This window comes from Nonlabens dokdonensis DSW-6 (assembly GCF_000332115.1).
GTDB lineage: Bacteria > Bacteroidota > Bacteroidia > Flavobacteriales > Flavobacteriaceae > Nonlabens > Nonlabens dokdonensis.
The window spans coordinates 3,835,315-3,892,985 of the sequence record NC_020156.1; the positions used below are offsets into that span (position 1 = coordinate 3,835,315).

The following is a 57,671-nucleotide window of genomic DNA, read 5'->3' on the forward strand; positions in this document are numbered from 1 at the left end:
ATAGTAATTTTATCTTTTTTCATTTCTGGTTCGTTTCTCGCTTTCGCGAAAGCGTAATTAATTACAAATTATTCCAATACCAATCTACTGCCAGATTTAGCCCTTTTTTGATATCGTATTTAGGGTCATACTCAATGATTTCTTTTGCTTTCTGGATGGAGGCTAATGAATGTGGTATATCTCCATCTCTTGTAGGACCGTAAATAACCTCGACATCTTTTATTGACTCATCATATCGAGAAAGAGCTTCTTTAAGTAGGTCAACTAAGGAATTCAAATCGGTTTGTTCTCCGCACGCTACATTAAAAATATTATTAGCTGATTTAGGGTTAGTAGAAAGCATTGCTCTTTCGTTAGCTTGAATCACATTATCTATATAGGTAAAATCGCGTGAAAAAGAACCATCACCATTAATAATTGGAGATTCTTTGTTCATAAGCTTTTTTGTAAAAAGAGGTATTACTGCGGCATAAGCGCCTTCGGGACTTTGTTTTCTACCAAAAACATTAAAATAACGTAAACCTATCGCATTAAACCCATAAGATTTATAAAAAACACCAGCATATAGCTCGTTAACAAATTTAGTAACAGCATAAGGGGATAAAGGCTTACCTATAATCCCTTCCTTCTTAGGTAGTTCCTGAGAATCTCCATAGGTAGAAGAACTTGCAGCGTAAATCATTTTTTTAACTCCTGCGTTATTAGAAGCGACTAGCATATTCAAGAAACCTCCAACGTTAACTTCGTTAGAGGTTATAGGATCTTTGAGTGACCTTGGCACGCTTCCTAACGCCGCTTGATGCATAACAAAATCTCTTCCTTTAACAGCTGCATCACATGTTGTTACATCTCTAATATCTCCTTCAATAAATTTAAAATTAGGATAGCTTGCTAGATGCTCAATATTCTTAAAATGACCAGTAGAAAGATTATCAAGAGCTAAAACATCGTAACCTTTTTTACAAAAGTATTCTGATAAATTACTACCTATGAAACCTGCTGCTCCTGTAATTAATAGGTTGTTTTTCATTAAAGCAAAATTTACAGCAAAAATAAGGTTATTAAACGTTTTTACTAATCATTAAAAAGGACAACTCTTCAGATTAATGCCTACAAAGCCTTTTTACATAATCATAGTAGTCTCCTTTAAGATTTTTCACTCTGTTTAATAATTGGTTCTTATCAATCCAACCATTATTTAAAGCAATCTCTTCAATGCAAGCTATTTTTAAACCTGTACGTTTTTCAACAGCCTTGACAAACTCTGTTGCTTCGGTTAAAGCTTCGTGAGTCCCGGTATCAAGCCACGCAAAACCCCTACTAAGAATTTTCATCTCTAACATCTCTTTTGTAAGATAATGCTGATTGACAGATGTTATCTCTAACTCTCCTCGTTTTGAAGGTTTTAAACCTTTAGCTATCTCAATTACAGAATTAGGATAAAAATATAAGCCTACAACTGCGTAATTAGATTTTGGCGACAGTGGCTTTTCCTCTATAGAAGTAACTTTACCAGAGTTGTCAAAGGAGGCTACACCGTAACGTTCTGGATCGTTTACATAATTGCCAAAGACAATTGCTTTTTTATTATCTACAACTTCCTTTATAGCACTTTGTAATTTTGCTTGCAAGCCAGCTCCATAAAAAATATTATCCCCTAAAACTAACGCAACAGAATCATTACTTATAAATTCTTCTCCTAAAATAAAAGCTTGTGCTAGCCCATCAGGACTCGGTTGTACCTTATAGAATAATCGTAGACCTAATTGATTTCCATCTCCTAACAACCTTTCAAAACTCGGTAAGTCATGAGGAGTAGATATAATCAAGATATCCCTGATACCAGATAGCATAAGCACCGATAATGGATAATAAATCATAGGCTTATCATAGATAGGTAATAACTGTTTACTAACTGCTAATGTTAATGGATGTAACCTTGTTCCTGAGCCACCTGCTAAAATAATTCCTTTCATTTTTGAGAGTATTGTTGATTATAGTAATTTAGGTATTCTCCATTTACGATATTCTCAAGCCACTTTTGATTTTCTAAATACCACTTTATCGTTTTCTCAAGACCTTCCTCAAAATTTAAAGAAGGTTGCCAACCTAATTCATTATTAATCTTAGATGCGTCGATTGCATATCTCAAATCATGACCTGGCCTATCCTTTACAAAAGTTATTAATTTCTCACTTTCCCCTTTCTTACGATTCAAAAACATGTCCATTTTAGTACAAAGTAATCGAACGAGATCGATATTCTTCCATTCATTGTGACCACCTATGTTGTATGTTTCACCGTTAACACCATTATGAAAAACAACATCAATGGCATCTGCATGATCCTTCACATATAACCAGTCACGAGTATAATTACCATCGCCATAAACAGGCAGATTTTTATTATTAATGATATTATTGATAAAAAGCGGGATTAATTTTTCTGGAAATTGAAAGGAACCATAATTATTTGAACAGTTTGAAATAACGTATGGCATTTTATAAGTTTCTCCATAGGCTCTTACAAAGTGGTCAGAACTTGCCTTTGATGCAGAATAGGGAGAATTGGGATCATATGCGGTTTGCTCTGTAAACAATCCCTCAGCGCCGAGACTACCATAAACTTCATCAGTACTAATGTGGTAGAATAGACCATCTTTGAAGTCACTGTACTTCTTGAAGGCTTCCAATAAATTTAAAGTGCCTAAAATATTAGTTTTTGCAAAAATCAAAGGATCTTTTATAGATCGATCAACATGAGATTCGGCAGCTAAATGGATGACATAATCAAACTCATTCTCTTTGAAGAGGCTTTCAATAAAACTGCTATCCGTAATGTTTCCTTTTATAAAAAAATAATTCTCGAAATCTTGAATATCGGTTAAATTTTGCAGATTTCCGGCATATGTTAAGGCATCTAAATTATATATTAAATAATCTGGATATTTTAAGAGAAATTTTCGAATAACATGAGAACCTATAAATCCGGCTCCACCAGAGATTAAAATTTTTTTAGACATAGTAATAATGAAATTTTGAATAACAAACTTACAAACATCAAAACAAAATAGGATCCCTTACAATTAAAAAGAATTTCAACGCATAAAAGTATCTAGCAATGAAATGATTACAAAAATCAAAACGTTGAATGGATAATTATTTTTTTTTATAAAAATTACTTAATAAAGAGTGTCCCTTTTTAATTAATTTATATCTTTGCCATTGAAAGCAAGAATAATACTTATGAAAAAATTACTTACATTATCGTTATTGGCGTTTAGCCTCGTGTTAAATGCACAAACGACAGAAGACACAGAATCAAAATCTCAACAGTTAAAAAAATGGGCAATAGACATAGGCGCTGGTGTTCATAAACCAGTGAGACCTGTTTCTACAGGTTCTTTCACTAACACTCCATCTTTATTTCAAGTCGATTTAGGTGTGAGATATATGTTTAACAATAAATTTGGTTTAAATGCAGATTTTGGATACAACGATTTTAGAGCTGATGAGAATAGCCGAAATGAATTTGATTCCAACTACTATAGATTCACTTTAGAAGGTGTTATAAATGCAGGACAATTTTTTGGATTGAATGAAGTTTCAAACAGCAAAGTTGGAATTCTTTTGCATGGTGGTATGGGTGTATCGATATTAAATGTAGAGGTGCCTATAGATGATAGAGATCATATGTTAAATTTTCAAGCAGGTATAACACCACAATTACGCTTGACTGATAATTTAGTTCTTTTCGGTGATTTATCCGCGATAGGACATGTAAGACAAGATTATACTTTTGATGGATTACCACGCAGAGAGTTAAGAGGTTTCGATGGTTTTTTAGTTAATGCATCAATAGGTTTAACTTTTTACTTAGGTGACGGAAACGTTCCTGCAGACTTTGCTGATGATCCTTTGAAAGCTAAAGTGGATGAAATAGCAGCGAAAATGGATAAAATGGCTATGGAAAATGCTGATGACGATCAAGATGGTGTACCAAACTACTTAGATAGAGACAACACTACTGAAAGTGGTGTACGTGTTGATAACAAAGGTAGAGCTCTTGATCTTAACAAAAATGGAATTCCAGATGATATGGAAAGTGGTCTAGATACAAGATATGCTACATCTTCAGATCTTCAAGCAGCAGTTTCTGGTAATAATGGAGCAAATGGAAATAGTAGAGATTTAATTAAGCAATTAATTAATGAAGGTTATGTAAATGTATACTTCAAATTCAATAGTACAAAACCAGCGACTTATTCTTTAAGTGCAATGAATACTATTGTTAAGTACATGAAAGACAATCCATCTGCAAGCGCAACTTTAACTGGTTATGCTGATGAAATCGGTAGTCCAGAATATAACAAAAATCTTTCTGAGCGTAGAGCAAAAATGGTTTATGACGTATTGATTGCGGCTGGAATAGATGCAAATAGATTATCTCATAACGGTGATGGTGAAGACGCTTCTGTAAATAAAAACAGCGCTGAAGCTAGACAATTAGTAAGAAGAGTTACTTTTAGAGTAAACTAATCTTAAAATACAATTTTCAAAAAGGGTCGCAAATTGCGACCCTTTTTTTATGCTCCCAATTTATTATGATTACAAAATAGTTGGCCTTTCAAAAAAAGTAACAGAACAACAACAATTAGCTGTCGACATCCTTAATGGACTTTAAACTCAATTATAAGATAGATGTTTAGTTACAAATGAAGTAGACTACCAATATTTTCTAAAATACATAGTCGTCACAACGTCTGCTATTAGATAACGACTTACATTTAATTAAATTTATAAGGTTTAAAACTAGAAATTAAAAGTTTTGCTAGGATAGAATTACCATTGAATTATGCAACTTCATAACTTATCTATTAGTCTTACTAAGATTCATACTAGTTTATTCTAGACTACGGCAAACTTGAAATAGCAGTAGTCTCTAAATGGATCAGAAATACTTTCAACGTTATTTTAAAATACCTGTAAACAATTATAAAAAAATTCACTTTGCTTCGAATTTAGAATGGACTACCATTTTTTGAAAATTGATTATCGACTGTCGTATCAAAACTAAATGAAGTAAATAAATAAACCGACTCCCTTAGAAGAAGTCGGTTATGATACAAATAACTGAAAAACCTCTCTTAAAGTTATTTAATTCCTTTCCTTAACCAAGCTTCGTAAATATCTACCTCTGGAGTATAATCTATTGGATCTCCTACATCATTACCTTTGGAATCTTTAATTACATACAAAGGTTGCGCAGCAGTCTCATAATTATTTCTTTGAAATTCCATCCACTTGTCTCCAATTGTCCTTACCTTTTTTCCAGTCTCTTTTGAAACATATTGTTCATTCTCAGGAAGCTTATTTCTGTCATCCACATAAAGCGATATGAGTACAAAATCATTCTTTAACATGTTTAAAATTCTTGGCTCACTCCATACACGCTCTTCCATTTTACGACAGTTCACACATGCCCAACCTGTGAAATCGATTAATATAGGCTTATCAACTTTTTGGGCATAAGCAAGACCTTTATCATAATCATGAAAGGCTATGATATCATGAACAGCTAGATGAGCGCCTTCAGGAACTTTCTTATTCAATTCAAGTTTTGTGTACCCTACTCCATATGGAGATTCAGCATAATTTAAAGGTGGCGGAAAACCTGAAATAATTTTTAAAGGTGCTCCCCAAAGACCTGGAATCATGTAAATCGTAAAAGTGAGAACCACTAATCCTAATATCAGTCTACCTACAGAAATACTTTCCTCGGGACCGTCATGAGGTAACTTAATCTTACCAAATAAATAAAGAGCTAACCCACCAAAAATTGCTATCCAGATGGTAATAAAGACTTCCCTTTCTATAAAATGAGTTTGATAAACCAAGTCTGCAGCAGATAAGAATTTGAGTGCTAAAGCGAGTTCTAAAAATCCTAATACCACTTTTACTGTATTCAACCAGCCACCAGATTTAGGCAACGAATTCATCCAACCTGGAAAGATCGCAAATAAGGCAAACGGCAATGCAATCGCTAGTGAAAAACCAAGCATTCCTATAACTGGAGCTAATCCTCCTTTAGAAGCTGCCTCTACAATTAAAGAACCTACTATTGGCCCTGTACAAGAGAATGAAACTATAGCGAGTGCTAACGCCATAAAGAAAATTCCAGCTATGCCGCCTCGATTTGCTTTTTCGTCTGCTTTGTTAGCCCAAGATTGTGGTAACGTAATTTCAAAAGCTCCAAGAAACGATATCGCAAAAACCACAAGAATCAAAAAAAACACAATATTAAAGTACACATTGGTACTTAATTCATTTAACGACTCCGAACCAAATATAGCAGTAACAACAGTTCCTAATAAGACGTAAATAACAATTATGAAAATACCATATAAAATAGCATTGGAAATTCCCTTTGCTCTATTCTTACTCTGCTTAGTGAAAAAACTCACCGTAAGAGGAATCATAGGAAAAACACAAGGTGTTAACAAGGCAGCAAAACCTGACAAAAATGCAATGATAAAAATTCCCCAAAGACTACGATCTTCCTCCTCGTCCTCTTCTAAAGCTTCTTCTTTATCTTTTTTTTTTGGTGTTTCTACTTCTTGATCAGGCGCTTTATGGCCATCCTTAACTGGGATTTCTGATTCTGGAGCTGCTTGTGCTAGCATAGGTTCTAGCTCTTCGTCTAAATAACGTTCTATGACATCCTCAGCACCTTCTGGTACTTGTGCATTAGAATCTAACTTGTAAATAAGCGGTTTTCCTGTAGGTCTTAAACAACGTTCCTCATCACAAGTCATGAAATAAGCTTCACCTACAATATATTTTAAATTAGGATCGAGCACCTTAATTTTTTGCTTAAAAACAGCAATATCTGAAAATTGATACACGTTAAATTCCCATACCGGAGAAAACTCAGCATAAGAACCAGTTTCCTTATTAATTCCCACCAACTCGATTTTATTCTCTACTTCATAAAAACTAATAGTTGTTGCAATAGGACCTCGATCACCTACAGATGTTTGTGAATATAAATGCCATCCTGGTTCTATAATAGCAGTTGTTACCAGTTCATATTCTGTATCAGACAATTTATTTACCTCAGTAGTCCACGTTGTAGGATCTTCTTGTGCAAATAGTTGTAAAGAAATGAGGGCTGTTAAAGCAAATAGAAGCTTTCTCATAATTCTAGGGTTATTTCTATAATTGATTTTGTGTTTTCTGTAATGCTGTAATGTTTACTGGCTCTTATTCCTAATAGCCAGATGATGTCGCTACCGTTTTCCAATACTAATGATTTTTCTCGTTTTAAAGAAGAAATTTTAGCATCTGTTAATATATCACTTATTAATTTAGTTCCCTTCATACCATAAGGACTCATGCGATCACCATGTTTCCAAGTTCTCAACTTTAAGATACCTTGAACCAAACTAGCATCTAGAAGTAATTTATTTGGGTTTGGTAAAACGGTTTGTAAAAACTTTTTAGGCTCCTCGGTTGATATTATATTGATACTTAATTGCCCTTCTGGAATTGATACAACACCGTTTTTAAGTTCAATTTCTTGATCAACTATGGGAATTGCCTCGATCTTTCTTAGTTCCAAAAAAGAATTATTCTTAATTAATTGCATAGAACCAGCAACTAAATACTTTCCGTTTTCGGCATCTAGTAATTCTAGAGCATCAGGCATATGAAATGAGTATTCTCTGAGAAGCTCAAAAAGATAAGCACTTGGCTGGACAGTAGCTTTTAACTTTTCAATATTTATAAAGAGATTACCATTATTTATTTTAGTTCCGCTTTCGCGAAAGCGGGCTACCTCAACATCTAATAACAATTCTGAATCTTTAAGATAACTAAGAGTTTTTGAAAAGTTATTATCTAGATGAGGCAAAACTTCCTTAAGCAAGGGAATTAGATCGTGACGTAGTTTATTGCGCAGGTATTTTGTTGAGGCGTTGCTACTGTCTTCTCGCCATTTGATTTTGTTTTGAAGTGCATACTCCTCAATTTCCTTACTAGAAAAATCTAATAAAGGGCGTAAGATGATGCCATTGCGATCTCTTATACCAGTCAAACCATGAATTCCAGCGCCACGACCTAAGTTAATTAGAAAGGTTTCTAATTGATCGTCTATGTGATGTGCTACTAATACATGAGCTATTTTATTATCTGACACTATAGTATTAAATGCCTCATATCTCAAATCTCTAGCTGCCATTTGAATACTGATTCCTCCTTGCTCAGCAACATTAGTGGTGTCAAAATGAACAATATGTATTTTATGTTCTAAACGAGTTGCAAGTGCTTTGACAAAATCCTCATCTTGATCACTCTCTGCTCCTCTCAAATTAAAATTACAGTGAATGAGTTCCAACTTGAGCTTACATGCATGTAATAGATGGGCCAACACAACACTATCCTTTCCTCCACTACAAGCCACGGCAATTTCACTGGAAAGAATCTCAGGAAAGTTAGTTTTGATATGTTTTTTGAACCTTTCTAGCATTAGGATAAATCTTCAAATTCAAAACCTTGTTTTGCAAGCACCTCAAAAAGAGCTTTTGCTTTAAGCAAACACTCCTCATATTCCTTTTCTGGAAGAGCAGCAGCCGTTATAGCACTTCCTACTGAAAATGAAAGAGTTTTCTTTTCTTGGTTATACAAAATCGTTCTTATGACTACATTAAAATCAAAATCATCCTCAGGTGTAAAATAGCCTATCGCACCACTATACAAACCTCTTTTAAAGGATTCATTTTGCTCAATAATTTCCATCGCACTTATTTTAGGCGCTCCGGTCATGCTTCCCATGGGGAAAGTACTTTTTATCGCATCAATTGCGGTATATTCTTCACCTAACTCAGAAACTACCGTACTGATCATTTGGTGTACTTGCTTGAACGTATATATTCCAAAAAGTTCCTCAACCTTAACAGAGCCTTTGACTGCTGTTTTAGAAAGATCATTTCTTACTAAGTCTACAATCATTACATTTTCTGATCTTTCCTTTGGGTCATGATAAAGTTGATCCTTGAAAATATCATCTTCAATGATGTGAAAAGATCTTTTTGCTGTTCCCTTGATAGGTTGAGAAATGAGTTGCTTCCCTATCTTTTTTAAATACCTTTCTGGACTTGCACTCATTATATGATAGGAGCCTAATTGAGCATAAACAGCAAATGGTGGTTCACTAATATTATTTAGGTCGTAAAATGCCTGTTGCGAATTTAAAGAAGCCTCTCTTGCATAAAACTGAGTACAAAAATTTGCTTCATAGATATCTCCACGATGAATATGATCTAGAAACCTTTGCGCTTTTGCCAGATAAGCAGCTTTAGAATCTCTAGCAATCAAAAGTCCTTGCTCTGGAAAATTTGCATCGACTGGAACATTACTGTTTTTAATATTCTCTATAATTCTATTTGCCGCTGGTTGAGAAGTAATATAACTATGAATCTTTACTTGAGATGCTGCAAATTCAAAAACCAGTTCTGGGACAAAAAAATACAAATCTGGAAACTCGGTAACATCTTCATGAACACTTTTTAATTGCTCTAGCTCGTTTTTAAGATCATAGCCTAAAAACCCAAACATCCAGTCTTGATAATCTTTCCTAAATAACTCTAAACGTTCAAAAGCATTACCAGAATCACACTTAATGTAATCTATGGCTCCTACAGCAATAAGGGCAGAATAAGTATCGTGTTTCAGGTTTCCATGATTACTTTCTAGATATATCAAATGTTTTTCTGAAGCATAAAAAGCCAGCAATTTCTTTTTAAAAATTGCTGGCTTATCTATTGTAAAACTATGAATTTGTCTTTGCTTCATGAGATCTCAAAGGTAAGATTTGTGAAGAAAGCATAATGCTATTTTGATTAAAAAATAGCATTTTAAAGACTTAAATTTTAAAACGAATACTGCAAAGTACCTCGTATGAAAAAAGGAGTTCCTGGAGTAAAATGTATTTCTTCTACAGATTGTGACTCATTTGCAAGTCTAGACTCTGTAGCAAATTGAGTTTCATTCCATTCTACATCAAAAAGGTTTTGTACCGCGATTCCTAACCTTAAATTATTAGATAGATCATAATTGACATTGAAATCTGTCACAAAATAGCCTTCGGCAACAATAGAATTATCTTCATTTGCAGCTCGATCTCCTATGTATCGGTATCTTAAACCAGCATTAAATTTTTTATAATTTTTTAAACTAATTCCGCCTACTAGAGTAAGCTCTGGCGCAAGAGGTATAAAATCTTCGCCATCTGGTTCTTCAATTGCTCTTGCATGAGCATAATTGATGTTACTGTCTAAGAACAAATACTGTGATAGTTGATATTTAAAACCAAGATCAAATCCATAACGTTCTGTCTTACCGCTAGGCTCTACAATTCCTGCATCTCCCACGTACACAAATTCTTGTTCTAAAAATAAATACCATAATGCACTGTTTAAAATAAACTTATCACTTACTTTCCAGATCGAGCCTAAATCACTTCCATAAGACTTTGGTAAAATTTTATCAGCACTGTTTTCTAACACTACTCTTGTGTCATTACTGTGCAATCCTACTCCATTTCTCAAGTACAATTTTAAGCTATTACTAACTTCATAATTAAAATTTAGTTTAGGTAATAAAGCTTCGGCAGTTTGTGATTGAGTATTATAAGTGGTCGCTAGCGCATCTTTATAGTTAAATTTAAATCTTTCAAATCTCAGACCAGCATCTATCATTAAGTTGTCAATAAACCACTCTGCTCCTACAAAAGCAGATGCATTTGTTTCATTAATATCACCTAACTGTATATTTTCTAGAGTTTGTCTTCTGTTTAAAGTTCGTGATAATCCAGAAGATTCAGTTCTATCATTACGCAATCCTAGACCAGCTTTAATATTGAATCGATTACCTGCGAGCTCTGTTTTATATTTATAATCTGCCTTAAAACCTAGCATGTCACGAGATTCTTGTTGTCTTATTTGATCGCCATTGATAGGGTCTTCAAGAAAAAATGTGAAGTTAGAAAATAGTAGAAAGTCATAGTGAGAATAAAATAAGGTAGTTTGTAATTCTTCTTTATCACTTACATCCATATCATAATTAAGTACCAAACTTGTTCTAGAAGTCTCTCCACCTTCGGTATCATCTATGGCGCCAAATCTGTTGATAATTCCCTGATCAACTGCTCTTTGAGGAATTTGACCGCTAGCATCCCATTCACTGTCAAAATGAGAAACACTCATACTGAAGCGGTCTCCATTATCTGCAGTATGTTGTAGTTTACCAAAAAGGTTAATCCTATCAAAATTCTGCGGACTTTCAAAAGGGCCATCAAAGGTCAAATACTCAGTAGCCACATAAGCTGAAGTATGTGAGTTATCTACTAGTTGCGCTAGCCCTAAATAACGCTGATAATTAAAGTCTCCTATTTCAAAAGTTATATTGCTCTTATCTAAGTAATTTTTAGTTCTAAAATCTACATGTCCAGCAGTGGCAAAATTACCTACGGTTTCATCATAACTTCCTACACCGTATGAAATGTTATTGATAGTTTCTGGAATCACAAAATGAAGATCTGCATATCCTTGTCCATGAGCATGAGATACCATGTTTACCGGCATTCCATCTACATTAATTGCGATATCAGTACCATGATCTATATCAAAACCTCTCAGAAAAATTTGTTCTGCTTTCCCGCCACCAGCGTGTTGACCTATAAAAAGTCCTGGTACCGTTCTCAGTAATTCTTGAGTAGAAGTTACTGGATTAATTTTTAAATCTACATTAGCAAGTACATTAAGCGTTTCTACGTCATTACTAATTGTTATGGCATCCAGATCAAGAGAAGCTAATTTCAGCACTACTTGCTGGATTTCTTTCTCGTCGTTCACAATAACTGTGGTTGCCTCATAACCTATATGTGAAAAGCGTAATTCATCATTTTTCTCAACATCGTCTAGTGAAAAATATCCTTTTGCGTTAGTATGTGTGTGATTGCCAGACTCCATATGCAATACATAAACGTCTTTGAGTGGTTTACCAGTTTCGTCTTTTACAAAACCAGTAATGTTGTGTGCTACAATGAAGTGTGAAATGAAGAAAAATACTGTTGTTAATGCCGCTTTCGCGAAAGCGGGAAAAGTAAATTTAAAAGTCATGGTGATCTAGTTTAGTTACTCCACTTACGTAAGAGGTAACTAGTGCAGTTCTAAACAAAATGTTAATAGAAAAGAAAAAACCGATTTTCCAAAATAGAAAACCGGTTTGAGTTATTCAATTTATAAAATATTATACGTGAAGCGCTCTGTCTTCAGTCGCAGCAAGTGCTGCTTCTTTTACTGCTTCAGAATAGGTAGGGTGTGCGTGAGACATTCTTGCGATATCTTCTGCACTAGCTCTAAATTCCATTGCGGTTACTGCTTCTGCAATAAGGTCTGCTGCACGAGCTCCGATCATGTGAACGCCTAGAACTTCATCTGTAGATTTATCTGCGAGGATTTTTACCAGACCATCAATATCTCCGGAGGCACGTGATCTACCTAAAGCACGCATGGGAAATGATCCTGCTTTGTATTCAATTCCTGCTTCTTTTAATTCTTCTTCCGTTTTACCTACGCTGGCAACTTCTGGCCATGTGTACACTACGTTAGGAATTAAGTTATAGTTGATGTGTGGCTTTTGTCCTGCGATAGTTTCTGCCACAAATACACCTTCCTCTTCAGCTTTGTGTGCTAGCATGATTCCTCTTACAACATCACCAATAGCATAAATATTAGGAACATTAGTTTGCATGTGGTCGTTCACTTCTACTTGACCACGTTCATTTATTTTTACACCAGCTGCAGTTGCGTTCAACTTATCTGTATAAGGACGTCTTCCTACAGAAACTAGGCAGTAATCTCCCTCAAAGGTTACTTCTTCTCCTTTTTTGTTTTTTGCGGTTACAGTAACTTTATCACCATTACGCTCAACTTTATTCACAGCGTGAGATAAGTGAAACTTTACTTTCTGCTTTTTAAGAACTTTCATTAATTCTTTAGAAAGAACTTTATCCATTGCTGGAGTTATGCGATCCATATACTCGATTACGGTAACTTCAGCTCCTAATCTTTTGTATACTTGACCTAATTCAAGACCTATAACGCCACCACCTATTACGATCATGTGCTTAGGAATTTCTTTTAAAGAAAGTGCTTCTGTAGAAGTGATGACTCTTTCTTTATCTAAGGTAATGAAAGGAAGTGATCCTGGCTTTGAACCAGTAGCAATAATTGTATTGGTCGCTTCGATGGTTTCAGTTTTCTCTCCATCTATTTTAATGTGTGTAGCATCTACAAAAGAACCCATTCCTGTATATACATCTACCTCGTTCTTTTTCATCAAAAAATCAATCCCAGCACAAGTGGTGTCAACGACTTGCTTCTTACGAGCGATCATTTTCTCAAAATTGATTTTTACCTCACCAGGGATTTCTATACCATGCTCCTCAAAATGCTTCATAGCATCATCATAATGGTGAGAAGAGTCTAAAAGCGCTTTAGACGGAATACAACCTACATTAAGACACGTACCACCTAGGGTATTGTATTTTTCAATAATAGCAGTTTTCATGCCTAATTGCGCACATCTAATTGCGGCTACATATCCACCAGGTCCTGATCCTATTACTGCAACATCATACTTACTCATAAGAGGTTTTTTTATTAAAATTTAAGTTATACAAAGGTAATAAAGCGGTCGTTATTTAAAGAGCATTTTAGTATTAATATATGTCTCTATTGTACGTCGAGGCAGGTTTGCAGTCGCAGTTTGCAGTCGCAGTTTGCAGTCGCAGTTTGCAGTCGCAGTTTGCAGTCGCAGTTTGCAGTCGCAGTTTTAAGTTTTGCTAAAAACCTACACTGCTGTCTACTGCTTACTGAAAAATGAGATTGAGGCTAGCTTCACTTCCTCTTATAAGGTCTAATAATTAATCGAGCTGCTACCTCTTCAAAGTAAAATGCCCTTTAGATATGGAGCCGTCTTCTCGTTTCATAGTAAACCAGTAATCGCTTGATGGCAGTGGTACTCCATTTGAAGTACCGTCCCATCCTACACTGTCTGTAGAAAAAGACGTGAGCAATTTACCGTATCTATCAAATATGGAAACAATATTTGAAGTAGCAAAATTTCCATTGATGACTTGCCAGTTATCATTGAACCCATCTCCATTAGGCGTAAAAAAACGTGGGTAAAACAACATAACTACATCTAAAGAAATAGTAAAACAGCCATCTGTATCACGCACGTAGACAGTATACTCTCCAATAGGTAAGTTAGTAAATACATTTGAATTTTGATAGGTGATTCCGTCCAGCGAATATTCATAAAAATCATCACCATCAACACTTACCCTAATACTATTGTCATTTAATGTAAAATCTCTTACCTCAACATCAACTGATGCGTCGCGAGAAAGAACCTCAAATTCAATAACAACTGAGCAAGCTCCACCATTATTTTCATAAACTACTTCAACAAAGTAATTGCCCGTACTCGTAATGGTTGCCGTAGAGGTTGTATCTCCATTAGACCAGTTATATTCATCATAGCCTGGTGGTAATTCCAGTATTAGCTCCTCATCTTCACATAAATAATATATAGGTTCTAAGAACACTTCTGGATACTCTATAAGGCCTATATCAAAAGATGTAGTGTCTTCTTCTATACAATCACCGCCACATTCAGGAATTAGCTTAACAAAAATCTCTTGTGGGTTTGAAAGGTTGGAGTAATTTCCCGGCTCAACTATTGGATTATCATTCTCTAAATCTTCTTGGGATTCATAAAAATAAAAATTGATATCCCAATCAGCGTCTGTTAGTAGAGAAGACCTTGTTAATAAGTTAAAGTTTTCAACTCCATCATCATCTTCATCACATAGGATATAATCATCGATATCATTTGCTATTAGGTTTTTTTGAATAGTGATACCTCTAGAATCGATGTAAGTTTCTCCAGTGGTACTAGAACTAGCCTCCAAAGTGACAACGTAATCACCAACACTGCTGTATTGATAAGAAGGATTTTCTAAAGTGGATATACTGTTGCGCTCGCCAAATCTCCATAAAAAAGTATCAAAATGAGGCGGTAAGCTGGACTGAAACTCTACCAGATCACCATCACAAACGTTACTATAGGAAAAGTCTTTTTTCAAATAAGATTTGATGACATTAGGAGGTGACCGTAAAAAATCAAAGTCTCCATCATAGCTATACTCAAAATCACATTTTTTATAATGTCTTGTAGTTTCAATAGTATCTGAGTCTGGATTATCAATTACAGAAAGTGGAATAGAAGAAGAGACTGAAAAATTATAAACATAAATCTTTCCATCAATAGCTAATTCCATTGTTGAATAGTAAAAAACTAAATTACTGCCTGTTAGCGATAAAATAGGAGAAGGAAGACTATTAGCTGTCACAGTACTTAAATTATAACGTGCGATTTTTTCTTCAGACGAGATAAATGATCCATTCATATGTTGTACAAATGCGCCATATAAGTATAGGTAATTACTGTTTGAACTAAATTCCATACGTAACGTACTAAAGATTTCGTTTGTATTAATTGAGGTGCGGTGTAATAAAATTTCATTAGAAATTAAACCAGTGCTAGAGTCAAAATCATATACTAAAAGATCCTGTTCAAATGTATTATTAGCTCCTGAATAATCATTTATTGCAAGTTTTTTACCATCTGGTGAGATACTTATTTTATTGCGATTTTCAGCCCTATTGAAAGGAAATATTTGTTTAGTTAAAACTGGCGTATTATTAATCCCAGAAGAATCGATAAAGAATGTTTTAATATGATTTGTGAATTGATCCACTAAAATTAATATAACATCAATACCATTTGCTCCAAATACCGCTTCTAATTCTCCATTAAATTCATTTATTAATAGTATATTTTTTACTGATGTCACATCACCTAATCCACCGTTTAAGGACATATCGATAACACTGTAAGATAATTTTAGGCTACTAGCGTGTACTGGGCCGTGTGGATAAAACACGTAAAATAAATCACTATTCCCTGGATGCGGTACAATCAAACTTTTGATCGTATCATGATGCAGAACGCCGCCTGGGTTACTAACATGAAATAGACCAAGAACGTCGCCATTAGGCATTTGTTGATGGTTAGAGTTATAAACAGCTCCATTTAAATGATAAAATAATAAATTACCAGCAGCATCTGACATCGTAGATTGTAGCACCCATTTATAATCAAGCATGTTGCCTAAATCTTGTGTATAATCATAAGTATCAATTGATGATTCTGTAAACTTATAGCCTTTATTTGCTGTATGTAACCAGTGCGACGCCTCTAACTGGGCAGTTAATGTATGAGATACCAATACAAACAAACAGGTGAGATAAAACTTGATGTAATTTTTTATCATATTACGTGATTAATTTCGCTTAAATTTTAATGCAATTCATAAAGAAGAGCATTATTTTGTTTTTTTATAGGAGTAAAAATTTATATCATAGATGTTCGATTAGTATTTTGTATGCATCTACTTACTCAAATCTACATTATTTCAATGAAGATTCCTACATATCCATTAGAGATTCATTCTCAAATATGTTGATTTGCGCAAGTATGAATCAATATGTGTTAGCTCAACAGCTTCCCAACATTATTCTCTAGGGAATTGAGATAAAAATGATGATTATGTTAGCACTTTTACAAATACAAGGAGAAACCATAGAATAAAATAGTTGAAACAAATTCCACACCATCCATCTTTTACCTTTTTCAACTACCACTTTTCACTTCCTCTTATAAGGTCTTATAATCAGTCGAGCTGCCCGATCATAGTTGAAATAGTTATAAATCCAGTTTAGAAAAACCACTAATCTATTTCTCACACCTACTAAGAAATACAAATGAACTCCTAACCACGAGATCCAAGCAAGAAAACCACCTAGCGTGTAAGACTTTATATCTGCAACAGCTCTATTTCTTCCTATGGTAGCCATACTTCCTTTATCAAAGTAGCTAAATTCTTTAAGAGGCTTGTTTTCTAGAAGTCTTTTGAAGTTTTGGATCAATAATTTGCCCTGTTGTATCGCTGGTTGTGCTACTTGAGGATGACCGTCTGGAAACTCTGGAGTTTTCATAAGCGCAATATCTCCTATAGCAAATAAATCTTGATAACCTTCTACTCGATTCATTCTATCTACTAGAAGACGCTGTGATTTTTGATCCACACTTTCTTTACGTATTCCTGCTACTGGACTACCTATTACTCCAGCACTCCATATAAAAGTGAGTGCCTCGATTTTAAAATCAGTATTAGTAATAACGGTATCATCTATGTAATCTGTAACCATTACATTAAGATGTACGTTTACTCCTAACTCTTTCAAATATTTTTCGGCTTTTTGAGAAGCTTTTTCACTCATACTTACGAGAACTCGATCTGATCCGTCAAGAAGATGAATTTCCATATGATCTGGATTGAGGTCTGGATAGTCGTTAGGTAACACCCCATTTTTAAACTCGGCAAATGCTCCGGCAAGTTCTGCTCCTGTAGGACCAGCTCCAGAAAGTACGATGCGCATTAACTTTTTTTGTTCTTCTACATCGCTGGTAAGCGTGGCTTTCTCAAGGTTTTGAAGCATGTAACTTCTTATGTTCAACGCTTGAGGAACGCTTTTCATTTTTAAAGAAGCTTTTTCCAAATCTTCATTGCCAAAAAAGTTAGTTTTAGTTCCTGTTGCAAGAACTAAATAATCATAAGTCACTTCACCTATTGATGTTTTTAGCTTTTTTAATACTGGTTCAACAGACTCTACTTCAGCCAGGCGAAATATAAAATTATTACGTTCTTCTACCAGACCGCGTAAAGGAAATGCAATAGAATCTGGTTCTAAACCACTTGTTGCTACCTGATACATCAATGGCTGAAAATTATGATAGTTATGACGATCTATAAGTACGACTTGATATTTTTGATTGGTAAGCTTTCGCGAAAGCGTGATACCACCAAAGCCACCGCCCACAATTATTACTCTAGTTAGGTCAGACTGCGGTATGTTCATTGGATTTGCTTTTAACAAATATAAATTTAACACCACCAATTATCGAGTAGTTAACAATCTTTTCTAAGTTGTGTAACGTTTTTATAAAACGAATGACTTATCGATTAACCATACCATTAAAAAGTGAGTAAAAAACTCGAAGCAGAATTTGTAAAACAGTTAAACGAGAATCAGAATATAGTCCATAAAATATGCCGACTATATACTAACGATCAACATGCACACAATGATTTATTTCAAGAAGTGACTGTGCAGCTATGGCGAGCGTATCCTAAATTTAGAGGAGATTCAAAATTTAGCACATGGATGTATAGGGTTGCTTTAAACACAGCGATTACCTTATACCGCAAATCAAAGAGGCGAGTAAAAACTCAGGATTATGATTCTGTTCAATTCAAGATTGAGGACCAGCAAGAAGATGATGAGCAAATGGAACAGCTTACATTACTCTATGGTGCTGTTAAACAACTTAACGATATAGAAAAAGCACTTGTCTTTTTATATCTAGAGGACAAAAACTATAGAGAAATAGCAGAGACCATGGGTATTACAGAAGTAAATGCCCGAGTGAAGATGAACAGGATCAAAACGAAATTAACTAAAATTATAAATCCATAAAATCATGGATCAACTAGATATACTTAAAAAGAATTGGAAATCGCAAACTAGCGATACGCCACAATTTTCTACAGATCAATTAAAAGGACTACTGGCCCATAAATCTACAGGAATCGTAAAATGGTTATTCATTATAGCGATGATTGAGTTTTTTGTATTTATATTTTTAGGAATAATATCCCATTTTTATAATAAAAGCAGTGAGGTAGATGTCATAGGCTTGATGGGTGAACCGTTTTATTATGGAACTTCTATCGTACATTATGTAGTAATTATAGGGTTTATCTATTTATTCTATAAGAACTATAAAAATATTTCGGTAGCGCAGCCTACTAGGTCGCTTATGAAAAATATTTTAAAAACTAGACGCACCATGAAGTGGTACATCTGGTATAATTTAGGTTATATCATGATAGTAGGAATGATAGCCATGACGCTAGTTATACCTAATGATCCACAAATCGTCGCGCTTATGAATAAGCCAGAAATGGCTGGTCAGGAAACAGCTCTATATTTTCTATTTCTAGGTGTTTCTTTTGTAATATTTCTAGTGATATGCATTGTAATGTATTTGATCTACTTACTGATTTATGGTATCCTATTAAATAAATTAAAACGCAACTATACAGAACTTAAAAGAATGGAAGTTTAATCATTTGCTTCATAAACACAAAAAATCCCTATTGTTATAAATAAACTAATAGGGATTTTTGTATTTAATAAGAGAGCAATTTCAACATGCCACTGAAACTAGTCATAACTCTCGTTTCAAAATAATAGAGTTTTCTTCGGTGAATTCGGTAGGTCGTTGATTATTAAAATCCACTGCAAAAAGCATCTCATTATCATTTATAAATTGAGCGATACAAAATTGTTTCTTTTGTTTACCACTTTCTATTTTTGTCATTATTAGGACTACTTCAATGGGGTTTTTGTCTACATCTATTTTATAAGTTGCGTTGCCTTTTTCTCCTTTGAGAATGAATTCTTTACCTCCCATTATTTGATCACCTATTCGCAAGGTAACATAACCATCTTCATCAAATTCAATAAATCCTATCTGGCTGCCATCATTACCTTTCCATTTACCAATAAATTGATCTTGTGCATTAACACTTGTAACAGATAGTAAGGGTATGATGATTAATAATAATAGAAACTCTTTCATTTTAATTCATTTCAAAATTAATTTTAAAAATAAGCATAAAAAATGCGCTCTAACGAGCGCATTTTTTATTAATCTAATAATGTATTTGCTATTAAAACTTATAACCAACTGATAAATGAACTGTACCTGGTAGTTGCGTTCTATCCTCTCCATCACTCACATTATCAATAATATCAGAGAAACCATAAGTAAGCGTTCCTTTCACGTATAAATTATACGCTCTCAAATCATAACCTAATCCTATCGTACCAGCAAAGTTTGTATTTACAGTGTTTTCTATCTCCGCATAGTCCGCATCATCAAGAGAAACATCTCCTTTAAGTAAAAAACCTATTTGTGGACCAAAGTGTACACTCAAATTTTTATAAGCATAATACTTGAATTGAAAAGGAATATTTATATACTGAAGTCTAACATCAGTATTAACGCCATTACTATCAAATTCTTCTCCTTCTATAGAGTATAATAAACTTGCTTCATAGGACCATTTCTCTGCAAACGGTAACTCAGCAACTCCTCCAAGATGAAAACCGAGTCTGGAGTCTCCAAAACCGTCACCACCAAGATTATCAATTTTTGAAAAGTTAACTCCACCTATAACCCCATAGGAAAAGTCTTGAGCTGTTACAGTAAAGCTTGCTAGAAATAAAGCAACTAAGGAAAAATAAATAGTTTTCATTTTTATGTTTTTGGTATAGATGTCAAATATATAAAAATGCTTTTGTTTATTAGTTTTTTATTTTAATAGATATTGGAACTGCTTTTGAACTGATGAAGCGGCAATCAAATCAATGAATTAACTTATATCAACTAATTATTTCAATCTCTTTTTTCTATTTGCTTCGTAATCGGTAAAAATCATTTCGCCTAATCCCTGAAGTCCTGTAAAAAATGCCTTTCCTTGATTTGCTTCGGTAAAATTATCTACAAAACGCTGTAAATAGGGATCGTTTGCGATCATAAAAGTTGTAATAGGAATGTGTAACCTTCTGGCTTGAGTAGCCATGGTATAACATTTATCTACGATGTATTCATCGAGACCATTTGAATTTTTATAATACGTCCCATCTTTTAAACGCAAGCAGCTAGGCTTACCGTCGGTAATCATAAAGATTTGCTTATTGGTATTACGTTTTCTTCTTAAGATGTCCATTGCTAGTTGCAATCCAGCGACTGTATTTGTATGATAAGGACCTACTTTGAGGTAAGGAAGGTCAGCGATTTTAATGGGCCAAGAATCATTACCAAAAACAATAATATCTAAAGTATCTTTAGGATATCGAGTTGTAATTAACTCTGCTAGCGCCATTGCTACTTTCTTTGCTGGTGTGATTCTATCTTCTCCATAAAGTATCATCGAGTGCGAGATATCAATCATTAAAACGGTGCTCATTTGAGCTTTAAATTGAGAATCTTCTACAACAAGATCATCTTCCGTCAGGTTAAAATTACCCATTCCATGATTGATTTGAGCGTTGCGAAAACTCTCTGTCATTGAGATACGGTCTAAGCCATCACCAAATCTATATGGACGGTAATCACCGCTATGCTCATCTCCTTGTCCTAGATTACCTGTTTTATGATTACCGCTAGCACCTTTGCGCATGTTCCCAAAAATCTGGTCTAGTGCATGTTTACGAAGTAATTGCTCCGTTTTGGCAGTAATAGAAAATCGTCCAGGTCTATCTCCATCACCTTCGTCACCTTCTTGATTCTCATCATTAGGATCAAACTCTTCTCTTATATAACCTCGAGCTTTTAAATCCTCGATAAAGTCGTCTATAGTATATTCGGGAGTGGTCAGTTTATATTCTTTATCTAGTTCTCGCAACCAATTAATTGCTTCGTCAAAATCACCAGACGTATGTGTTATAATCTCTTTAAAAATTTCAAAGAGTTTATCAAAAGGATCTTTTTCTTCTGGATTATAAAATTCAAACTTAAAACCTAATCTTTCTTGTGCCATGATTTAAAAATAATTTACAAAAGCTTGATCACAGTCCTTATTTGCACATTTAACATTGGTTTGTGTTTATAAAGAGCTCTTTTGAGAGTGGAGATGGATTCTTTACCATAAGTTAATGCTGTTTCGCTTTCGCGAAAGCGGAATAGAAGTTATTTTTGCAGCCGCGTAAAAAACAACGAAGATGAATAAACATGCTTGGCACGATGTAAGTTATGGAGCAGATGCTCCAGGTCATGTAACTGGAATAATTGAAATCCCTAAAAATACGAGAGCAAAATATGAATTAGATAAAGAATCTGGAATGCTTATTCTAGATAGAGTTATCTATTCTTCTATGTATTACCCCACAAATTATGGTTTTATTCCTCAAACATATTGTGATGATCAAGATCCACTAGATATACTTGTTCTTTCACAAATTGAGATTGTTCCGATGTGCCTGGTAGAAGCTAAAGTTATAGGTGTAATGCAAATGCTAGATGGTGGTGAAATGGACGATAAAATCATCGCTGTAGCTGCAAATGATATGTCTGTAGCGCACTTTAACGATGTGAGCGAGCTCCCAGAATACTGGAAAAAGGAAATGCGTAATTTCTTTCAAGACTATAAAAAATTAGAAAATAAGACCGTAGAAGTTGAAGAATTTCAAGGTCGTGATAAAGCTCTTACAATAGTGAATCAAGCGATTGAGGACTATAAAAAAGAATTTGGTAAATAATCATTGAACCACTTATTTGTAGTTCATATTTTATAAAATCAACTGGTTCATTTTTCAAATGAACCAGTTTTTTATTGGCTAATTTTTGAACTCTAATAAATTGTTAATTTTAAATTAACTGAATCTGAATCTAGCATCCAGTGTTTATCTTTATTACTAAATTTTATTCATATGATTAATCATAAAATTAAGTGGTCCATAGGTTTATTATTAGTAGTTGCTTTGATAGTCGCAACTAATTTTATAGATAGAAACAACTACCAGCGCATACAAGACTCCGTTGCTTCCATTTATGAAGATCGATTAATTGCTAAAGATTATTTATTTGACATTCAATTAGAAATTCATCAAAAAGAGCTTTTACTCGCTCAAGGAAATGACTCTTTATATATAACTCAACAAACTGCTTCGCAAGAAAAAATTTCAAACTTAGTTGATGGGTTTTCTAAGACGAAGCTTACGAGAGAAGAAAAACGTGTTTTTGATGATTTTGAAAAAGAAATCGCTTCACTATTTGCATTGGAAACTGCTTACTCTACAAATGCAGAAAACCTTCAGGGATCTACTCGATTGAGTAGTCAAATAGATAAAATAGATTACAACCTGCATCAACTTGCAGATATTCAAATCACCGAAGGTAAGAGGCAAATGCAAGTTGGTAAAAAAGCAATGGAATCTGTTGACTTACTGACTCAATTAGAAATATGGATCGTTGTAATTATTGCGATAATCATCCAAATTGTAATCCTATACAGTCCAAAACCTAAAGAAGATTAAAGGTTTTTTACTATGCTATTTTGAATTAGTATTAAATAAGGAATCTTGAGAAGTACCACTTACGCTTCTTTCAATCTCATTGACTTTAACATTGTAAGACTTTAGTCGATACTGCAACCAGTTTGCTAGACGCTGTTTGATATCTAGTCTCCTATTGGTTTCTAACGTAGTATCATTAAAGACGATATTATAAACTGAAATAGTATCTGTGCTTTGGGAGATAAAGTCTTTGTTTACAGACTCTGCATAGCTCATGCTTGCTATTTCTGGATAATTCAATCGGACTTCTTTGCTTATGATTTCAAAATCTTTGCTCTGCTGGCTCAATCTGCGCAATTCATTTTCTAACGCAGCAATACGCACATCTTTATTTTGAATTTGCTTCATTTGTCCTATTAATTCTTCCTGTACTAGTTCTACTCCATCATTATTATCTGTTGGCATTTTAGAACCTTGAAAAAATTCAATTTCACTTCCTTCTAACTCCTCAATCTTCTTAAACTTATTTTCCCATGCATCAAGTGTAGGCTGTGGTACAATTTCTCCCAACATAACTATATCTAGCTTATTAGTTTCTTTATTCCATTCCTTCGTAGGTCGCATACCTACATAATCAATGGTGTTTTTAAAAAATTCATCCACAGCAATTGCCTTAACCTGAGAAGAATATAATTGGTAAAACAAATAAACAGACGGCAATAATACAAACACACCTATAGCTGTTGCCCATCTTGAAACACGTTTACGCTTTGCTTGATTAGCATATTTTACCATAGGGAACTTAAGAAGCTTGCATACTACAAAAGTGGCCAATGCTATGAAAACCGCATTAATACAAAACAAATACATCGCACCTCCGAATACGGACAACTTCCATATAGCAATTCCATAACCAGCGGTACACAATGGTGGCATTAATGCAGTAGCAATGGCAACACCTGCAATAGCGTTAGAGATAGTTCCTTTTTTTGCTTTAGCTACTATAAGGGCTAGACCACCAAAAATTGCGATCAAAACATCTAAAATTGTAGGATACGTTCTTGCTGCGAGTTCGCTCGTTATTTCTTTTATTGGTGTTATCAAAAAATATAAAGAGGCTGTTAAAAGTGACAATCCCACCATAACTCCTAGGTTGATCAACGAGCGACGTAACATTGTATCATCATTAATAGCTGTTCCCAATCCCATTCCAACTATAGGACCCATAAGAGGAGATATTAACATGGCTCCTATCACCACAGCAGTGGAGTCTGCATTCAATCCTATTGATGCTACAAAAATGGAGAATATTAGAATCCACGCATTATGCCCTTGAAAAGAAATGTCTTTTCTAACAGCTTCTATAGTTTCATCTCTATCAGAATCTTGACGTATATCTAGTAAATCATGAAGAAACGCCATGGTGTTTTCCCAAATACCAGAAATACGTTGTTGATTTACATCTAGATTATTATCTGAAGATGGATCATTATTAGATTGTTGCGTATCCATTATCCTATGTTGTTACCGTATGAAGCCATCGCCTTACTACGTATTTCTTTAATTTCCTGCTCAGCTGATAAAGGAATTATCATTAACACATCATCTTGATCTACAATAATATAATCTTCAAGGCCTTGTACTATAACTTTTTTTCCGGCAGCTGTGCGTATCATATTCCCACTAGAATTCATGGCCATGAGATCAGCATTTACTACTGCATTTGCATTCTCATTTTTATCTAATTTATCGTACAATGAACCCCATGTACCTAAATCATTCCATGAAAATCGAGCTGGTAAAACATAAACAGCATCACTTTTCTCCATAATAGCATAATCGACTGAAATATTTTCTGCATTTGGGTAATTATTCTCCAGCCATTTATCTTCAGCATCGGTATTGAAAACAGACAACCCATCTTTAAAAAGGGATGATAATTGAGGTTGCGCTTTCGCGAAAGCTGAAACTACACCAGCCACATTCCAAATAAAAATACCTGCATTCCATAAAAAATTACCTGCTGCGATGAAGCTTTTGGCAGTTTCTAGATCTGGTTTTTCTCTAAATTGAGATACTTTTTTAAGTTGGTTCTCTTCCTTATTATATTCTATGTAACCAAAACCAGTATTAGGAGATGAAGGCTGAATTCCTAATGTGAGTAATGCTTGCTCATTTTTACCACAAAATTCAAATGCGGTAGTGAGGTCTTCATTAAAGACATCTTCATCTTCTATATAATGGTCGCTAGGTGCAACGATCATGTTTGCAGAAGGATTCATTTTTTGAATTTTTAGAGCGGCCAATAAAATACATGGCGCAGTATTGCGCATGGAGGGCTCTGCAACTATATTATCAAATGTAATATCAGGTAATTGTTCCTTTACTAGATCTACATAGTCAGCATTAGTAAGAACCAGTATTTGAGAAGACGGAATTTGTTTCTTCAACCTGTCATAGGTCATTTGTAATAAAGACCTTCCTAAGCCTAGCATATCATGAAACTGCTTTGGGAAAGATTGTTTACTCACAGGCCAAAATCTGGAACCTACGCCACCGGCCATAATAACTGCATAATTGTTACTACTCATATTCTTGTTTTCTTAATCCTACGTTTACTCTTTAAATTGATCTAATCGTTAAAAAACTAATTCTAGTTTTTCACAAGTACGACTTGTGCGTTAGGCTGGAACAAATAAATCTTTCCAGACTCTATTTCTACACAATTATAGCGTTTACGTAATTTACTTCCTTTTTGATATTTTTTACCATTAGAATGTAAAAAAATAGCGCCTTCATGCAATTCAAAGATATAGCTTTTATGGGTTTCTGGGTCATAACTTTTTAACGCTATACTCATCATTGCATCAGTATCACTGCTTGCTTTAGGATTTCTAAAATGTCGAGCGAGCACTGGCAATAAATCTGATGGAAAAATCTCTGGTCTTAAAAAGGGAAGCATAAGCTGTTGGAAAGTATACTTCCACTCTACCCCATGAGGTTTAATTGATCTTCCATATTTTTGAAATGCTATTAAATGGGCTATTTCATGAACTAATGTAATTGTAAATCGATACTTGTTCAAATTTGCATTGATCGTAATCACATGAGACCCATCCTGATTTTTGCGATAATCCCCATGTCTAGTTTTTCTTTCATTAACTATTTTTAAATGAATATTGTTTTGTTCAATTAATGCAGTTAATGGTGTTACGGCTAGTTTGGGTAAATATTTATCTAAAACACTCATAAGGTTAGGTTCTAACGATGTGGAAGGTATTAAAATTTAATGACCTGATTTAGTAATTCTAATCACATTTCTAGCAGCAAATTTATTTATAAATTCTACGATTCTTGCAACATTGTAGTTATGTTTGTAAGCTTGATAAAGAACGAATAAAAAGTACCTAAAATTTAGAATAGTAATAGAAATATGAGAAAAGAAGCTAGAGAAAAAGGATGGAATGAAAAGAAAACAAATGATAGCTGGGCTACCTTTAAAATATTATCTGAATTTGTAATGGGATTTGAACGCATGAGCCGCATAGGACCATGTGTTTCTATCTTTGGAAGTGCACGTTTAAAGCCAGAGAACGAATATTATAAACTAGCTACAGAAATAGCTGGTAAAATAGTAGAAAACGGCTATGGAGTCATTACTGGCGGTGGACCTGGTATTATGGAAGCCGGAAATAAAGGAGCACATCTCGCTGGAGGAACCTCTGTGGGACTAAATATTACCTTACCATTTGAACAACATGACAATCCCTATATTGACAGCGATAAGAGCCTAGACTTTGACTACTTCTTTGCTCGTAAAGTTATGTTTGTAAAGTATTCACAAGGTTTTGTAGTAATGCCTGGTGGATTCGGTACATTAGATGAATTATTTGAAGCCATTACTCTTATCCAAACCAATAAAATCGGTAAGTTCCCTATAATCCTAGTCGGAACTGATTTCTGGAGTGGACTTTTAGATTGGGTTAAAAATACGCTTGATAAGAAGTTTTTTACGATCTCACCAGAGGATATAGATCTTTTACATGTTGTAGACACTAGTGATGAAGCTGTAAACATCATTAATGAGTTCTATGCTAAATACAGCTTGAGCCCTAATTTTTAAAACCGTTTATACTTTTAGTTCGTTTATATTGTTATGCTATCGATACTAAAGCGTGACCTAGTTTAGTTATTATACAAAGCGCCATAAAAAGTATCTAGCTTACTGACCAAAGGCAAACCCATTTTTTAATATGATTAAGAAGTTAGTACTTATTTTGCTTTTGTTTACCTGTTGCCTACATGCGCAGCATACTACTAGTATAATAGCCACGTTAAATAGCGAGAAAGACCGGCTAGAAATTAATCAAACTCTTGAAATAAACAATGAGAGTGACTCTACATGGGATCACATTATTCTTTTAGATTGGGCAAACGCTTTTTCTTCAAAGCAAACACCTCTTGCTGTTAGATTTGCTGAAGATTTTAAAAATAAGTTTCAATTTTCAAATCTAGAAGAGCGAGGACGCACTATTCTTAAACAATCTGACAGTTTAAATAACAAGTACTTCTTAGAACGTCTTTCATCGCAACAAGATATCATAAAACTTATTTTTGAGGAGCCGTTATTAGCTGGCGAAAATCGAACAGTACAATTTAATTACACTATCAAAATACCAGAAGATAACTTTACTGAATATGGTAAAAACAGCAAAGGAGAATACAATCTCAAATACTGGTACCTACATCCAGCACCATTCATCAATGGCAAATGGGAGTATTATTCTCATAAAGATCTTGATGATTTTCATGGCGCTCCTATGAATTTTTCCGTCTCATTACACTTGCCAAAATCACATCGTGCCGTTAGTAATCTTACTAGAAAAATAGAAGCACCTCAATACAACGGTAATAGTTATCTATTTACAGGTACTAATTATTATGAAGCTGTCCTACATATTTTAAACGATGTAGATGTTTTTAAAACCTATAGCGTCCCAGGCATAAATATCGTCACAGACATTGAAGATAAAAGTGTACCGCTAGAAATAAAAGTGGTCTTTAACGACCGTATTGCTAGCTTTCTTCAGAACAGGTTAGGCGGTTATCCTTATGATGACTTATTTGTTTCAGACCGTTATTATCGTGAAAATCCAGTTTATGGATTAAGCTCTTTACCTAGTTTTATCAATCCATTTCCTGCTGGATTTACGTATGAAATTAAAATGCTCAAAGCTCTTGCTCGTAAATGGGTAGAAAGTGGGATTCATGTAAACCCTAGAGAAGAAGCTTGGATAGAAAAATCATTGATTACCTATTTGATGATGGAGTATCAAAAAACCTACTATCCTGATCTTAAAATAGGTGGGAAATTGAGCAACATTTGGGGTATTCGTGGATTTAATGCGGCAAATCTCAAGTTTAACGATAGTTATTCCCTACTCTACCTTAACAGCGCTAGACAGAATCTTGATGAAGCAATTAACACTCCTGCAGACCAGTTAGTAAAATACAATCAGCAAATCGGTATTCCTTTTAAAGCAGCAATAGGCTGGCGTTTTCTAGATGACTTTTTGGGAGATAAAAGCCTTGAAAAATCCATTCAAGAGTTTTACGTTGCAAATCATCTTCAATTTACAAGTGCTGAAGACTTGCAACAAATTCTATCTAATAACTCTTCAAAAAATATAGATTGGTTTTTTGAAGACTATATCACAACTCATAAACGCCTCGACTGGACTATAAGAAAAGTAAAAAAGACTGACGATTCTGTTTCGTTTGAAGTAAAGAACAAATCCCACCTTCAAATTCCAGTACCTGTTTACTTGCTAGAAGAAGACAGTATTGTTACAAAGAAATGGATAGAAGGAATCAAGAGTGATAGTATGATCTCGCTTTCGCGAAAGCGTGCTACCAGAATAGCCATTAATCACGAAGAACTCATAAGCGAGTTCAATCCTAGAGATAATTACAAGACGCTTAAAGGCTTCCCTTCTCTCAATAGGCCATTAGAATTTAGACTGTTTAAGGATATAGAAGATCCGGAAAGATCTCAAGTTTTTCTAATGCCAGACGTTGAGTTTAATATCTACGATGGTCTAACTTTAGGAACAAGGTTTTATAATGGTAACTTACTTCCTAAGCCATTACGATACAGTATCAAACCAGGATATGGAACTAATTCTAATAAATTAGTCGGCTCCATAAGTATGAGTTACGATCATCCTATTCAAGATCGAGAAGAGCGATTATTTTCTGTGCGTTATGGTATAAGTGCTAACACCTTTTCTTATGCTGATGATCTAATGTTCCGTAGAGGAAGCGCTTGGTTACAATTTAGATACCGTCCTGAAGATTTAAGAAGTAATAAACAACAAAGCCTAAGTTTTAGAAATATTTATGTAGACCGCGATCGTAATCCTTTAAGCCCAGTAGATGAGCCAGATTATAATGTTTTTGCAATCAACTTTGCACAATCTGACAATAATTTGAGGCGTGTGTTTAACTACAACATCGGCACAGAAATATCGAGTCAATTTACCAAAGCAACCTACAGATTTAACTGGAGAAGGCTTTATAGAAATAACAGACAATTAGAATTTAGATTTTTCGGTGGAGCATTTCTTACTAATAACTCTCAATCTAGTGGCAATTTCTTTTCTTTTGCACTAGACCGCCCTACAGATTATTTATTTGATTACAACTATTACGGTAGGTCAGAAGATAGCGGTCTTTTTTCGCAGCAATTGATCGTAGCAGAAGGTGGCTTTAAATCGCAATTAGAACCTGCGTTTGCAAATCAATGGATTACCACGGTTAATGGATCGTATAGTTTATGGAACTACATACATGTTTATGGTGATGCTGGTTTTGTAAAAAATAAAGGGCGTGATGCAAAATTTGTATATGATTCAGGAATCAGGTTAAACTTACTTCAAGACTTTTTTGAACTTTATTTTCCTGTTTATAGTAATAATGGTTGGGAAATTGCGCAACAAAATTACGATGAGAAAATACGTTTTATAGTTACACTAGACATTAACACTTTTGTAAAACTATTTAGTCGTCGATGGTACTAGTTTTGTAATTGTAATTAGAAGGTTAAAAACGTACCTTTGCGATAAGACCCAAAAACAATGCAAAACACAGTGAAAGAACCACAACAACTAGCAAAAGAAGATTTCAAAGAAGAACTTATTAAAGATTACAAACTTGCTGTTACCAGTAGAGAATGTAGTTTATTAGGACGTCGTGAAGTACTTACTGGAAAGGCGAAGTTTGGAATCTTTGGAGATGGAAAAGAGTTGCCACAATTAGCGTGGGCTCGTTCTTTTGAAAATGGAGATTTTAGAAGTGGTTACTATCGCGATCAAACTTTTATGATGGCTATTGGCGAGCTTAATATTCAGCAGTTTTTTGCAGGTCTTTATGCAAATACTGATATTAATGACGAGCCTATGAGTGCAGGTCGCCAGATGGGTGGACACTTTGCTACACATAGTTTAAATGAAGATGGAAGTTGGAAACGATTAATAGATCAAAAGAATTCTAGTGCTGACATCTCTCCTACCGCTGGTCAAATGCCTAGACTTTTAGGTCTTGCACAAGCTTCTAAGGTTTATAGACTTAACGATCTTATCAAAGATGATAATGGATTCTCTAATAAAGGGAATGAAGTCGCATGGGGAACGATAGGTAATGCTAGTACTAGTGAAGGACATTTTTGGGAAACTTTCAATGCTGCTGGAGTATTACAAGTTCCTATGGTTATAAGTGTTTGGGACGATGATTACGGGATATCTGTCCACGCAAAGCATCAAACTACAAAAGAAAGTATAAGCAAAATTCAAGCTGGTTTTCAAAGAGATGATGAGCATGATGGCTTTGAAATAATGACCGTTAAAGGTTGGGATTATGTTTCTCTTATGGAAACCTATGAAAAAGCTAGTAAAATTTCTAGAGAACAACATGTTCCAGTAATGATTCATGTAGAAGAACTGACTCAACCACAAGGTCATAGTACAAGTGGTTCTCACGAGCGATACAAAGATGAGGATCGTTTAAACTGGGAAAGAGAATACGATTGTAATGTACAGTTCAGAAAATGGCTTATTGAGAATAATTTTGCTACTGAAGAAGAGCTTACTGATCTCGAGAAATCTATTAAAAAAGAGGTTAGAGAAGGAAAGAAAGCAGCATGGAATGCTTATTTGAATCCTATCCTCGAGGAACGTGATGAAGCAGTTAAATTAATTGAAGCTGTTGCAGCTATTTCTGATAATGGTGTATTTATAAAGCCGCTAGCCGCTAATTTAAAAGAGCAAAAAGAACTTTACCGTAAAGACACTTTAGAAGCGGTAAGAAAAACTTTGAGATATACGCTTCAAGAGAATCATAATGCAATTCAAGATTTAAATAATTGGTTAAACAACTATAAAGAGAAAAACCAAGAAAAATATAGTGGTCAATTACACAGTGATTCTCAACAAGCCGCTACTAAAATTGCCGCTGTCGCTCCTCAATATAATGAGGACAGTGAAGATGTAGATGCGAGACTGGTAATGAGAGATAACTTTGATGCACTTTTTGAAGCACATCCAGAGGTATTAGTTTTCGGAGAAGATGCTGGTAGAATAGGTGATGTAAATCAAGGCCTAGAAGGAATGCAAGAGAAATATGGTGAATTAAGAGTTGCCGATACTGGTATACGAGAAGCAACCATTTTAGGTCAAGGCATAGGACTTGCCATGAGAGGTTTGCGCCCTATTGCTGAGATTCAATATCTTGATTATTTATTGTATTGTTTACAATTAATGAGTGATGATCTAGCTACCGTACAATATCGTACAGCTGGTAAGCAAAAAGCTCCGGTTATAATTAGAACTAGAGGTCATCGACTAGAGGGAATATGGCATAGTGGCTCACAAATGGGTGGAATCATCAATCTAGTGAGAGGAATTCATGTTTTAGTACCTAGAAACATGACGCAGGCTGCTGGTTTTTATAACACACTTCTCGCAAGCGATGAACCTGCACTTATAGTAGAGTGCCTAAATGGTTACCGTCTAAAAGAAAAATTACCTTCTAATCTAGGAGAATTTAGAACTCCTATAGGAAAAATAGAAACTCTTAAAGAAGGAAAAGATATCACTTTAGTGTCATACGGCTCAACACTACGACTAGTAAATGAAGCTGCTGTAGAGCTTGATAGAGCTGGTATAGATGTTGAGATTATCGATGTGCAATCTCTACTTCCATTTGATCTAGATCATAAAATAGTAGAAAGTGTCAAAAAAACTAATAGGCTACTCGTTATTGATGAAGATGTGCCTGGTGGAGCTAGTGCTTACATTTTACAAAAAATACTAGATGAGCAAAATGCGTGGAGATACCTAGATAGCAAACCACAATGTCTAGCTGCGCAGCCACACCGACCAGCTTATGGAACAGATGGAGATTACTTTTCAAAACCAAGTGTAGATGATATATTTGATAAAGTATACCACATCATGCATGAAACCAATCCTTCTAAATTTCCTAAACACGGATTTTAATAGATGGGTAAAGATGATAAGCATATATCAAGCCAGTGGAGACGTAAAATTCATGAAGTAATTTATGAGGCAGACACGCCAGCTGGTAAAATATTTGATGTTACTTTACTGATTGTCATTATAATAAGCTTAATTCTGGTAATGCTAGAAAGTGTTCCCGAATTAGGAAGAAACTATAAGGATGAGTTCATTATTGCAGAATGGGTAATAACTGTTTTCTTCACAATTGAATATGTACTAAGGATTATTTCTATTAATAAACCTTTTAAATATATTTTTAGCTTTTTTGGTATTATTGATTTTATCTCAACTATACCACTGTACCTTACATTTTTCTTTGGTGGCTTAAATGCACTATTAGCAGTACGATCCCTTAGGCTTCTAAGAATTTTTAGAATTTTAAAGATCACAAGATATATAGGTGAAGCTGATAAGCTCAGTAAAGCAATCAGATCAAGCGGCCCTAAAATCGCAGTTTTTCTATTTGCAGTAATGGTTGTTTCTATAATTTTTGGAACCCTTATGTATTTAATAGAAGGCCCAGAACATGGCTTTGATAGTATTCCCAAGTCGATATACTGGTGTATTGTAACCTTAACCACCGTTGGTTTTGGTGATATTGCTCCAGAGACTCCTTTTGGTCAGTTTCTTGCAGCTGTGATTATGATTATGGGTTATGGAATCATTGCAGTACCTACTGGAATTGTAAGTGCTGAGTATTCCAAATCTAGTAAGGAAGAAGAAAAAGAAGTAAATCCACAAGATTATCCTGATTATAGGCATGTAAATACACAAGTTTGTCAAAACTGCCTTTCACGTAAACATCAAGATGGAGCTTTATTTTGTCACAATTGTGGAACCTCTCTAGATGACTAACAAAACTTTACTTTGCATCGTAGGACCTACCGCTATAGGTAAGACGGCTCTTAGTATCGCTTTCGCGAAAGCTTACAACACAGCCATCATATCGTCAGATTCTAGACAATTTTATAAGGAAATGACCATAGGAACAGCGGTTCCTGAAAAAGAAGAACTTGATGCCGCAACACACTATTTTATTCAAGATAGAAGCATTTTTGATGATTACTCCGTAGGCGATTTTGAAAGAGATGTCATACAACTATTACCTAAACTTTTTACACAGAATGACGTTGTTGTGATGGTAGGTGGAAGTGCTTTGTATGAGAAAGCAGTGACTTATGGACTGGACGATCTTCCAGACGTTCCTCATGAAATACAGCAAGAAATTAAAGCAGAGTTTGAAAATAAAGGTATTTCTTGGTTACAGGAAGAGGTACAAAAAAACGATGCAGAATATTTTGAAACGGTAGACATTCATAATTCTCATCGTTTAATTAGAGCGATAGGCATTTTTCGCGTAAGTGGTAAAAAAATGAATGAATTGAGAACTGGCAAAGCTCAAAAAAGAAACTTCAATATCGTTAAAATAGGACTTACTGCTGAACGCGAAGAATTGTATGAGCGAATCAATAAACGTGTGGACATCATGATTGATCGTGGTTTAGAGCAAGAAGCACGAGAGCTTTTTCCTCATAAAAACCTGAATGCATTACAAACAGTAGGTTACAAAGAATTCTTTGATTATTTTGAAAATTCCTATGATTATGACGAAGCCGTTAGGCTCATAAAAAGGAATACGAGACGCTTTGCAAAAAGACAGTTAACCTGGTATCGCAAAGATGAATCTGTAAAATGGTTTCACTACAAAACTCGCCATACTGAAATCGTACAGCGAGTTAGTAAAAAACTTATGGATTGATATTATTTAATAATCTACCTGATCTTTAACTAATAAACGGAATCCTTCTCCGTGTATGTTAACAATCTCCACGTTATCATCTTCTTTCAAGTATTTACGCAGTTTTGCGATGTAGACATCCATAGATCTTGAGGTGAAATAGTTATCATCTCGCCAAATCTTAGTAAGCGCTAGTTCACGTGGCATTAAATCATTAAGGTGTAACGCTAGTAAACGTAGTAATTCATTTTCCTTGGGAGAAAGTTTTACAGGTTCTTTATCATTTAACGATAAAAATCTTAATTTAGAATTAAGGTGAAAATTACCTATCTGGAATTCAAATTCCTTAGAATCTGCAAGACTGTCTTGCCCTTTACGCTGCATGATAGCTTTAATCTTCATAAGAAGAACTTCACTATCAAACGGCTTATTTAAGTAGTCGTCTGCTCCTACTTTGTAACCTCTTAGCACATCTTCTTTCATTGCTTTTGCAGTTAAGAAAATGATAGGCACTTCTTCGTTTTTCTCTCTAATCTCCTTAGCTAGAGTGAAACCATCTTTGTATGGCATCATAACATCTAGAATACAAAGATCATAATTGTCTTTTTTAAATTTTTCAAATCCTTCCATTCCGTTTTTTGCATGAACAACATCAAAGTCATTCATTAAAAGGTAATCTTTCAAAACGGTTCCAAAATTTGGATCATCTTCTACTAAAAGTATTTTTTTGTTTTCGGTTTCCATAAGTTATTAATTTAAATTTAAGTTATTATTGGTAGATGGATACTAAAGGTACTACCTTTTCCTTTAACACTTTCTACGTGAATTTCTCCATCGCAGTCGTCTAATATTCTTTTTGCATAAGCAAGACCTAGTCCATGACCTTTTACGTTATGAATATCTCCTGTATGTTCTCTAAAAAATTTCTGAAAAACTTTGCGTTGCGCTTGCTTGCTCATTCCTATTCCTTGATCACGAATTTTAATGACCAATTTATTTTTAATGTTTTCAGTAAAAACGTCAATGACAGGTGCGCCTTCTGTATACTTAATAGCATTTTCTAAAACGTTTACTATCACATTTGTTATATGACTTTCATTTGCCAGCACTTCTGTTCTTAAAGCTCCTAAATGAGTTTTTACAACTCCACCTTTTTCTTCAAGAATCAATTGAATGTGTGAGATACTATCTTCTACTACCTCATTCATGTCTAAGCGCTCTTTCTCAATGTCGAGATCATTCTTTTCTAATTTTGAGATCCTCAACACGTTTTCTACTTGACTGTGCATGCGTTTATTTTCTTCCCTTATCATTCTATGATAAGTTTTTACTTTTTCAGGATCTGCCGAAATCTTAGGATGCCTCAGTGAATCCAAAGCAAGGTTTATAGTTGCTATAGGAGTTTTGAACTCATGAGTCATATTATTAATAAAATCTGTCTTTATCTGTGAAATTTGACGTTGTTTAAAAATCTGTTTAATCGCATTAGAATAAGCTACCACTATCACGGTAGTAAAAACAAGTGATAAAAGCGCCATTCCTGCAACTGATGACAGGATGTACTTTTTTCTATCAGGCATATTGAGATACAATATATAAGGCTCTGTTTGTAGATTATTGAACCTATATATAGGTGCTGACCAAGTAGCATCAGTTAAAAAATCAAAATAGTCTGATTTGATATTAGTTGCAAAACTATCCTGATATACGGCAAATTCAAAATCTGCTTCTATGGATCTGTTCTCTAATTCTTCTTTTAAAATTTCTCTTAGCTCCTCTTTTGAGATACGCTGTGAAATGGGTAAAAGTGAATTGTAATTACTAATAAGTTCCTTATCTACCTTACGTGCGTATTGATCTAATTGAGATAACTCAGAAATAGTTTTATTCTTTCTTGTTGAGGTGTTTCTATTAGGAAGCGTACTTTTTTTATTAAGTAACTTATTGAAGGTAACACTGTCTATATCTAAATCAAGAAGTTGAGGATTGAGCTTAAAATTTTCGTTCAGAAGACTGGTACTATATTTAGAGGTCTCATCAAAATTTTGATTGCGCTGAATCAACATTAATTCACTGATAGTTCTAGGATTAGGTTGTACTCCAAGACTGTCTCGTATTTGATCTAAAACATCATAAAATTTTTCAACTTCGCGGTCCTCTAATTCTGAAGAAACTGAGGCCAATGTCTGTCTAACAGCAAAAGAAAATTGTTCTTCCTTATCGCTAACACTATTAATGATCCAATATATTTGAACCATCACAATCCCAGCAAGGGAAACACTCATTAAACCGATTAGGAAATATAAAACTCGCTTTTGCACATTACAAATTTAACATATTGAAAAAGTGTTAAAAAGCCTTTAACCATATATTAACTTAGTGAATATTTTAAAACTATTTATAAATTTAACAGAACATCGTGCATTATCGATACATAAGACTCTGTTTTGATCAAATTATTATTAATAATTACAAAATCTGATAAATTAAGTCTTTCAATATCGGTCCATTGATTATTTAATCGAGCTTCTACTTCTTTCCTAGAAACCTGATCTCTTTCCATCACCCTGCGAATTCTTTCCTCAATTTCTGTGCTAACTAAAATAACATGATCGCAGGATTGATGACCACCACTTTCAAATAAAATCGCAGCTTCATAAATGATATAAGATGTTTTCTGAGTTTTTAACCAATTTTTAAAATAGGATCTTACAGCAGGATGTAGAATAGCGTTGAGACTCTTAAGTAATGATTTATCACTAAAAACTTTAGACGCAATAAATTTCCTATCAGGAATAACGACTCCTTTAGAATCAATTATATAAGATGAGTCACCTAAAAGTTTTTTTACAGCCGTAATAACATCTTTATCTGACTGTAGCAGCTTTTTTGAAACATCATCTGCAATAAAAATAGGGACACCAAGTCGCTCAAACATTTTGGCAACTGTAGACTTGCCGCTTCCTATTCCGCCAGTTAAACCTATTACTTTCATTTACTTTATAGTTAGCACTTGGACCTGAGATGGTGATATTCGGTAAGAGATGATATTATCATTCTTAATTTTTACTTCTGGAATGATAGAAATATTTAAATCATCAACCTTATCGTAATCAAGATAAATATCAAAATCGTTTATGTCTATGCCTTCAAATTCTGATACTGGTGATGAGAATATTAATTGTACCGTATCTGGGATAATTTTGACATCATAATCGTTTTTATTGTTCACTAACTCTATCTGTATGTCAAATTTACCTTCTGTAACTTGAGTTGCTTTTATTGTCAATACTAACTCTTGAGGATTAAAATTTAACTCTGGATCAATATCCTTGAGATCAACTGATATAGTGGTAAGAGTATCATGAACTACAATCTTAGAATCTACAGAAACTTTAAATTCATCTAATTCATTGACTTTATTATCATTTCCAGTTATGACGACACTATCTGTCTGAAAAAATGGTTGCACCAAAGGATAATAGTTGTTACTGTACTCTGTTTTAATTTGATTAATAATCGGTACTTTCTTCGTTACATACTTTTTATATTCCAAAGCAATTTCTTGATCATCAATATCTAAAAGCTCATAAGTACGCGATTTTAATTTTCTAATGTTTTTGATGCTTTTAGTAGAGCTAAAAAACAGAGAATCGTTGCGTATATAAGTATTCTGATTAAAATCTAATTCTATACTATGATCAAATATCTTCTCCCAAATTAAAGTAAATCCGCTTGCTTTTATTTCGACAGGAATATTAACTTCCTTAGAATTTTCAAGTAAAATGATAGAATTAGGAATGTTTGTGAAACTGATATTAAAAACGACTTCTTCTCGATAATCATCTTTATATTTTGAAATAAACCATAAGCTAGCTACCACCGCCACTACTAATAAAAAACTCAATATTTTTTTATACCTCATAACATTATTTAAAAAATAATTTAGGGAAAGCCTTACGCTCAGGAGTCTTTAATATAACAATTTTAATCCACGCTTTCAAAAAACCTATACCGTATCCATAAAATTGAATTAGCGTAGCAAATATCGACTTGAAACCTATTTTGATACCATTCTTTATCGTAGAATCTATAATTATGATCAAAAAATATACTGCAAAAAATAATACAGGCCAGAATATCCCAATTAACAAAAAAATCAAAGAAGCCAGTAAACTAAAAATAAACACAGCAGGAAACCAATACGTTAGCTTTGTAGAATCAGGATGCCATTTATTTAAAATTACTCTTACTTTTCCAAACTTGTTCACTTGCTTATAAAATAAAGCCCATGAAATTCTTCTCTCATGATATACATGTGCTTTTGTTATTAAAGCTGTGCTGAGATTAAGTTGCCATAATCTTAAAGTTAGATCAGGATCTTCACCTGGATGAATTTTTCTAAAACCACCAGTTTGTTCAAAGGCTTTCCTGCTTAACCCCATATTAAAACTACGCGGTTGAAACCTACCTAAATTTTCATTGCCGCCTCTTATTCCGCCTGTTGTAAAAAATGAAGTCATAGAATAGTTGATGGCCTTTTGCAAATCGCTAAAACTTTCATGCGCAGCATCAGGACCTCCATAACATTCTACATAGTCATCACTCAAATAGTTGTCCACCTCATTAAGGTATTCTGGTGGCAAAATACAGTCACTATCTAATATGATAAAATAATCACCTGTAGCCTTTTTCATTCCATAATTGCGCGAGTCTCCAGGACCTGAATTTGGTTTAAATAAATAGGTGATATTTACGCTTTCGCGAAAGCGAGAACATACTTCTTCACAGCTTATATCAGAACCATCTTCAATAATTACCACCTCAAATTTTCTATCAAAACTTAAGTGAGATATACTTTGAAGTAACTTCTCTATTTCTTCAGGTCTATTAAAGACAGGGACGATAAATGAATAATAAATTGGTTTCACAAATCAAAAATAGTCAATAAAAAAAGGCCATTCTATAAGAATGACCTTTTTAATAAATAAGTAATTAAACTCTAGTTACGCATCACTTTCACAACTTTAGATTGCTCTCCAGAGGCAACCTCAATAAGGTACATTCCAGAAGGGAAAGCTGACAAATCAATGGTTGTAGAAGTAGCATTAGGCTTAGTTACAAATAATTGCTGTCCTAATAAGTTTCTAACGGTAATACCATCAATCACTTGCTGTCCATTAAAGCTAACAACATCATTTGTAGGATTAGGATAATAGCTGAATTCTAAAGTTTCAGAATCATCAACACCTACTGTGCCATCTACAGTAAAGTTATCTACAAAGAAATCAACGTCATTTCCATCTGCAACAGTACCATTTGTCGACCAGAATGCAAATCTCACTATGCCAGAATAGGCACTTAATGGGAAGGTTTCTTGTTGACCTACATTAGATACATTACTAGCCGAGTTGTAAGTAGCAATATTTGTCCATGTAACCCCATTATCAACGGTTATCAAAAACTGTACTTCATCATCACTACCGAAGTTTTCAACGGTAGTCGCATCAAATGCTGTCAAAGCAATATCAAAACTAGCTGTCAACATGGTAGATGGGTTTGTTCCTAAATCAATTTCTGGAGAAACTAACCAGTCATTCGCACCACCTAAGTTCCAGATATTAACTCGAGCAGCCTGACCAAATGTACTAGAAGGATCGTTACCGAAGTCGTCATTTATCCAGTCACCATCTACGCCGTTAGGTCCTGTAGCGATATCAGTATTATCTCCTTCTTCCCAACATGCTCCAGGGAATGTAGAGAAATCGTTTCCAGGAGTACCAGTTATAGAACCGTAAGGTGCTACAAACGGTGCGCAAAGTGTACTAAACGTCTCAACCGAAGTCCAATCACTAAAGAATCCACCTCCACAATCTGCTCTTACATAAACTTCATAATCAGTTGCTGGCATTAATGTAGAATCAGTATATGGATTATTAGTTGTACTAGTTCCATTACCTGTCGGTACACCTGTTCCAGCAGCTTGTACAGCTACTTCCCAAACAGTTGCATTTCCATTTTCAGTCCATCCTATTGTTGCAGTATCACTACCTATAGCAGATACAGAAACTCCCGATGGTGCAGAACAGAAAGTTCCACAAGTTTGAATTCTCATAAGATCTAAAGCTATATCTCCTACAAAACCTCCTTCACCACCAGGCTCCTCTGTAGCCGTTATCTGAATATAAATAGTCTGCCCTATTAAAGTGGAAGGAAGCATTGCGCCTAACTGAGCATACGGATCAGTTTGTGCGGTCTGTAAACTACCTACATACGTAAATACATTTGTAAAAGGTCCGGTTGCGCTTGTTCCATAACCTACTTCAAAAATAGTTTGATCACCACCGAACGAATGGAAGAAGAAAGATAATTCTAACTCATCATTTGCTCCCATAGTTAAATCTATAGGAGGTGATACCATAGATGACACAACTGGGGTACCGTTAATACCACCAGATGACTCAAAAAATACATACCTTGATCCATCTGCCGGAGCAAAAGGACCTGTTCCTGTAGAACCAGTTCCTCCATTGGCTGCCGAACCACCTGTGAAATCCCATTGACCATTTGCGGTTCCTACATCACCAGTCCAACCTCCTATACCATTCTCAAAACTATCTTCCCAGATATATCCTGGTGCACCTGTCGTACAGGAAACCCCTTGAGGACCTAATGGAAAAGTTCTAGTAGTTACAGGGTTAGTCGATGGACTAATATCCATAGGGTTACATACTGCAAATACTCTTACCTGATACGGTGTATTAGGTGTTAAATTATTAAGTATATAATTAGTATTAGAAGTAACTCCAGTTACTTGAACTGGTGTTCCTGTAGCAAAGTCTGGAGTGGCATACTCTACAATCCATTCTGTCTCAGTATTACCAGGGTTCCATGATAAATCTAAATTATCGTCTCCTATAGAATTAACCGATAAACCATTTGGATTAGGACATGAAGGAATTTCTTCATAATTAATATCATCCAAAAACATAGCATCAAAAGTACCAGCTTGTACAAATCTAAATGCTATATGTCCACCAGTAGTTGTAAGGGATGTAAAGTTTACCGTTTGCTCAGCATATTGATCATCTGGTAAATCAGCATTAGTAAACGTCTGAATTAAGTTAAATGTGGTAATATCATTAGGATCAGACATTACACCTACTTCTAAGCCTCCAAAATCTCTATCATAAGCAAAGAATCTCACTCGCTTCGTATTATTAAGATCTGAGAACTCAGGCATTACATAGTAAAGACCAACACTAGCGTCGCTACTACTTGTTAAATACATATGTTGAGAACCACTGTTTGCAATTAGATCATCTACTTGAACTAATGGAGTTCCCACAGTAGCATTATCGATTATAGCATTATCACAAACAAATAAACCATTTAAAGGGTCGTTTTCAAAATCAGTAAAATATGGTGCAGTAAATGGCAAACAAGGAGTAATGAATTGGAAAGGTCCTACCCAATCGCTATTGGTCATTGGTCCACAAATAGTTCTATAATAAACTTCATAAGAAGTTGCTGGTGTCAATGTATTATCAGTAAAAGATGTAGTTGTCAATGGAGTACCAGCAGCAGTTGGAACGCCAGTTCCATCTGGTTGCAATACATATTCATAAGACCCAGAAGGAGTTCCTAAAGTATCATTGAAACTGAAATCACCACCATTAGGACCCAAGTTTGCCACAGCAAATGAATCTGGATTAGAACAATAGTTTCCACAAGTTTCAATTCTCATTAAATCTAATGCAATATCACCTACAAATCCTGTTTCATTTCCAGGCTCCTCAGTAGCCGTAATTTGAATATGAACCGTAGCACTACCTAAGACTGAAGCTGGTAAACTTGCACCTACTAGAGCATAAGGATCGGCTTGAGCTGATTGTAAAGGACCTATATAAGTAAATACATTTGTAAAAGGTCCAGTAGGGGACGTTCCTACACCAACTTCAAATATGGTTTGATCACCACCTACAGAATGCATAAAGAACGACAATTCAGCCTCATCTGTTGCAGCAGAAAGGTCGATTGCTGGAGAAACCATAGATCTAGGACCAACAGTTGTTCCAGATGTCTCAAAGAATACATATCTAGTTCCATCTGCCGGAGCGAAAGGACCGGTACCTGTAGATCCAGTTCCACCATTTGCGGCTGAACCACCTGAGAAATCCCATTCACCATTTGCAGTACCAACAGCACCAGTCCATCCACCTGCACCGTTTTCAAAACCTTCTTCCCATGCAAATGCATTATCATTATTAGGACAAGTTACTCCTTGAGGCGCACTAGGTAATGTAACAAAGGTTATAGGGTTTGAAGCAGGACTTGTATCATTAGGTCCACATACTGCAAAAATTCTAACTTCATATTGCGTAGTTGAAGTTAACATATCTAATACATAACTAGTATTAGTCATCACTCCAGTTCTTGTTCCTAAAGATCCCGCACCACCTGGTGTAAATCCAGGTGTTCCATACTCTACTATCCATTCTGTTTCAGTTCCTCCTGCTGTCCAAGACAACTCTACTGAATTCTCAGTAATATTTGCAGAAGTAACCAAACTAGGTTGCGGGCAATTAGGAATCTCTTCATAATTTACATCATCGATATACATAGCATCAAAGGTAGCAACAGGATTAAACTTAAATGCAATCCAACCACCAGTGGTTGTCAAGCTAGTAAATTCTACAGTTTGTTCCACATACTGATCATCTGGTAGGTCAGCATTAGTAAATACTTGTACCGCAGTAAAAGTTGTAGCATCAGCTGGGTCTGTCATAGTTCCTACTTCAAGACCTCCTAAATCACGATCGTAAGCAAAGAAGCGTACTCTCTTAGTATTGTCAAGATCAGAAAACTCTGGTAAAATGTAATACATTTCTGCAGTTGCACCAGTAGACTGGCTAGCCATATTTATGTGTTGACCACCTGAATTAGAAACTAAATCATCTACTTCTACGATTGGTGCTGTTCCAGTACCACTTCCTACAATAAGATTACTATCACAATTGTTAAGACCACCCAATGGGTCACTATCATAATCCGTAAAATATGGAGCAGTTAACGCAGCACATCTAGTTGTAAAAGTAAATGGTCCTACCCAATTGCTAGTTCCACTTACTGCACATAATGATCTAACATAAAAATCATATTCTGTATTCGGTAGTAAACCGCTTATAGGGTTTGTGCTGTTAGATGAAGTAGATTGAACACCTGCGGTGCTAGAACCTAAAACATACCCTTCAACATCATATTCAAACTCCCAAATGGTAGCCATATCATTTTCAACCCATTCTAAATTAGCTGTAGTTGAACTAATAGCGGTAGCAGCAAGGTCGCTAACATTAGCACAATCAGGTGCAACGTCTACTCTTACATTATCAATCGCAATATCTGACTCGAAAGATGAACCTTTAGTCGCCTTCCAAATGATAGTGATCGTTTGACCATTATACGCAGATAAGTCTACAATAGATTCTAGATAAGGATCAGTATCAGCAACTTGTTGAGCTCCTGTAATTAACAGTACACTAGTTTCTACTCCAGCAGCTTGAACAAAAACTTCTAGTTGATCAATATCAGCACCAGTCATGTGATAATCAAATCTCAGTTCTGGAGCAGACAAAGGAGTCAAGTCTATAAGCGGAGATGTTAATTCTGCAATATCTGCAGTAGCTCCTGCACTACCTTCAGTATACATATAATTACCAGTGGTCACACTAGGAGCAGGACCAGTTGCAGTAGATCCTGTTAAGGTAGGAGGTGCTACTACCCAATTGTAGTTAGCAACACTTCCAGACCAACAGTTTTCCGCAACAAAACCATCAGCAGCGCCTGGGAAACCATTAGTTGTAGCAGTGAAATTCTCAAAATCCTCAAAGAATGGAGCAGCAAATGAAGAACATGCTGTTTGAAAAGATACAGGACCGGTCCATACAGACTCACCTGCTGTACCAGTACAAACTGCTCTCACGTAAACATCATAATCTGTAAATGCTGTTAAACCAGACCATGTGTATGGATTACTTGTAGCAACTTGCTGCACTCCAGTTGTTGTAGCGTCTGGAGCAGGACTACCTGCGTCTTGGACTAGAACTTCAAAACTGGCAGTACCACCTACCGTATTATCGATCCATGATATATCTGCCGTTGTATCTGTAAAACTATCTACAGAAACATTTGTTGGTTCTGGACAAGCGGGAGATAGTTCGTAAGTAATATCATCTAAATAAATAGCATCAAAAGTAGCTACAGGATTAAATTTAAATGCTATAAAACCACCTGTAGTAGTAAGCGAATTAAAATATACAGATTTCTCTTCGTAAACATCATCTGCCATGTCAGCATCTGTTAATGTAACGAGAGAAGTAAAAGTCATTGGATCCGTTGGGTCAGTTATAGTCCCTACTTCAAGTTCTCCATTATCTCTATCGTACACATTAAATCTCAACCTTTTATCTGATGATAAATCGGAGAATTCTGGTAAGATGTAATAAAGTTCTGCCGAAGCACCTGCACTCTGACTAGCCATATTAATATGACGGCTACCTGAAAGTGCGATTAAATCATCAACTATGACTATAGGATCTGTAAACCCAGTTCCAATAACAATAGAATTATCACAAACAAATAATTCATCCACAGGAACTGTTTCATAATCTGTAGTGTAGGTTACTGTAAAAGGAACACAGGCAGTTGAAAAGTTTACGGGACCAATCCAATCACTTTCCCCAGCCATTCCACCACACATCGTTCTTACGTAAACTTCATAGCTCGTTGCAGGTGTGAGACTTGAATCTGTTATCATTGTTGTTGTTGCGGCTGTACCAGCAGCTGTTGGTATACCTGTACCAGGGGCTTGAATAACATATTCATAAGCACCTGCAGCAGTACCATTTGTATCATTAAAAGAAATATCAACGCTATTTGTTGTTATATTATCTACCATCAACATATCTGGATTACTACAAAATGCACCACAAGTTTCAATTCTCATTAAATCTACAGCGATATCACCTACAAAACCAGTCTCATTACCAGCTTCTTCAGTCGCAGTTAATTGAATATAAACCGTAGAACTACCAAGTACAAAAGCTGGCATATCAGCTCCAACCAAAACAAAAGGATCTGCTTGATTTGCTTGTAACGGGCCTTGGTAAGCAAAAATACTAGTAAAAGGACCTGTAGGAGAAGTTCCTACTGATACATCAAAAAGTGTCAAATCACCACCAAACGAATGAAAATAAAATGAAAGTTCTGCCTCATCAGTAGCGTTAGTTAAATCTATTACTGGAGATACCATTGATCTAGGACCAACATTCGTTCCAGAGGTGTCAAAAAACACATAACCGGTTCCTACTTCTGGACCTAATGGACCAGTACCTGTTGATCCTGTACCTCCAGTTCCAGTGAAGTCCCAATTTCCATTAACTGTTCCAGTATCACCTGTCCATGTAACGGTTCCAGAATCAAATCCATCATCCCAAGCAAACGCACTATCATTATTGGGACAAGTTACTCCGTCCGGAGCACTAGGTAATGTGACAAAAGTAGCATTCACCCATTGACTCAAATCATTTGTAGACGCATCACAAATAGCTCTTACGTACACGTCGTAGGCTGTCGCAGAAGGTAAAGACGTTAAATTTAGAGCTGTAGTTGTTTGCGTGGTACCTTGTGCTGGAATTCCTTGACCAGTACCTGGAGTTGTAATGACACCAGCTAACGCATAATCTACTTCCCATTCTGTTTCAGCACCGCCAGCTGCCCAAGATATATCAAGAGTGGAGTCTGTTGCTGCAGCAGTTAATCCAGAAATTTCTGGACAAGAAATACTTGTACATGCATTGTAAGGTCCACCCCAAAGACTAAAGTCTCCCATTCCACAATCATACCTAACATAAAAGCTATAACAAGTGTCTGACATTAAACCATCGATCAATGCAAAATTTCCAAACGACCCAGACTCTGTAAAACCACCAGGTGCACCTTGTACGTAGCCATCTAATCCATAATTCACTTCATAATTTGTACTTGTATTTCCATTAGCATCCCATGTAAACTGCACTTCAAAAGCAGATTGAGTAATAGGAGCAAAATTTGAAGGAGAAGGACAAGATTCGGCAGTTGTAAAAGTAATAGGTCCAGCAGAGGCACTCAAATCGGTTCCAGGAACGCATACCGCACGTACATATATATCATAGGTAGTGACACTACTCAAATTCATCAAGGTAAATGGATTTGTCGGAGCTGGAACTATAACTCCACCATTGCCTACAGTATAAGGGCTAATTCCATATTCAATTTCCCATTCAGTTTCAGCACCACCGTTAGTCCAAGCAATATCTGCTTCATTAGCTGTAACACTTGAGACTACAATATTAGTAACTACAGGACAAGTAGGACAAGAAGCATTTCCTGAAAAAATATTCATCTGATCTGTCTGAGCTAATGGAGATTCATAAACTAAAAGACCTTCTGAGTCTAATAATCTAAATCCACCATCACCAGGAAATTCAGGTGAACGATAGTCGATTACAATGGTCGACATATCATTTACCGTAATCGGATAAACCTCAGTATTATCCATATTAGGAGTACCTGGGTTTGTAATCACATAAGTACTGGTTACACCATCTACTGTGACATCAACACCAGTGTTACGAGCGAGGTTTGCACCACTATCCCAATCATTACCAAAAAAATCTGTTAACTCTAACTGATAATTACACTGGGCGTGCGTTTCAACTGTCAGGATTAAACAAAACATGGCAATTAAAAAAACATAAATTTGTTTCATAATAAAGTTTTAAAAAATTGTTTTGAAAGCTATGAAAATAAGAATAATTTAAGTTCTGAGCATAGTCAAAGTTAATTATTCGTTAACTGGTAATATTTAAGGATTAAAAAAAAAGGATCACAATAATGTGATCCTTTTTAATAGAAAGAGTTGTGACAAAATTTATTCCTTAATAAACCTCACCGATTTTTTGTTTTCTCCACTTTGAATGTTCAATATATACACTCCAGATGGTAAATCCTGTACATTAATTTGTGGAGCATCAGTAATAACATTTTCCATTACGGATTGTCCTAACAAATTAAATACAGTCAATTTATTAATGACCACGTCAGCTCTTACAAATAGAGTTTGAGCCACTGGGTTAGGATAGATTACTAATTCCGCTTTCGCGAAAGCGTCATCATTACTAGCCGTACTGTCAATGGTAAAATTGTCGATAAAAAAGTCGACATCTTCAGTATCTGCAACTGTCCCTCTTGAAGACCAAAAAGCCATTTGGACAACGCCTGAATAAGCAGCTAAATCTACAACCTCTTGTTGTCCGGTATGACTTACAGCGCTAGCAGCATTCCAAGTAATCAAATTATTCCAAGTTGAACCGCCATCGCTTGTTATTAACATTTGAATTTCATCATCACTTCCAAAATTAGAAGCATTAGGACCTGCGAATTCAGTCAATGCAACATTAAAAGTTGCTCTATAACCGTGACTAGTTGCTCCTAAATCAAAAGAAGGTGAAACTAACCAATCGTTGTGAACGGAAGCATCATCATATAGATTAATCTTAGCAGACATGGTATTTACATGAGGAGTCGTATTTGCCCAATCATCAGAAGTCCAAGCACCATTATTACCATTAGGACCAGTAACAATATCGGTATCATTACCTTCACTCCAACAGTTTCCTGGGAAAGTAGAAAAATCATTACCAGGTGTTGTAGCGGTACCATAAGGTAAACTGAATACATCACAAGGAGTCGAGAAAGTAAGAGGCCCTTCCCAATCTGAGAAATCACCCATTCCACAATCAGATCTTACGTAAACATCATAAGTTGTTTCTGAAGATAATCCTGAAAGAACTTGCGGATTTGTTGCTGTCAAATTCTCAAAAATAGCACCTGCCGTACCTTGTGCAACCCCAGTAGGTTGTACCTCAACTTGCCAAACAGTAGCACTTCCTGTCTCATTCCATGAAAAATTAGCCGACGTAGGTTGAACCATATCAACTGCAAGCATATCCGGTTTAGGACATGATGGTCTATCTTCAAAATTCACATCGTCTATATACATTCTCCATCCATCAATAGAAGATGGAGGTATTCTAAAGGCCACATTTACATTACCGGTATAAGCGGAAAGATCAATCACCTGCTCCATATAAGTGGTATTGCTGTATTGAGCAGCAGGTAATAATGTTACCGTAAAATCTGCTGCTCCAGCACCAGTAGTTGACAGTAAGACTTCCATATTATTAGGCTCAAATGAACTTTGAACTCTATACTGATATCTTAATTGTTGATTACCAGTTAATGTAATCGTTGGAGATACTAAGTAATCGTCATCACTACCTCCATTGAAGTCAGTATTAATAACAGCTACTTGATCACCTTCAAAAGGATTTTGAGCATAATTTAGATCCCACGCATCACCATCACCATTAGCATCAATAACAGACCAACAGTTCTCTGTAGTACTTGCAGAGTTAAAACCTTCTTGGTAAGGAGAAGGAATAGGATCACATTGCGTATTAAAAACAGCAGCAGCCGAAAGAACGCTTGGATCTCCAGAACAATCAAAGGATACGTATGCTTCATAACAAGTTCCAGAAACTAATCCTGAAATATTAAAAGGATTAGAAGTGGCGGTAACTGTAACCGCATTAGGATCCATAGTTCCAGGCACAAAACCACAAGGACCATACTCAATCGTTACTCCAGTAGCAAGTGGCTCAGCTGCCCAACTAATGTCTGCTGAGTTTGCTTGCACTGCGCTCGCAGCTACCATTAAAGGATCTGGACACGTTGGGATATCTTCTACAACTACATCATCGATATATACTCTCCATCCATCAAGTGCAGTAGGAGGAATTCTCCAAGCAATATAAACTGGACCTGAAAATGCAGATAAATCAATCGTTTGTTCCATATATGAAGTATTGGCATACTGAGCAACTGGTAATAGAACGTTAGTAAAATCTGCTGGAGCTAAACCTGTAGTTGACAACAATACTTCCATGTTATTAGGTTCAAAAGAACTTTGAACACGATATTGATAAATCAATCTTTGACCTGCTGCAGTAAGATTTATTTGAGGAGAGATTAAATAATCATCATCCACACCACCATTAAAATCGGTATTAATTGCAGCTGACTGATCACCTTCAAATGCATTAAATGCATAATCTAGATCCCACTGATCGCCGTCTCCATTTTCATCCAATACTGTCCAACATTGTTGTGTAGTACTATTTGCATTAAAGCCTTCTTGAAATGGTACGTCAAATGCAAGACATTGAGTACAAAAATTACCAGCTGCTGACCATGGACTAAATCCTGAAGTAGGACAAGCAGATCTTACATAATAATCGTAACATAATCCTGGAGTCAATCCTGTTAATGTAAATGGATTAGAACTCGCGGCAACTAAAGTTCCCGACCCTAAAACAAATCCAGGAGCGCCGTACTCTATTTCCCAACTAGTCGCCGTTCCACGTTCTGTAAACCCAATATCAATAGTTGTAGTTGTAGCAGCAGTTGCTGTTAACATAACAGGTTCATCACAAGCTGGTGTCACCTCAAATCGAACATTATCAATGTACATTCTCCATCCATCTGTTGTTGTTGTAGGTATTCTCCATGCTACGTAAACATCTCCCGTGTATGCTGATAAGTCGATGATCTCTTCCATGTAAGTTGTGTTAGAGTAAGTTGCCACTGGTAAGAGAACAGTTGTAAAATCAGCAACTGAATTACCTGTTGTAGAAATCAACACTTCCATATCATCTGGCTCTCCAGCACTTTGCACTCTATAATCATATCTCAATCGATCTACACCTGTAAGAGTTATAGCTGGAGAAATAAGATAATCATCGTTATTTCCTCCATTAAAATCTGTGTTTATGGCGGCCACTTCATCTCCTTCACTTGTATTGAAACCATAATTCAAATCCCATTGATCACCATCACCATTTTCATCAATAACGGTCCAGCAATCTTGAGTTGAGCTTGTTGAATTAAAACCTTCTGTAAAAGGCACCGTAAAAGCAACACAATTCGTTCTTCCAGAAGTAGGACCTGTCCATAAACTTTCATCACCTATAGCACAAACTGCTCTTAGATAGAAATCAAATGGTGTGTTTTCTGTTAGACCAGGGATTGTAAAAGGATTTGTTGTTGCTGGAACTACGGTACCAGTTCCTTGAGCAGCACCTGGAGTTACATATTCTATTTCCCAAGCAGTTTCTGATCCTCCATTGGTCCATGAAAGAGTAATACTATCTGAAGTAGTAGAATCAACAGTTAATCCTAAAGGTGCTGGACAATCTGGTGCTTCATTAATTGTAATATTATCTATAGCAATATCAGACTCAAAGTCATTGCCTCTTGTTGCTTTAAAAATAACCTGAAAGGTTTGACCTGAAAAGGCATTCAACGCGACATTTAAATTCAAAAACGGATCTGTATCATTAGCTTGTTGCTGTCCAGTCAGTGTTGCTACAACAGTATCTGTTCCTCCTGCTCTTACTATCACTTCTAACGAACCCATATCGTCACCTGTCATATGGTAGTCAAATCCTACTGCAGGAATGGTTAAAGCACTTGAATCAAATAGAGGCGTTGACAGCTCTGCCACTGCCCCATTAGTTCCACTACTTCCTTCAGCGTAGAAATATACTCCAGTTGCAACAGAAGGGTCTGGACCAGTATTTCCAGAGGCAGTCTGAGATGCTGGGGCTACTACCCAAAAGTAATTACTATTTATAGCAGAATAACAATTTTCTAGAACAAAGGCATCTCCAACTACAGGAAAATTATTAGTTGTAGGTGTGAAGTTCATTTCAAAATCTTCAGAATAAGGCGCAATTACAGCATCACACTGAGTAGTCCCACTAATCGGACCTACAACTGAGCTTTCATCACCAGGACCACATATTGCTGTGATATAAAAATCATAAGTAGTGTTTTGAGTTAAACCTGTTACACTAAACGGATTTGTCATTGCACTAACGGTAGTACCCATTCCAGGTGTAAAGCCTGGAGCACCGTATTCGATGTTCCATTGCGTTTCAGTTCCGCCATTGGTCCATGATAAATCTACCGTTGTATTGGTAGAACTATCAAACATTAAATCAGCTGGCGCTGGACAAGTAGGAGGCAATCCACAAGTTACGTTTGCGATAAATCCATCTCTTTGCACACTTCCATCTGATTGAAAAACAAAAGTTAAACAACCTGATGGTAAACTTCCTATAAGTAGTTCACCAACTAAATCTCCCGTACCAGACGTAGTGTCCCAACACCATTCTGTTCCTCCACCAGGTGGATTAATAGTAGGGGCGTTCGTATCTGGACCGTTATAAACCGTAAGGCCGTCAAAACAACCAGTACCAGAGTCTTCTAACACAAATTCAATAAAATCTACATAAACAACATCTCCAGCATTATCTGGACATACTGTATAAGTGATATCTTCATCTGGAGAATAAGTTCCTGTTGTTCCTCCACTATCAACTAATTGATCACCGTTACAGTAATCTGCAGGAGTTAATACCGTATCACACACTGGTGTAGATCTATCCATAGGTCCACAAACAGCGGTAATACATACTTCATAACTCGTTCCCGAAAGTAAGCCGGTAATTGTTGTTGGAATCGTTAGTGTAGTGACAGTTGTGCCAGTACCAGGCGTCAACGGAGCAACACCATATTCTATTTCCCATTCGGTTTCAGTTCCACCAGCTACCCAATCAACATCAATACTAGTCTGACTAATATTTGAAAAAGTAACTCCTGTAATATTAGGGCAAGATTGTAAAGTTGAGGCAGTGTAAGCTGCTGACCATGAACTAAAATCTCCCATACCACAATCGATTCTCACATAAAAGTCATAGGTAGTATTTGGAATAAGACCTGTAACATCAGCAAAAGGTGCGGTAACTCCAGTTATAGTTGTGCCACCGTTTCCTAATGTGTAAGGAGATGGCCCATATTCTATTTCGAAATTTGTTGAAGTATTTCCATTTGCATCCCAAGTAAAAGGTATTGAAGTTGCGGTAGTTGGTAATGGTGCAAACGCACTTGGCATAGGGCAAGAAGGCGTTGTGGTAAATGTTACTGGCCCTTGATTACTGCTTATATCACCCATTCCACAATCTGCTCTAACATAAACGTCATAATCAGTTTCTGACATTAGTCCACTAATAGGCCATGGATTTGCAGTTGCATTTACAGTAGTACCAGAACCTGGTGTAAAGCCTACAGGCCCATACTCAACTTCCCAAGCTGTCTCAGTACCAGTAGCTGTCCAACCTATTTCAGCACCATCTGCCGTAATATTATTAGTTGTAAGCATAGTAACTGCAAAACACGTTGGACAAGTTGCTGTTCCCGTAAATATATCCATCATTGATGGTTGATTTATCGGAGAAGCATAAACTTCTATACCTTCTGAATCTAATAGTCTAAAACTACCGTCACCAGGAAAAAAAGTTGCCCGATAATCGATACTCAATGCATCTGCATCATTTACTGTTATCGTATAATTTTCAACTACAGGCATGTTTGCAACTGGAGAAGGATCTAGAACTAAATAGGTAGTAGTCACACCTGCTACAGTCACATCAACACCAGTATTAGCTGCTAAGTTATCTCCAGAATCCCAATCGTTTCCGAAGTTATCCGTTAACTCTAGTGTATAGTCACATTGCGCAAAGGCAAAAGTTGTAACAAAAAACACTAAAAGAAGTGGTAATAGTTTTTTCATGTTATTTATTTAAATTAATTGATCCGACCAATATATGATTATTGTATCAATTAACTAAATATTAAGACATCAACTTTACCTAGCAAATGAGATTTTAACAGTTCTCGCTTTCGCGAAAGCGTACATAAAAAAAGCCCTATCGCATAGATAAGGCTTGTAATTGAATGAAAATAAACAGTTTTAGAACTTCTCGATTACTTCTTGACTCACACCTGTATTAGAAAAACCTCCGTCGTGAAACAGATTTTGCATGGTTACTTTTTTAGTGTAGTCAGAAAAAAGTGTTACCGTATATTCTGCACAATCTTGAGCCGTTGCGTTTCCTAAAGGACTCATCTTCTCTGCATAGCTCAAGAAGCCATCAAATCCTTTAACACCACTACCTGCTGTTGTAGGCGTAGGAGATTGAGAGATCGTATTGACTCTTACTTTTTTATCTTTTCCAAAGAAATATCCAAAGCTACGAGCAATAGATTCTAGATATGCCTTGTTATCTGCCATGTCATTGTAATCTGGGAAGGTACGTTGAGCCGCCATATAAGTTAACGCAACGATACTACCCCATTCATTCATTGCATCATTTTTATGTAAAGTTTGCATTACCTTATGAAAAGATACTGCACTTACATCCCAACCCTTCTCTGTGTATTTGTAGTTTTGGTCTGTATAATGATTCCCTTTACGTACGTTAACGCTCATTCCTATAGAATGAAGAACAAAATCTAGTTTACCGCCTAAGATCTCTACAGATTTAGCTACTAAGTTTTCAAGATCTTCAATACTAGTTGCATCTGCAGGGATGATTTCACTACCTGTTTTCTTAGCTAGTTCATTTATTTGCCCCATGCGCATAGCGACTGGCGCGTTAGTAAGAACAAAGGTTGCTCCTTCATCATGAGCTAGTTGTGCTGTTTTCCAAGCAATAGAGTTTTCATCTAACGCTCCAAAAATAATTCCGCGTTTTCCTTTTAAAAGATTGTAAGCCATAGTTATTGATTAGATCGCAAATATATAAAACTAATTGAGTAGCGCACGGGCATTTTCTCTTGCAGCATTTGAAATTTCTCCACCACTCAACATTTGTGCAATTTCTTCTAGACGTGCTGCTGGATCGAGTCGCTCAATACTCGTGTATGTTTTACTATTGTCTGATGTTTTTTTAACGATAAGATGATCCTTTCCTGATGCTGCTATTTGAGGTAAGTGAGTAATGGCCATTACTTGCATTTCTCGACTCATTAACTTCATAATTTGAGCCATTTGAGTAGCAATAGCACCACTTACTCCTGTATCGATTTCATCAAATATAATGGTAGGCAGTTTTTTACATCTAGAAAGTATGGATTTGATAGCTAGCATTAATCTCGACAACTCTCCTCCAGAAGCTGCTTTATCTAAGGCTAATAGTTGAGATCCTTTATTTGCAGTAAATACAAACTTAATATCATCTACTCCAACAGGACCAAATGTATCCAGCGAGGTTATTTCTACTTTAAATTGAGCATCAGGCATTCCCAATTGATTTACTATAGTGACTACCTCTTGTTCTAAATTGCTTTTGTGAGCAATTCTCAAAGTTGTAAGCTCTTTACCTAGTTTCTGTAAATTTTTCTTTGCCTCTGCAATGATGGTTTCTTGTTTCTTGATTTTCTTATCTAGACCTTGCGACTCAAATACTTTATCAGCTAGTTCATCTCTTATTAAGATTAACTTCTCCACCTCATCAACTTGATGTTTTCTATACAAGTTCTCTAACAAGCTCAACAAGTCGTTGATTTGATTCAGTCTTTCTGGATCGGATTCTATTGCGTCCATCTCATGAACAACTTCTTGATGAATATCTTCTAGCTCAAGTAAAATTGACGAAATTCGATCTTTAAGACTCTCGTAAGTTTTTGAATAATTACTTATTGATTGAAATTTACTTTGAAGACTCCTAAGTTGATCTAGAATACCTTGATCATCGCTAGAAACCACACTATCAAATTCAGTAAAAACTTCTGTTATACCTTCCACATTGCTCAACTGCTCATTTTCCTCTTCAAGGTCATTTTGATTAACTTGGTCTAGGTTCGCTTCATCTAATTCTTGAAGTAGAAAGTTATTATAATCCAGTTCTTTAGAAAATTCAATTCCTTTTAGTTCAAGCACTTTCAATTCTTTTTGAGCCGTTTTAAAAACAAGCAACTCTTCCTGATATTTGTGAAGAAAATATGCAAACGAATTTTCTTTACCTTTAGTTGCTTCAAGAACAAATGAATTCAATACATCTGTTTGAAAAACATCTTTTGCTAGCTGTAAGGTCTGGTGTTGGGAATGTATATCTATTAATCTTGCACCGATGCGGTTCATGACCTGTAAATTAACCGGAGTATCATTAATAAAAGCCCTACTCTTACCAGAAGGAAGTATTTCTCTTCTTAAAAAACTTAGATGATCGTAATCTAAATCTGACTCTTCAAACAAGGGTTTCAAATCTAGTTTTGAGATATCAAATTGTGCATCTACAATACATTTACGAGATGTATCTCTTATAGCGCTTAAGTCTGCTCTATTTCCTAAGATTAAGCCTAATGCTCCTAAAAGAATGGATTTACCAGCACCAGTTTCACCTGTGATCATAGTTAAACCAGACTCTAGCTCTAATTCTAAAGAATCTATGAGGGCAAAGTTCTCTATTTGAATATGTTTAAGCAAGGTTTTAAAGCTGTTTAAAGTTAGTACTAATCAAGGATTTGAGAAGTGCGCATTGAAATATTATACCTTAATGTTACGCCATTTTGACGATTGATTAGGCGCAAGTTTTTGTAAGGTCGTTTTTAAGTCTCTTATATCTATTGAAGGGCCAGAAGAATAAATACTCATGATCTCGTCAGCTTTTGCATCAAAAAATGTACGTTGCAGCAAACTGTTAGGTCTACGATTGTTCAATTCTTCCAGTTGCTTGATATAATTCTTAAGTACAATTTTGCCCGCTTTAGGATCTTTGGCAAATGTGTCTAAGCCTTTCAAATGATAAGAATACATCACTTCTCGATACTCTTTATAAGTTTCAGAAAGCATATCGTCATTTAATCTAAATCTAGAAATCAACCCATCGCTAGGCTTCCATCCAGCTACTCCTTGAGTTCCTTGTGCAAGATTCACAATGTTTTGCGCTTCTTCATGAAACGTTTGCCCTCCACGCAGTTCAAAAGTATCTGCATCGATTCCTAATATCGTGTAAACATAATAAGAAAGGAGAGAGATGAGATTACTTTCAAATTGATTCTCATTATAAAAAAACGGTGCGTATTCTACATATTCAAATGCGATGTCATTATCCTTGTAATTGAAGATAGGTGATGTGTAAGATGAATTAAAAACAGGACGAGACGCCGATAATTGAAAATTTCCTTTAAATCGATCATTGTCAAAGCTAGTCACTACAAATACTAAGGATGCATTGATCTTCTCTTCATCACTATATTTTTGATCGGTCCATTTGGTATTATTTAGAAACTCCTGCATAGAGGTTTCTAGTGTTTTAAAAATACTTTGATCAGGTTGCGCCACGTTTTGAGCATTCACCTGAACGGTAAAGTTAAACTCCTGCGCTTGAACAGCAAAAACTGCAAACAAAGCAAGGAGTATGCTATAAAACTCTTTGGATAATTTCATGAACTATATCTTTTGCTACTTCTGACTTTGGTTTTGTCTCAAAATCAAAAACATTTTTTTCTCTATCAATAATACTTATTTTATTAGTATCTACTCCAAAACCTGCGCCTTTATCTCGCATAGAGTTTAAAACTAACAAATCTGTATTTTTCTTTTCCGCTTTCGCGAAAGCGTGCTCTAATTCATTCTCTGTTTCTAGGGCAAAACCTACAAGAAAAGGTTTATTCTTAAGATCTCCTACACTAGCCAAAATATCTGGGTTTTTCACCAACTCTATCTGTAACGTGTCAGACTTCTTTTTTATTTTCTGACCTGCAGGATTTACTGGCCTATAATCTGCAACCGCTGCGCTAAAGATAGCAAGATCTACTTGAGCTATTTTTTCATGTACCGCATCATACATTTGCTGTGCACTTTGCACATCTATTCTTTTAATAAGATGATGCTCTACCTTCACAGCACTTGGTCCCATGATCAAGATTACTCTAGCACCTTGTTGAGCAATTTCTAATGCTAGAGCAGCACCCATTTTACCGCTGCTGTGATTCCCTATAAATCTTACTGGGT

At 35.5% G+C, this 57,671-nt stretch carries 38 protein-coding genes (2 of these 38 only partly in view); 10 read left to right on the forward strand and 28 right to left on the reverse strand.

Annotation, left to right across the window (positions count from 1 at the left end):
• From DDD_RS16860 to rfbB, 4 genes are all read right to left on the reverse strand, one after another.
• Window positions 1–23, reverse strand: the beginning of a protein-coding gene (locus DDD_RS16860; protein ID WP_015364178.1) for a nucleotide sugar dehydrogenase. Its footprint begins 1,258 nt before the window's first position; the window shows 23 of its 1,281 coding nt (coding positions 1–23); it begins with the start codon at window positions 21–23; its stop codon lies off the left edge, out of view.
• Between the two features lie 38 nt (window positions 24–61).
• On the reverse strand, window positions 62–1,030 hold the full coding sequence (locus DDD_RS16865) for an SDR family oxidoreductase (RefSeq protein WP_015364179.1): 969 nt from the start codon (window positions 1,028–1,030) through the stop codon (window positions 62–64).
• Between the two features lie 73 nt (window positions 1,031–1,103).
• Window positions 1,104–1,976 carry a glucose-1-phosphate thymidylyltransferase RfbA gene (gene rfbA, locus DDD_RS16870; RefSeq protein ID WP_015364180.1) on the reverse strand — a complete coding sequence of 291 codons (873 nt, stop codon included), beginning with the start codon at window positions 1,974–1,976 and terminating at the stop codon, window positions 1,104–1,106.
• A complete protein-coding gene (gene rfbB / locus DDD_RS16875; RefSeq protein ID WP_015364181.1) occupies window positions 1,973–3,022 on the reverse strand; it encodes a dTDP-glucose 4,6-dehydratase in 1,050 nt (349 codons plus the stop codon). Before rfbB ends, rfbA begins: the two co-directional genes overlap by 4 nt.
• Window positions 3,023–3,245: 223 nt before the next feature.
• On the opposite strand from rfbB, the gene DDD_RS16880 reads away from it, so the two are divergent.
• The gene (locus tag DDD_RS16880) at window positions 3,246–4,538 is read left to right on the forward strand and encodes an OmpA family protein (RefSeq protein WP_041567249.1); all 1,293 of its coding nucleotides are present in this window, start codon (window positions 3,246–3,248) and stop codon (window positions 4,536–4,538) included.
• A 614-nt stretch (window positions 4,539–5,152) separates the two neighbouring features.
• On the opposite strand, the gene DDD_RS16885 is transcribed toward DDD_RS16880, so the two are convergent.
• The 7 genes from DDD_RS16885 to DDD_RS16915 form a co-directional block, all read right to left on the reverse strand.
• Window positions 5,153–7,198, reverse strand: a complete 2,046-nt coding sequence (locus DDD_RS16885; RefSeq protein WP_015364183.1) for a protein-disulfide reductase DsbD family protein — start codon at window positions 7,196–7,198, stop codon at window positions 5,153–5,155.
• Window positions 7,195–8,526: a tRNA lysidine(34) synthetase TilS gene (tilS, locus tag DDD_RS16890; protein ID WP_015364184.1), complete on the reverse strand. Its 1,332-nt coding sequence runs from the start codon at window positions 8,524–8,526 to the stop codon at window positions 7,195–7,197. The genes DDD_RS16885 and tilS overlap by 4 nt, the downstream gene beginning before the upstream one ends.
• Complete coding sequence (locus DDD_RS16895) at window positions 8,526–9,851, reverse strand: anthranilate synthase component I family protein (protein WP_015364185.1); 1,326 nt, start codon at window positions 9,849–9,851, stop codon at window positions 8,526–8,528. The genes tilS and DDD_RS16895 overlap by 1 nt, the downstream gene beginning before the upstream one ends.
• Before the next feature lie 77 nt (window positions 9,852–9,928).
• A complete protein-coding gene (locus tag DDD_RS16900) occupies window positions 9,929–12,178 on the reverse strand; it encodes a TonB-dependent receptor (protein ID WP_015364186.1) in 2,250 nt (749 codons plus the stop codon).
• A 130-nt stretch (window positions 12,179–12,308) separates the two neighbouring features.
• A complete protein-coding gene (gene lpdA, locus DDD_RS16905; protein WP_015364187.1) occupies window positions 12,309–13,709 on the reverse strand; it encodes a dihydrolipoyl dehydrogenase in 1,401 nt (466 codons plus the stop codon).
• Window positions 13,710–13,998: 289 nt separating this feature from the next.
• Complete coding sequence (locus tag DDD_RS16910; RefSeq protein ID WP_015364188.1) at window positions 13,999–16,464, reverse strand: T9SS type B sorting domain-containing protein; 2,466 nt, start codon at window positions 16,462–16,464, stop codon at window positions 13,999–14,001.
• A 373-nt stretch (window positions 16,465–16,837) separates the two neighbouring features.
• Window positions 16,838–18,112, reverse strand: coding sequence for an NAD(P)/FAD-dependent oxidoreductase (locus DDD_RS16915; RefSeq protein WP_015364189.1), 1,275 nt, complete (start codon window positions 18,110–18,112; stop codon window positions 16,838–16,840).
• 123 nt (window positions 18,113–18,235) lie between these two features.
• Between DDD_RS16915 and DDD_RS16920 the strand changes: the two genes are divergently transcribed.
• Both DDD_RS16920 and DDD_RS16925 read left to right on the forward strand, forming a co-directional pair.
• The gene (locus DDD_RS16920; RefSeq protein WP_041567250.1) at window positions 18,236–18,730 is read left to right on the forward strand and encodes an RNA polymerase sigma factor; all 495 of its coding nucleotides are present in this window, start codon (window positions 18,236–18,238) and stop codon (window positions 18,728–18,730) included.
• Between the two features lie 4 nt (window positions 18,731–18,734).
• Window positions 18,735–19,382, forward strand: a complete 648-nt coding sequence (locus DDD_RS16925) for a hypothetical protein (protein WP_015364191.1) — start codon at window positions 18,735–18,737, stop codon at window positions 19,380–19,382.
• 102 nt (window positions 19,383–19,484) lie between these two features.
• Here DDD_RS16925 and DDD_RS16930 read toward each other — a convergent pair whose 3' ends face one another.
• The 3 genes from DDD_RS16930 to DDD_RS16940 all read right to left on the reverse strand — a co-directional run bounded on the left by DDD_RS16930 (window position 19,485) and on the right by DDD_RS16940 (window position 21,864).
• Entirely contained in the window at window positions 19,485–19,898 is a 414-nt protein-coding gene (locus DDD_RS16930; RefSeq protein WP_015364192.1) for a hypothetical protein, read from the reverse strand.
• 91 nt (window positions 19,899–19,989) lie between these two features.
• On the reverse strand, window positions 19,990–20,577 hold the full coding sequence (locus tag DDD_RS16935) for a porin family protein (RefSeq protein ID WP_015364193.1): 588 nt from the start codon (window positions 20,575–20,577) through the stop codon (window positions 19,990–19,992).
• 135 nt (window positions 20,578–20,712) lie between these two features.
• Window positions 20,713–21,864 carry a vWA domain-containing protein gene (locus DDD_RS16940; RefSeq protein ID WP_015364194.1) on the reverse strand — a complete coding sequence of 384 codons (1,152 nt, stop codon included), beginning with the start codon at window positions 21,862–21,864 and terminating at the stop codon, window positions 20,713–20,715.
• Window positions 21,865–22,045: 181 nt separating this feature from the next.
• On the opposite strand from DDD_RS16940, the gene DDD_RS16945 reads away from it, so the two are divergent.
• The gene (locus tag DDD_RS16945) at window positions 22,046–22,582 is read left to right on the forward strand and encodes an inorganic diphosphatase (RefSeq protein ID WP_015364195.1); all 537 of its coding nucleotides are present in this window, start codon (window positions 22,046–22,048) and stop codon (window positions 22,580–22,582) included.
• Window positions 22,583–22,753: 171 nt separating this feature from the next.
• Complete coding sequence (locus tag DDD_RS16950; protein ID WP_015364196.1) at window positions 22,754–23,359, forward strand: MCP four helix bundle domain-containing protein; 606 nt, start codon at window positions 22,754–22,756, stop codon at window positions 23,357–23,359.
• Window positions 23,360–23,374: 15 nt separating this feature from the next.
• On the opposite strand, the gene DDD_RS16955 is transcribed toward DDD_RS16950, so the two are convergent.
• The 3 genes from DDD_RS16955 to DDD_RS16965 all read right to left on the reverse strand — a co-directional run bounded on the left by DDD_RS16955 (window position 23,375) and on the right by DDD_RS16965 (window position 26,588).
• Entirely contained in the window at window positions 23,375–24,850 is a 1,476-nt protein-coding gene (locus DDD_RS16955; protein WP_015364197.1) for a DUF389 domain-containing protein, read from the reverse strand.
• The gene (locus DDD_RS16960) at window positions 24,850–25,929 is read right to left on the reverse strand and encodes a mannose-1-phosphate guanylyltransferase (protein ID WP_015364198.1); all 1,080 of its coding nucleotides are present in this window, start codon (window positions 25,927–25,929) and stop codon (window positions 24,850–24,852) included. Before DDD_RS16960 ends, DDD_RS16955 begins: the two co-directional genes overlap by 1 nt.
• 62 nt (window positions 25,930–25,991) lie before the next feature.
• Window positions 25,992–26,588, reverse strand: coding sequence for a SprT-like domain-containing protein (locus tag DDD_RS16965; protein ID WP_015364199.1), 597 nt, complete (start codon window positions 26,586–26,588; stop codon window positions 25,992–25,994).
• Between the two features lie 183 nt (window positions 26,589–26,771).
• Here DDD_RS16965 and DDD_RS16970 point away from each other — a divergent pair, with 183 nt between their 5' ends.
• The 5 genes from DDD_RS16970 to miaA all read left to right on the forward strand — a co-directional run bounded on the left by DDD_RS16970 (window position 26,772) and on the right by miaA (window position 34,672).
• On the forward strand, window positions 26,772–27,461 hold the full coding sequence (locus tag DDD_RS16970) for an LOG family protein (RefSeq protein WP_015364200.1): 690 nt from the start codon (window positions 26,772–26,774) through the stop codon (window positions 27,459–27,461).
• Window positions 27,462–27,591: 130 nt separating this feature from the next.
• The gene (locus DDD_RS16975) at window positions 27,592–30,417 is read left to right on the forward strand and encodes a gluzincin family metallopeptidase (RefSeq protein WP_015364201.1); all 2,826 of its coding nucleotides are present in this window, start codon (window positions 27,592–27,594) and stop codon (window positions 30,415–30,417) included.
• Window positions 30,418–30,474: 57 nt separating this feature from the next.
• Window positions 30,475–32,892 (forward strand): alpha-ketoacid dehydrogenase subunit alpha/beta, encoded by a 2,418-nt coding sequence (locus tag DDD_RS16980; protein ID WP_015364202.1) that lies wholly within the window; start codon window positions 30,475–30,477, stop codon window positions 32,890–32,892.
• Between the two features lie 3 nt (window positions 32,893–32,895).
• A complete protein-coding gene (locus DDD_RS16985; RefSeq protein WP_015364203.1) occupies window positions 32,896–33,768 on the forward strand; it encodes an ion transporter in 873 nt (290 codons plus the stop codon).
• Window positions 33,761–34,672, forward strand: coding sequence for a tRNA (adenosine(37)-N6)-dimethylallyltransferase MiaA (gene miaA / locus DDD_RS16990; RefSeq protein ID WP_015364204.1), 912 nt, complete (start codon window positions 33,761–33,763; stop codon window positions 34,670–34,672). Before DDD_RS16985 ends, miaA begins: the two co-directional genes overlap by 8 nt.
• Before the next feature lie 6 nt (window positions 34,673–34,678).
• Here the strand turns inward: miaA and DDD_RS16995 are convergent, their stop codons facing one another.
• The 11 genes from DDD_RS16995 to coaBC form a co-directional block, all read right to left on the reverse strand.
• Window positions 34,679–35,395 carry a response regulator transcription factor gene (locus tag DDD_RS16995; RefSeq protein ID WP_015364205.1) on the reverse strand — a complete coding sequence of 239 codons (717 nt, stop codon included), beginning with the start codon at window positions 35,393–35,395 and terminating at the stop codon, window positions 34,679–34,681.
• 17 nt (window positions 35,396–35,412) lie between these two features.
• Entirely contained in the window at window positions 35,413–36,936 is a 1,524-nt protein-coding gene (locus DDD_RS17000) for a sensor histidine kinase (RefSeq protein WP_015364206.1), read from the reverse strand.
• A gap of 113 nt (window positions 36,937–37,049) precedes the next feature.
• Complete coding sequence (gene coaE / locus DDD_RS17005; RefSeq protein WP_015364207.1) at window positions 37,050–37,646, reverse strand: dephospho-CoA kinase; 597 nt, start codon at window positions 37,644–37,646, stop codon at window positions 37,050–37,052.
• Window positions 37,647–38,576: a YbbR-like domain-containing protein gene (locus tag DDD_RS17010; protein ID WP_015364208.1), complete on the reverse strand. Its 930-nt coding sequence runs from the start codon at window positions 38,574–38,576 to the stop codon at window positions 37,647–37,649.
• Window positions 38,577–38,580: 4 nt separating this feature from the next.
• Window positions 38,581–39,573, reverse strand: coding sequence for a glycosyltransferase (locus DDD_RS17015; protein WP_041567523.1), 993 nt, complete (start codon window positions 39,571–39,573; stop codon window positions 38,581–38,583).
• 80 nt (window positions 39,574–39,653) lie between these two features.
• Complete coding sequence (locus tag DDD_RS17020; protein ID WP_015364210.1) at window positions 39,654–47,459, reverse strand: fibronectin type III domain-containing protein; 7,806 nt, start codon at window positions 47,457–47,459, stop codon at window positions 39,654–39,656.
• 162 nt (window positions 47,460–47,621) lie between these two features.
• Window positions 47,622–53,444 carry a T9SS-dependent choice-of-anchor J family protein gene (locus tag DDD_RS17025; protein ID WP_015364211.1) on the reverse strand — a complete coding sequence of 1,941 codons (5,823 nt, stop codon included), beginning with the start codon at window positions 53,442–53,444 and terminating at the stop codon, window positions 47,622–47,624.
• A 180-nt stretch (window positions 53,445–53,624) separates the two neighbouring features.
• The gene (locus tag DDD_RS17030; protein WP_015364212.1) at window positions 53,625–54,431 is read right to left on the reverse strand and encodes an enoyl-ACP reductase FabI; all 807 of its coding nucleotides are present in this window, start codon (window positions 54,429–54,431) and stop codon (window positions 53,625–53,627) included.
• Window positions 54,432–54,461: 30 nt separating this feature from the next.
• Window positions 54,462–56,141, reverse strand: coding sequence for a DNA repair protein RecN (gene recN / locus DDD_RS17035; RefSeq protein ID WP_015364213.1), 1,680 nt, complete (start codon window positions 56,139–56,141; stop codon window positions 54,462–54,464).
• A 60-nt stretch (window positions 56,142–56,201) separates the two neighbouring features.
• Window positions 56,202–57,104, reverse strand: a complete 903-nt coding sequence (gene porD / locus DDD_RS17040) for a type IX secretion system protein PorD (protein WP_015364214.1) — start codon at window positions 57,102–57,104, stop codon at window positions 56,202–56,204.
• On the reverse strand, window positions 57,079–57,671 hold the 3' end of the coding sequence (coaBC, locus tag DDD_RS17045; protein ID WP_041567524.1) for a bifunctional phosphopantothenoylcysteine decarboxylase/phosphopantothenate--cysteine ligase CoaBC. 616 nt of this gene lie beyond the right edge of the window; 593 of the gene's 1,209 nt are visible here — the last part of the coding sequence; its start codon lies off the right edge, out of view; it ends in the stop codon at window positions 57,079–57,081. The genes porD and coaBC overlap by 26 nt, the downstream gene beginning before the upstream one ends.

Bases quoted from the DNA above. Each gene is read 5' to 3' on its own strand.
- DDD_RS16865 (WP_015364179.1), bottom strand. From the start codon at position 1,030: ATGAAAAACAACCTATTAATTACAGGAGCAGCAGGTTTCATAGGTAGT.
- rfbA (WP_015364180.1), bottom strand. From the start codon at position 1,976: ATGAAAGGAATTATTTTAGCAGGTGGCTCAGGAACAAGGTTACATCCA.
- rfbB (WP_015364181.1), bottom strand. From the start codon at position 3,022: ATGTCTAAAAAAATTTTAATCTCTGGTGGAGCCGGATTTATAGGTTCT.
- DDD_RS16880 (WP_041567249.1), top strand. From the start codon at position 3,246: ATGAAAAAATTACTTACATTATCGTTATTGGCGTTTAGCCTCGTGTTA.
- DDD_RS16885 (WP_015364183.1), bottom strand. From the start codon at position 7,198: ATGAGAAAGCTTCTATTTGCTTTAACAGCCCTCATTTCTTTACAACTA.
- tilS (WP_015364184.1), bottom strand. From the start codon at position 8,526: ATGCTAGAAAGGTTCAAAAAACATATCAAAACTAACTTTCCTGAGATT.
- DDD_RS16895 (WP_015364185.1), bottom strand. From the start codon at position 9,851: ATGAAGCAAAGACAAATTCATAGTTTTACAATAGATAAGCCAGCAATT.
- DDD_RS16900 (WP_015364186.1), bottom strand. From the start codon at position 12,178: ATGACTTTTAAATTTACTTTTCCCGCTTTCGCGAAAGCGGCATTAACA.
- lpdA (WP_015364187.1), bottom strand. From the start codon at position 13,709: ATGAGTAAGTATGATGTTGCAGTAATAGGATCAGGACCTGGTGGATAT.
- DDD_RS16910 (WP_015364188.1), bottom strand. From the start codon at position 16,464: ATGATAAAAAATTACATCAAGTTTTATCTCACCTGTTTGTTTGTATTG.
- DDD_RS16915 (WP_015364189.1), bottom strand. From the start codon at position 18,112: ATGAACATACCGCAGTCTGACCTAACTAGAGTAATAATTGTGGGCGGT.
- DDD_RS16925 (WP_015364191.1), top strand. From the start codon at position 18,735: ATGGATCAACTAGATATACTTAAAAAGAATTGGAAATCGCAAACTAGC.
- DDD_RS16930 (WP_015364192.1), bottom strand. From the start codon at position 19,898: ATGAAAGAGTTTCTATTATTATTAATCATCATACCCTTACTATCTGTT.
- DDD_RS16935 (WP_015364193.1), bottom strand. From the start codon at position 20,577: ATGAAAACTATTTATTTTTCCTTAGTTGCTTTATTTCTAGCAAGCTTT.
- DDD_RS16940 (WP_015364194.1), bottom strand. From the start codon at position 21,864: ATGGCACAAGAAAGATTAGGTTTTAAGTTTGAATTTTATAATCCAGAA.
- DDD_RS16945 (WP_015364195.1), top strand. From the start codon at position 22,046: ATGAATAAACATGCTTGGCACGATGTAAGTTATGGAGCAGATGCTCCA.
- DDD_RS16950 (WP_015364196.1), top strand. From the start codon at position 22,754: ATGATTAATCATAAAATTAAGTGGTCCATAGGTTTATTATTAGTAGTT.
- DDD_RS16955 (WP_015364197.1), bottom strand. From the start codon at position 24,850: ATGGATACGCAACAATCTAATAATGATCCATCTTCAGATAATAATCTA.
- DDD_RS16960 (WP_015364198.1), bottom strand. From the start codon at position 25,929: ATGAGTAGTAACAATTATGCAGTTATTATGGCCGGTGGCGTAGGTTCC.
- DDD_RS16965 (WP_015364199.1), bottom strand. From the start codon at position 26,588: ATGAGTGTTTTAGATAAATATTTACCCAAACTAGCCGTAACACCATTA.
- DDD_RS16970 (WP_015364200.1), top strand. From the start codon at position 26,772: ATGAGAAAAGAAGCTAGAGAAAAAGGATGGAATGAAAAGAAAACAAAT.
- DDD_RS16975 (WP_015364201.1), top strand. From the start codon at position 27,592: ATGATTAAGAAGTTAGTACTTATTTTGCTTTTGTTTACCTGTTGCCTA.
- DDD_RS16980 (WP_015364202.1), top strand. From the start codon at position 30,475: ATGCAAAACACAGTGAAAGAACCACAACAACTAGCAAAAGAAGATTTC.
- DDD_RS16985 (WP_015364203.1), top strand. From the start codon at position 32,896: ATGGGTAAAGATGATAAGCATATATCAAGCCAGTGGAGACGTAAAATT.
- miaA (WP_015364204.1), top strand. From the start codon at position 33,761: ATGACTAACAAAACTTTACTTTGCATCGTAGGACCTACCGCTATAGGT.
- DDD_RS16995 (WP_015364205.1), bottom strand. From the start codon at position 35,395: ATGGAAACCGAAAACAAAAAAATACTTTTAGTAGAAGATGATCCAAAT.
- DDD_RS17000 (WP_015364206.1), bottom strand. From the start codon at position 36,936: ATGAGTGTTTCCCTTGCTGGGATTGTGATGGTTCAAATATATTGGATC.
- coaE (WP_015364207.1), bottom strand. From the start codon at position 37,646: ATGAAAGTAATAGGTTTAACTGGCGGAATAGGAAGCGGCAAGTCTACA.
- DDD_RS17010 (WP_015364208.1), bottom strand. From the start codon at position 38,576: ATGAGGTATAAAAAAATATTGAGTTTTTTATTAGTAGTGGCGGTGGTA.
- DDD_RS17020 (WP_015364210.1), bottom strand. From the start codon at position 47,459: ATGAAACAAATTTATGTTTTTTTAATTGCCATGTTTTGTTTAATCCTG.
- DDD_RS17025 (WP_015364211.1), bottom strand. From the start codon at position 53,444: ATGAAAAAACTATTACCACTTCTTTTAGTGTTTTTTGTTACAACTTTT.
- DDD_RS17030 (WP_015364212.1), bottom strand. From the start codon at position 54,431: ATGGCTTACAATCTTTTAAAAGGAAAACGCGGAATTATTTTTGGAGCG.
- porD (WP_015364214.1), bottom strand. From the start codon at position 57,104: ATGAAATTATCCAAAGAGTTTTATAGCATACTCCTTGCTTTGTTTGCA.